Raw genomic sequence first — 56,478 nt, 5'->3', positions numbered from 1 at the left:
GGGTGGTTTCCAGGCGCTGCGCGAGCGCGACCTGAAGCGCATCCTCGCGTTCGGAACGGTCAGCCAGCTGGGCTTCCTCACCGTTCTGCTCGGCTATGGCACGCGGGACGCCGCCCTCGCCGGCGTCGCGTTGCTGCTCAGCCATGCGTTGTTCAAGTCGTGCCTCTTCCTCATCGTCGGCGTCATCGACCGCCAGCTGAACACCCGCGACATCGGACAGCTCTCGGGCCTCGGGCGCCAGGCGCCGGTGATGGCCACGGCGTCGTTCATCGCGATCGGGTCGATGGCCGGCGTCATCCCCACCCTGGGTTTCGTCGCGAAAGAGACGGCCCTCACCGCGCTGCTGCACGAGGCGGAAGCCGGCGCCGGATGGGGCGTCGTCGCGCTGATCGGCATCGTGCTCGGGTCCGCCCTCACCGCGGCCTACGGCATCCGGTTCCTGTGGGGCGCCTACTGGACCAAGCGCGACGTGAAGACGACCGACTGGCCGGACCCCCCGATCGGGTTCCTCTCGGCGCCCGTTCTGCTCGCCGCCGCCTCGCTCGCGCTCGGCTTCCTCTCACCGATCGTCGATCACTGGCTCGCGCCGTACGCCGACGGGGTGCCCGAGGCCACGCCGGGTGTCCCTGCGCCCGACTACCCCTACCATCTGGCGCTCTGGCACGGTCTGGAGCCGGCGCTGTTCATCTCGCTCGGCACCCTCGCCCTCGGCGCAGGCGTGTTCTGGGTGGTGCGCAAGACGCAGCTCCACAAGCGCCGGCGCGTGCTCCCCTTCACGGCGAACGACGTCTACAACCTCACGCTGCGGTCCATCGACCACTCGTCCGAGTGGATCACCGCGCGGTTCCAGCGAGGCTCGCTGCCGTTCTACGTGGGCACGATCTTCGTGGTCCTCGTCGTGGCCGAAGGCACCGCTCTGCTGGCGTCGCGCGAGTGGCGCGCCCAGCTCGACGCGTGGCAGTCGCCGACGCAACTCATCTCGGCACCCATCATGATCGCGGCCGGGATCCTCGCCGTGCGGGCACGCAAGCGCTACACCGGTGTCGCGCTCGTGTCGGTGACCGGGCTCGGCATGGTCGTGCTCTTCGCGACCAGCGGGGCACCCGACCTCGCGCTCACGCAGGTGCTCATCGAGACCGTCACCCTCGTGGTGTTCGCCCTCGTGCTGCGGCGCCTCCCGGCGCGCATGGGCGAGCAGAACGAGTCGGTGGCACCGATCGCCCGGGCCATCCTCGGCGCGGGCGTCGGACTGACCATGGCGCTCGTCGCCATCGTCGCGACCGGTGCCCGGCAGGACCTCCCCGTTTCGCTCGAATGGCCGCCGTTGGCGTACGAGATCGGTCACGGGCGCAACGTCGTCAACGTGGCTCTCGTCGACCTTCGCGGGTGGGACACGATGGGCGAGCTCTCGGTGCTCGTGCTCGCGGCGACGGGCGTGGCATCCCTCGTCTTCATCACCGACCGCAGCGACAACCTGGCCCGTCGCTCGGGCACGGCGCGCAGCGTCGTCGGCCTCGGCCGTCGCCGTCCGCTGGTCGAGACCGACGAGGGCGTACGCGCCCAGCGCGTCGGTGAGACCGGCGCCCCGCGCGCCTGGCTCGTGTCGGGGGCCAAGGTGCAGCCCGAGAACCGCTCGATCCTGCTCGAGATCGTCATCCGGGTGCTGTTCCACTCGGTCATGATCGTGTCGCTCTACCTGCTGTTCGCCGGTCACAACCTGCCGGGCGGCGGCTTCGCCGGCGGTCTCGTCGCGGGTATGGGCCTGGTGATGCGCTACATCGCGGGAGGACGCTGGGAGCTGGGAGCGGCCGCACCCACCGATGCCGGACGCCTGCTCGGCGCGGGCATGGCGATCGCCGTGCTGTGCGCGCTCGCTCCGATGTTCTTCGGCTTCGCACCCCTGCAGAGCTTCACCTTCGAGGGTGAACTGCCGCTCATCGGTCACTGGGAATTCGTGACCAGCACCATCTTCGACATCGGTGTGTACCTGGTCGTGATCGGGCTCGTGCTCGACGTGCTCCGCAGCCTCGGCGCCGAGGTCGACCGGCAGTCGCAGCGCCCCGAAGACGCGGAGGTGGTGCCCGCATGAGCATCTCCCTCGTGCTGATCATCGTCATGGCCGTGCTCTTCGCGTGCGGCGTCTACGCCATGCTCGAGCGCAGCCTCACCCGCGTGCTGATCGGCTTCCTGCTGCTCGGCAACGCCGCGAACCTCCTGCTGCTCGTCGTCATGGGAGCGCCGGGGCGTGCGCCGTTCTACGACGGTGGCGAAACGGATGCCGCGGACATGTCCGACGCGCTGCCCCAGGCCCTGACCCTCACCGCGATCGTGATCACGTTCGGCATCTCGGCCTTCCTGCTCGCTCTCATCTACCGGTCATGGCAGCTGGGGCAGGCCGACACGGTCGTCGACGACGCCGACGACGTCGCGCTGCGCACGCGCACGGCCGAAGAGGTCGAGGACGCCATGGACGAGGAGTCGCGCTCCGACGACGACGACTTCACGACCGACTTCGTCGGCGACGTCGCCTCGCCCATCCGCGTGCTCCACCAGGGCGACCTGTCGCAGCTGGTCGACGACGCCCCGGTCGACCGCGTGGCCGTGCAGCGCGATCAGCCCCACGACGACGACCCTCGCGACTCCCAGGACGGTGATCGCCCGTGAGCGCGCTCGTACCCCTGCTCGTCGGCATCCCTCTCATCGGTGCCGCGATAAACCTCATCTTCGGGCGCCGCAAGAAGGTGCAGATCGTCGTGTCGGTCGCCTCGCTGGCGGCGGTGCTCGTGCTCGGCGCGGTCCTGCTCGTGGCCGTCGACTCCGGCGGCCCCATCGCGGTGGCGATCGCAGGCTGGGACATCCCGTTCGGCATCGTGCTCTACGTTGATGTGCTCGCCGCCCTGCTCGTGGTCGTCACGAGCATCGTGCTGCTGGCGGTGCTGCTCTTCTCGATCGGACAGGGAGCGGCCGACAACGACGAAGACACCCCGGTCTCGATCTTCTATCCGGCGTACCTGATCCTGGGCGCGGGCATCTTCAACGCCTTCATCGCGGGTGACCTGTTCAACCTCTACGTGGGCTTCGAGATCCTCCTCGTCGCCTCGTACGTGCTGATCACGCTCGGCGGCACCGAATCGCGCATCCGCACCGGCGTGGTCTACATCGTCGTCTCGCTGGTGTCGTCGATCCTGTTCCTCGCCGCGATCGCCGTGGTCTACGGCGCCCTCGGCACGGTCAACATGGTGCAGATCAGCGAGCGCATGGCCCTGCTGCCACAGGACACGCAGACGATCCTGCACCTGCTGCTGCTGCTCGCCTTCGCGATCAAGGCCGCCGTGTTCCCGCTGTCGTTCTGGCTGCCCGACTCGTACCCGACCGCCCCCGCACCCGTCACCGCGGTGTTCGCGGGTCTGCTCACCAAGGTCGGCGTCTACGCGATCATCCGGACCGAGACTCAGCTGTTCGTCGCGAACGACCTGAACTTCCTGCTGATGATGGTCGCGCTGGCGACGATGATCGTCGGCATCCTCGGTGCCGTCGCGCAGGCCGAACTGAAGCGCATCCTGTCGTTCACGCTCGTGAGTCACATCGGCTACATGATCTTCGGACTCGCGATCAACACGCCCCTGGCGATCGGGGCGACGATCTACTACATCGTCCACCACATCATCGTTCAGACGACCCTGTTCCTGGCCGTGGGACTCATCGAGCGCCGCGCAGGGAGCACGTCGATCCTGAAGGTGAAGGGCCTCATGCGCGCAGCACCCCTGCTGGCGGTGCTGTACTTCATCCCGGCGATCAACCTGGGCGGTCTTCCGCCGTTCTCGGGCTTCATCGGCAAGTACGCGCTGTTCGACGCGGCGGCTCAGGTGGGCACTCCCGTCATGATGGTGCTCATCGTCGGCGGAATCGTCACCTCGATCCTCACCCTGTACGCCCTCATGCGCGCGTGGAACCTGTCGTTCTGGCGTGAGGATGACGACTCGGCCGAGACGACCGAGCGCATCGCCTACCTCGGCAACGCCCCCGCCGCCACGATCTCGACCGAGCGCCGCACGATCCCGGCGATCATGACGTTGGCGACCGCCGGCATGGTGGTCGTGACCATATCTCTCACGGTGTTCGCCGGTCCGCTGCTCGACATGTGCCTGCGCGCCGGCGAGACCATCGCCGAAGGCGTGAGCCTCGTGCAGCTGCAGGAACAGGTGGGCGAGCAATGAGCCCGTCGCGTCGCTCGCAGGTCTCGCTGTTCCTGCACCAGCTGCCGCTGCTCGTGTGGCTCGTGGCGCTGTGGATGCTGTTGTGGGGCCAGCTCACCTGGCTCGCCCTGCTCACCGGCCTCGTCATGGCCGTCTTCGTCACGCGCGTGTACCGCCTTCCGCCGATCGAGCTGTCGGGGCGCATCAACCTGTGGTACGGCCTCGTCTTCGTCGTCACCTTCCTCGGCGCGGTCATCAAGGGCTCGCTCATCGTGGCGTGGCAGGTCCTCGACTTCCGTCGGCAACCCGGGGCGGCCATCATCGCGGTACCGCTCCGCGTGGACGACGACGTGATCATGGCTCACACGGCGGTCACGGCATCCCTCATCCCGGGTTCGCTCATCGTCGACGTGGACCGCGACAACCGGACGCTCTTCCTGCACACGATCGGCGTGCGAAGCAACGAGGATGCCGAGCACCAGCGCCGCGTCGTGCTGCGGTGGGAAGCCCGGATCACGCGGGCCGTCGGGTCGAAGGAAGAGCTGCTGGAGCTTCAGGCGCGAATCGCCGACAGCTCCGCCCACGATGCCGACGCGTCCCCTGGAGAGCGGAGGACCTCGCCGTGACCACCGTTCTCATCGTCGTCATCCTCGTCGTGTTCGCCGCTGCGGCGGTGCTGGCTCTCATCCGCCTCGTCATCGGCCCCTCGATCCTCGACCGCGCGGTGGCGGCCGACGTCCTGCTCACCGAGGTGGTCTGCATCCTGGGCGCCGACATGGTGATTAACCAGCACACGCGATCACTGCCCGCGATGCTCGTCATCGCGGCCATCGGCGTGTTCGGGTCGATCGCCGTCGCCCGCTTCGTCGCGCGGAAGGAGAACCCGAGATGACCATCGAGGCCGTTCTCGACATCCTCGCGCTCGTGCTCGTGCTGATCGGCGCCGTGCTGTGTCTGATCGCGACCATCGGACTGCTGCGCTGGCGCGACGTGCCGACGCGCCTGCACGCGGCGACGAAGCCGCAGGTGCTCGGGGTGCTGCTCATCGTGATCGCGGTGGAGCTGTCGCTGCGGTCATGGGAGGCGCTCGCGTTCGGCATCCCGATCGTGCTCATCCAGTTCGCCACCGCACCCCTCGCCGCCCACATGGTGGGTCGCGCGGCGTACCGCAACCGCACCACCGACGAGGCGAACCTCTACGTCGACGAGTTGCGCCACAGCACCGAGCAGCCCGGTTCGACGGGCACGGAGTCGCGTCCGGAGCGCTGAGATCCTTCGGCGAGGGCTGCGCTGCGCTGGGTAAAGGCGTGGGGCGGCGCGGCGGGGCGGGGCGGTGCGGCGGGGCGGTGCGCGCTGGGCGGTGCGCGCTGGGGCGGTGAGCGCTGGGGTGGCGTGAGAAACGCTGTTCTGTGCGAGAAACGCCTCGTCGACGCGTTTCCCGCACGGGAAGGCGTTTCTCGGTGGGCGAAGCGGCGGCGCGGCTGGGCGGCGCGGCTGGGCGGCGCGGCGGGGCGGGGCGACGCCGCGCGGGGCGGCGTGAGAAACGCTGTGTCGTGCGAGAAACGCCTCGTCAATGCGTTTCCCGCACAGGACAGCGTTTCTCGGCGGGGGAGCGGCCGGTCGGCGCACGCGGGCCGAGAAACCTGGGCGACGGCGGCGTGATGCGCGGGTCAGATGCCGGCTTCGCGCATGTCCTCTCGGGCCTGCGGCGACGCGGTCCCCTCGCGGGGGTCGGGCGTCTCGGTTCGGTGATCGAGCTCGCGCGCTTCGCGCTCTGCGCGGCGACCCTCCGCGAGGAACGCCAAGCGGTTGAGGCACTCATGGTTGCGCATGGTCAACATCGGCTTCCACAGCAGCGCCGGAAGGATCGACGCCGCACCCGAGACGGGCTCCTCGACGATCGTGACCGCTGTTCCCGCCGGATGCGGGCGGGCGTCGATGCGGATGACGCCGCGACCCACGATGCCCGCCCTGGGCCGCAGTCGAAGCCGGCGCGGCGGGTCCCACTCCACGATCTCGGTCTCGTCGTGGATCATCACGGGCCAGACGCCGAGGGAGTGGTGGATGCGCGATCCCTCACGGGGCCACTGCGGGTCGACATCGCGCATGCGCGCCGCTCCGACGACCCACACGGGGTAGAGCCATCCGTCGGATAGCACCGCGAACAGGTCGTCGGGGGTGCAGTGCATCAGTCGCGTGTTGCGGGCGGCCATGGCATCCGTTCGGTCGGCGTGTTTCGACTGTAGGACGGATGCCGCGGGGTCGGCAGGACTTGACTCGGCCGTGCGCAGGACCGATCCCCGGACGAGCTGAGAGGCCCGGGTTCGCACGGCGACGGTCTGCGCGATCCGCACGACGTCAGTGGCATCCGGGCCGTGGTGGCGGGTGTCGTGCGGATCGCGGAGTTCGTGCGGCTGCATTAGGGAGCCCGTCGGGGCGGGGGGACCGGCTCGTCAGACCGGCACGGGGAGGTCGGCGGGACCGCCGCGGTCTGTCACCCCCGGGTGATGTCGGTGACCACGCCCTTCGCCAGGCGCAGGCGGCGGCGCGCGCGCCTCGCGACGGCGGAGTCGTGCGTCACCACGACGAGCGTCAGTCCCTCGGCGTTCAGCGCCTCGAGCACGTCGAGGATCTCGTCGCGCATGCGCTCGTCGAGGTTGCCCGTCGGCTCATCGGCGAGGAGCACCCGCGGCTGTTTGGCCACGGCGCGGGCGATCGCGACGCGCTGCTGCTGCCCGCCCGAGAGTTCGCCCGGTCGATGGTCGGCGCGGTCTTCCAGCCCGACCCGCGCCAGCGCTTCCGTCACCCGCCGTCGCCGCTCCGCGCGATCGAGGCCGAGGGGCTCCAGCCCCATGTCGACGTTCTCGGCGGCGGTGAGGGTGGGGATGAGGTTGAAGCCCTGGAAGACGAAGCCGATCTCCCGCGCACGAAGGCGCCCGAGCTGGGCGTTCGAGGCGGCCGCGATGTCGACATCGCCGAGCGTCACGGACCCGCTCGAGGGGCGGTCGAGGGCGCCGAGCATCTGCAGCAGCGTAGATTTGCCCCCGCCGGTCGGGCCCTGGACGGTGACGAAGTCGCCCGCGGCGATGTCGAGGTCGACGCCGGCCAGAGCCTGGACGGTGCGGTCGCGCTGGCGATAGGTGCGGGTCACCCCCCGCAGGCTGTAGGCGGTCGTGGTGAGGGTGGGGGCGGTGAGGGTCATGATGTCTCCTTCGAAGGACGGGGGATGCCGCTCACGCGACCGAGCGGAGGGCGGCGGCGGGACTGAGACGGGCGGCGCGCCAGCCGCCGAAGGCACCCGCGAGCACACCGCCGAGTACGGCGATGCCGACGGCGGCCACGACGACGACCGGGGTCACGGGGGCGCTGAGCACGATGTCGGCGGCCTGCGTCGCGGCCTGACCGAAGCCGCCGGGACCGCCGGGGCCGAAGCCCTCGCCGCCACCCTGGCCGGCGCCGGTCGCCTCGCCGCCGACCGAGATGGTCGGCGAGATGACGTTGACGAGCAGGATGCCGCCGAGCCCGAGGATCAGGCCTGCGACGCCGCCGAGCAGACCCTGGGCGAGCGATTCGCCCGCCACCTGGCGCACGATGCGACCGTTCGACCACCCGATGGCCTTGAGGGTTCCGAACTCCCGCGTGCGGCGGGCGACACCCGACATCGTGAACAGCACCGCGAGGGCGAGAGCGACCAGCAGCACCACGACGGACAGCCACGTGCCGAGGTTCGAGATCAGCGATGACGCGCTCGACAACGAGCCCGAGACGGTCGAGGCGAGCTCGGACTGCGAGCTCACGGTGGCGTCGGGAAGCGCGGCTGCGATGTCGCTCTGCACCGCGTCGATGGCATCCGCCGACGAGGCCTGCACGTACACGGTCGAAACCACGTCGCCGACCCCGGCGAGCGTCTGGGCGACGTCGAGGGGGAGATAGACGTTCGCCGCGGTGTCGGCGTCGGCCGATGCGGAGGCCACGATCCCGACGATCTGCATCGTCGTGCCGGCGACGTCGACGGTGCCGCCGACGGTCAGTCCGGCGCTCGCCGCGTACGTGGCGTCGATCACGGCGACGTCGGTCCCGGCGTCGGAGGCGGCGAGGGCGCGCCCGTCGGAGACGGCCACGGCGGAGAGGGGGCCGACGGATGCCGCCGGGTTGACGCCGAGCACGCTGAACGAGTCGACACCGAAAGCACTGCCGCCGTCGCCGCCGGGGCCCCCGCCGGCGGGCGGCTGCTGCGGCATCCCGTCTCCCTGCGTGGTTCCGGCCTCGGCGCTGCGGTCGGGCATCTGCCCCGAGAAGGTGGTGTTCGTCAGCGACAACGCGCCGGTCGCGGCGGAGACGCCGTCGAGGCCGTCGACGGTGGTGACGGTGGAGGCGTCGAGCGTGCCGCGTCGCATGTCGGTGATCAGCCGCGACTGGCTGAGCGTCGTGGTCCCGTCGGTGGTCGTGCCCGCGTCGGCGTCGAAGTCGAAGCGCGGGCCGCCGCCCTGCCCGGGCTCGGTCTGGGCGCCGGTCACGGTGAGGTCGGTGCCGACGCCGTACACCGACGACAGCGCCTGCGACTGTGCGTCGCGGACGCCCGCCGAGAGCGCGTTGACGACGATGACGAGCGCGATCGCGATCGCGAGTCCCACCGCGACGATCACGGTCTGTTTGGTGCGGCCGGCGAGCTCGCGCCGAAGGTACGTGCCGTACATGGTTCTCCTTCCGGACGCGGGGTGCGGCCGTCTCAGGCGACGCTAGGAACGGCACCCTCACCGCTCCCTCACCGTTGCTATGAACCGCGTATGTCACGTGACCCCGGGGCCCGGGAGCGTGCATGCTGGCTCTCATGACCTCCCGCCCCGCGCCCCTCGCCCGTCCCGACGGCTCGCCCATCCGCGTGCTCGTCGTCGACGACGAAGCCAACCTCAGCGATCTGCTGCGCATGGCGTTGAAGAACGAGGGGTGGGATGCCCGCACCGCGGCGAACGGACAGGAGGCGCTCGGCGTCATCCGCGAGTTCGCGCCCGACCTGCTGGTGCTCGACATCATGATGCCGGGGCTCGACGGCATGGAGCTGCTGACCCGCGTCCGGGCCGCGGGCAACGACGCGCCCGTGCTGTTCCTGACGGCGAAGGATGCCGTGGAGGACCGCATCGCGGGGATCTCCGCCGGCGCCGACGACTACGTCACGAAGCCCTTCAATCTCGAGGAGGTCATCGTGCGGCTGCGGGGGATGGCCCGCCGTCACGTCGCAGCGGTCGTCGATGCCGACCCGAGGTTGCGCGTCGGTGATCTCTCGCTCGACGAGGACTCGTACGAGGTCGAGCGCGGCGGCATCCCGATCAAACTCACCGCGAAGGAGTTCGAGCTCCTGCGCTATCTGATGCAGAACCCGCGCCGGGTGCTGAGCAAGGCGCAGATCCTCGATCAGGTGTGGAGCTACGATTTCGGCGGCAACGGCAGCGTGGTCGAGATCTACATCTCGTACCTGCGCAAGAAGATCGACACCCTCGGAGAACCGCTCATCCACACCGTGCGCGGTGTCGGTTACACGATCAAGGCGCTATGACCCGCGGTCGCTGGACGCTGCGCCGCACCCTCGTCGTGGGGACGAGCGTGCTGGTCGCGCTCGCGTTCGTGGCGATGAGCCTGGCGACGATCCTGGCGCTGCGCTCCTTCGCCCTCGACCGCCTCGACCAGCAGGTGCGCGAGGGGTTGTCGTTCGCCGTGGGCCGCGACGGCTTCGGCGGGAGCGGAGACGACGATCGGCCGTCGAGGACGGATGCCGGGATCCCGGGACCGGGAGGCGGAGACCCCGGGGCGGATGCCGGGGTTCCGGGGTCGGATGCCGGGAGCCCCGCACCGCGCATCGGCACCCTGCAGGCGGTGATCTCCAGCGACGGCACGGTGCAGATCTCGGGGTACACGCGGGCCGACGGAACCTTCGTGACGCTGAGCGACGAACAGATCGCCCTGCTGCGCTCGTCGGTGGCCACGGACAGCGTGCCCACGACCGTCGACCTCGGCGCGGACCTCGGCGCGTTCCGTGTCGCCGCGGCCGAGGACGACGGCCTCACCATCGTGGCGGGCAGTTCGCAGACGGACGTGACGGCGACCACCTCGGCGCTGACCGTCATCCTCGTCGCGGTCTCGGCGGGGACGCTGCTCATCGCGGTACTGGGCCTCTCACTGCTCGTGCGTCGCAGCCTGCGGCCGCTCGACCGCGTGGCGCGTGTCGCCCAACGCGTGTCGACCCTCTCGTTGAGCGCGGGAAGCGTCGACATCCCGGACAGGGTGGCGGCGGCCGACACCGACCCCGCGACCGAGGTGGGCCGTGTGGGCTCGAGCCTGAACGAGCTGCTCGGGCACGTGCAGTCCTCCCTGGCCGCGCGGCAGCACAGCGAGGAGCAGCTGCGGCGGTTCATCGCGGATGCCAGCCACGAACTGCGCACGCCCCTCGCCAGCATCCGTGGCTACGCGCAGCTCTCCCTCGGCGAGGACGCGCCGATGACACCGACGCAGGCCCGTTCGTTCGACCGGATCGAGTCGGAGGCGGTGCGCATGGCATCCCTCGTGGACGATCTGCTGCTTCTGGCGAGACTGGATGCCGGACAGACGCTGCGCCGCGACGAGGTCGAGTTGACGCTGCTCGCCGTCGACGCCGTGAGCGATGCCCAGGCCGCGGATGCGACGCACGAGTGGCGTCTCGACGTGACCGACGACCTCATCTCGGTCACCGGCGATGAGAACCGCCTGCGGCAGGTCGTGGCGAATCTGCTGCGGAACGCGCAGACGCACACACCGCCGGGGACGACGGTGACGCTGGCGCTCGCGCGCGAGGGCGCGGAGGCCGTGCTGCGCGTGGCCGACACCGGGCCGGGGATCGACCCCGGCGTGGCCGGACGACTGTTCGATCGCTTCGCCCGCGCCGACGACGCCCGCAACCGCGATGCGGGGAGCACGGGCCTCGGGCTCTCGATCGCGCAGGCGATCACCGAGGCGCACGGCGGCAGCATCTCGGTCGAGAGCGTGCTGGGGCGGACGGTGTTCGAGGTGCGGCTGCCCGCGTGAGCGGAGGCGGAGTCGGCTCCGCGGCCTACACGATTCCCGATCACGGGCAATGCCCCGTACCTCACTCATAGGAACGCTTAGGGTCCCGTTATGTGCCCGCTATGAGGATCTGAAGATGCCCGCGCCCCCCGACGCCGATTTCGTTGTACTCACCAGCCGTCTCGCGCCCCACCGTGATGGCGGGTACGCCGTCGCGGTCGCTTCGCGCCTTCGCCTGCTCGGGTCGATCGGTGTCGCGCGCCCGCTTCTTCTGACCTTCGACGCCGGTGGCGCGGACGAGCACGCGAAGGACAATCGACAGGCATTCCCCGACCCGGACTCGAACGTCGAGGTGCGGAACCTCTTCGAAGAGATCCTGCACGACCCGTCCTGGCTCTACGAGAAGGCTCGAGAGGGCCGAGCCGATCCCGATGCCGCCTACCGTGCGATCCGCGACGGAGAGGGAAGAGAGGTCGTCTCCCTTCCCGTCATCAGCGACTCCGCCTGGTACCTGACGGACACGCCGGTGGTCGTGCGCGCAGACGGCGGCTCCAGAACCATGGCCGGCTTCCGTGAGCTGTACATGGCATGGCTGACGCGAGTGGTGGCGCAGCTGCGTTCGCGCGCCGATGATGCCGATCGGTGCATCGTGGTGATCTGCGAGTCGAAGCAGCTCGGCGAGCTGATCGCGGACTGGGCCGACCCGAAGGTGCGCATCGTCCACACCGTCCACAACTCGCACCTTGCCGCCCCCTGCGAGCCGTCGTCGTGCCTGCGAGACGACGGGTGGCGCAGGTGGCTCGCCCTCCTCGACCGCTTCGACGCCGTCATCTGGCCCACCGCTTCGCAGGAAGACGACGTGGCCGAACGCTTCGGAGCCCATGAAGGCTCCGTCGTCATCCCCACGCCGATCACCGCCGACTCCCGTCCGCGTCCTCGCCGGCGGAGGGTCCGCGAGGTCCTCATGGTGAACAGGCTCGTGGATCAGAAGCGGGTGGACACCGCGATCACCTCATGGCCGCGCGTGCTGCAGCGGGTTCCCGATGCGCACCTCCACGTCTACGGGGACGGTCCCCTGCGGACCCTCCTGCAGAACCTCATCGAGGACCGCGGCCTGGCGCAGAGCGTGCACCTCCACGGCTACTCCGATCGGGTGCGCGAAGCGATGGCCGTCTCCACCGCCTTCCTCAGCACCAGCGCCTTCGAAGGACAGAACCTGGCCATCGGCGAAGCGCTGGCCAGCGGTCTGCCGGTCGTGGCCTTCGACGTGTGCTACGGGCCTCGCGACTACGTGGGCGGCGGAGGCATTCTCGTCGCGCCCGGCGACACGGAGGGGGTGGCGAGCGCTCTGTCCGCACTCCTGCTCGACGAGACCGCGCGGGCCGAGATGTCGGAGCGAGCAGTCGAACAGTCGCGGCGACTGAGCCCGGAGGCGGTCGGGGAGACCTTCTCGCGCCTGCTGGAAGACGTCATAGCTCGTCCGGCGAGACCCCGAACGTCAGGCTCGGAGCGCGCGGCGTGATCTGCCGGACGCGCCGAGCGAGTCGCTGAGACGCGTCGTCCGCCGACGCCGCAGCGCGACGCGACCCGTTACCTCACGTGGTCCGTCGCACGAAACGCCGGCGTCAGCCGATCAGGCTCGGTTGGAGGTCGCGCAGGGTGCGGTGGTGGGTCATGCGGGTCACGCCGATCGCCGCCACCAGCACGCCGCCGACCATCCACGCTCCCAGCACGAGCAGATCCGAACCGACCCGCGTGACGTCGCCGCCGTACATGACCTGGCGCATGGCATCCACGACGTACCCCATCGGCAGCACGTGGTGCAGCGCCGCGAGCGGGGCGGGCAGCGTCTGCCAGGGGAACGTGCCGCCGGCGGTGACGAGTTGCAGCACCATCAGCACGAGCCCGAGGAACTGTCCCACCGAGCCGAGCCAGACGTTCAGGGCGAGCACGATCGCGGCGTAGGTCGCCGAGGCGAAGATCAGGATGCTGAGAGCGGCGGCCGGGTTGGCGAACGAGAACTGCAGGGCGATGGCGAGCACCGTGAACAGCCCCACCATCTGCACCGCGCCGAGACCAGCCGGGGCGAGCCAGCCCGCCAGCGTCACCCGCACGGGGGAGCGCAGCGCCGTGATCGCGCGCTTGGAGACGGGCTTGACGATGAGGAACAGCGCGTAGATGCCGATCCACCCGGCCAGCGCCGCGAAGAACGGCGCGAGGCCGGCTCCGTAGTTCTGGGCCGTGGTCACCGCGCTCGTGCCGACGGCGACGGGATCCGAGATGGCCTGGGCCTGCGCCTGCCGGGTCGCGTCGTCGGCGTCGGGGATCTGGTCGGCGCCCGCGGCGAGCCCGTCGCGCAACTGCGTCGCCCCCGTGGAGAGCTGCCTGAGACCGGAGTCGAGCTGCGCCGCGCCGTCGCGCAGCTGCGCCGAGCCGTCGCGGAGCTGCGCGGCACCGGATGCCGCGGTGCCGGCGCCGTCGGCGAGGGCCGAGGCCCCGTCGGCTGCGCTCGCCGCGCCCGTGGCGAGGGAGGCGCTGCCGGCGGCGACCTGCTGGGCGCCCGCGTCGAGCTGGTCGATCTGGGTCACGGTGTCCTGCACGCGCGTGTTCGCCGCGGCGAGGCGTTCGCCGACGGGGTCGAGGCGGGAGAGGATCTCGTCGACGCGGGCAGCGTCGAGTCCTGCGTCGGTCAGTGCCTGTGCGATGTCGGCTCGTGCCTGGGGGAGTTGGGCCGCGGCATCCCCGGCCGCCGATCCCACCCGGCGAGCCGCGTCGTCGATGCGGTCGACCCCGCCGGCGACCTGCTGCGCACCGTCGGCGACCTGTGCCGCACCGTCACGCAGTCGGGCGGTGCCGTCGCGCAGCCCTGCGGCGCCCGAAGACAGCTGAGCGGTGCCGTCGGCGAGCTGCGCCGAGCCGTCGGCCAGAGTGACCGAGCCGCTGGCGAGCTGCGACGAGCCGTTATTCGCCGTCGCCAGAGCATCGACGAGCTGCGTCGCCCCGGTCGTGGCGTCGACGAGCTTCATGCGGATCGTGTGGAGGGCGTCGAGCAGGGTGAGCCCCGCCTCGTCGGTGACCTTCTGAGCCACCGATGTCTGGATGCGGGCCACGGCCTGCGTGCCGATGGTGGAGGCGAGGTAGTTGTTCGCGTCGTTCGTGCGCAGTTCGATGTCGGCCTGGCGCGGGCTGTCGCTCGAGAGCGAGGCCACGGCATCGGTGAAGTCGGCCGGCAGGGTCACGACGAAGTCGAAGTCGCCCGCCTGCAGCCCCGCGTCGGCGTGGTCGGAGGTGACCCGGTGCCATTCGAAGGTGTCGCTGTCGAGCAGCTGCTCCGCCGCTTCGTCGCCGAGGTTGCGGAGCGTGCCGTTCACCTCTGCGCCCCGGTCATCGACGACGAGCGCCACGGGGACGCTCGAGAGGTTGCCGTAGGGGTCCTGGTTGGCCCACAGGTAGAGCCCGCCGTAGAGGATCGGCACGACGAGCAGGGCGGCGAGGGCGATCACCGACATGCGGGTCGACGTGAGGCGGCGGAGTTCCGCCGTGATCATCTGGGGGATCTTCATTCCACGACCTCCGCGGCCTCGATCGCGGTGCGAGATGCCTGGCCCGCGATGGCGAGGACGGCGTAGCCGCGCTCCGCGAACTCCTGTGCGATCCTCCACCAGGCGAGGGGCTCCCCGCCGTGACGGTCGGGCGCCACGAGGACGAGTCCCTCGACGTCTTTCCTCAGCGCGGCCAGCTCGAGCAGCAGTCGGATGCGCACGCTCGGGTCGACGTTGCCGATGGGGACGCCGGCGGACGCGTCGAGGCCGATGCCCTCCAGCCACCGTGCGGCAGCGAACGGGGTGGGGGCGTGGCCGGCGAACATGAGTTCTTCCGCGACGACGCCCGTGACCGAAACGTTCGGCTCCGGTTCCGACACGACCGGGGCGTCGACGAGCGCGACGCGGCGACGGAGGCTCCGGGCATCCACGCGTCCGTCGATGGTGACGGCGCCGGAATCGATCTTCATGCGGCCGGATGCCAGGAGACCGAGCACCGTGGGGCGCTGCTCGGTCTCGGCGACGACGAGACTCGCCCGGCCTGTCTCGAACGCGGTCGTCGTCGCGGGCAGGGCGCTGCGGCCCTTCGCGACGGCGTCGACGACGACTCTCATGACGTCGCCAGGTCGGGGTGCTGGGCGAGCAGGTGGCGCGCCTCGGTCCAGGAGAGCCCGGCGATGCCGAGCACCGCGCAGACGGCGATCTCGCGCGCCGTGGAGCTCACGGCATCCACCCGGGAGACGACCGTGCGGCCGGTCTCTTCCAGCAGGCGCGACAGCGTGGGGGCGGGCAGGTCGGTGCGGAGCTCGCCGGCCTCCTGTCCACGGCGCACGATCTGATCGATGCGGCGGCGCAGGGGAGCGAGCGCGGCGGAGGTTTCGGGCAGGTGGGCGTCGTCGAGGGCGAGGGCGGCCGCCGCCTGCACGTGGGCGGCTTCGCGCCAGAGCTCGGATGCCAGGCGCGCGAGCGCCACGCGGGAATCGGCGTCGTCGATGCCGGCGGCGATGGCGTTGAAGCGCGACGCGCCGGCGGCGATGACCTCGCGGACGATCGCGTTGCGGTCGTCGAAGTGGCCGTAGAGTGCGCGGCGCGACAGGCCGGCGCGGCGAGCGATGGTGTCGATCGACGCGCGGGGGTCATGACCGATGGCGGCGGTGGCCGCGCTCAGAATGCCGGCGCGGTTCTCGACGGCGTCGCGGCGGGTGGATGTGCTCACAATGGACAAGTGTACGCACAAAGTGCACACCGGTGTGCAAGTTACGGAGGCGTGCCTATGCCTGCTGCGGATACGCCCCGTCAGCACCGGCCGCGGTCCATGCCGCACCGAGGGCGAACAACGTCGGCGCGTCGTAGTACTCCATCGCGGCCGCGATGCGACGTCGACCTGTGCGCGCGTTGATACCCAGCCGGCTCGACGCGCCCGCGAGCGTGTAGCCCTGCTGCATGAGGCGCAGGATCGACGTCCACGGCTGCGCGTCGACGCCGACGGGGGCTGCTCGGCGCCACAGCTCGTCGAAATAGGCGCGCACCATGTTCGCCAGGCCCTCGTGACGCACCCCCAGGACGCTCGTGGGAGTGATCTCTCCCCAGGTGTACGGCAGGGCGAGATAGTCGCCGTCGACCCAGAACCACGCCGGGGCCTTCTCGAGAGAGCGGTACTCGAGTCCGGTGGGACCGTACAGCGCCATTCGTTCGAGGACCGCCGGATCGGTGGTCACCGACGCGGGGACGATGATGCGCACGTTGTCGCGGGCGCTGAGCGCGGCGCCGAATCGCATCGCCCGGTCGGGGGATGCCGCCATCAGCCGGTCCACGCTGGTGAAGACGGCGACCAGCGAGCTCGTCGGGGTTCCGGAGAGTTCCCACATCAGGTCTTCGGCGGCGTACGGGCCGTGCCGCAGCACCGTGGGGACCAGGTCGGCGGACGCCTCTCCGACCGACCAGGCGCGCAGAACGGAGGGGAGGTTCTCGAGGATCCGCTCGATGCCCGACATCGCATCCTCGGCGGCCGCCCGCACCCGGCGGGTGTGCACCGTCACGGCCTCGTTCGCCCAGTCGGCGGGGGGCGGATAGGCCAGGACGTCGTCGACGCCGCCGATGAGACCGCGTTCCCGCAACCGTCGGACGGCGGCGACGACCTGCGGGGCATCGAGGTGAGTGGTGAGGACGGCGTCGTCGACCGTCGACGGTCGCCCGCGCAGAAGAATCTCCAGCAGGGTGTCGTCATCCATTTTGATTCTCCGAAGTGTGACCGGTCAGACTCCCCATCATGGCCGGGGCGCTCTCTCGCGGTGACGGCTTGCCCTCGCCGAGGAATCCCGCATCTCTTGGACGTTCGTCCATCCGCGACACCGAACAGTGGTTCGTCGGCCCCGCGTCATCCCCCGACCGCAATGGTCAGTATCGCCGCCCCGGCGAGGCCGAGACCGGCCATCTGCACCCGGCCGACACGTTCACGGACGACGGCGATCGCGAACACCACCGTCACGGCCGGGTAGAGCGAGATGACCACGCTCGCCAGCGACAGCAGGCCGGTGCGGAATGCGTAGAGCATGGTGACGTTGGCGACGGCGTCGAAGACGCCGATCAGGACAGCGAGCCAGAACAGCCCCCCTCCGACGGGTTTCGCGCGGCCGAGGCGGAGCGCCGCGGCGAGGATGACCCCCGCTGCCACGGCGCGGGCGAAGGCCAGCGGCCACAGGCCGCCGTCGGCGGGCATCTGGCCCGTGAACACGAAGCTCAGCCCGAACAGCGCGCCGGACCCCACCGTCAATCGGGCGACCCGCGGTGTGAACCGGGGCGCGTCGGTTCCGCCGGCACCACTGCGGCTGACCAGGGGGATGGCGATCACGGCCAGGACGATCCCGCCCACCGCCAGTGTCGACGGGCGTTCGCCGAGCGCCACGCCCGCGACGACGGGGATTGCCGTGACGAGGATGGCGGCGACCGGTGACACCACGCTGATCGGGCCGTCGGCGAGGGCGAGGTAGTACCACCAGATCGCCACCGCCGTCGCGAGGCCCGACGCCCCGCCCCACAGCAACGCCTCAGGGGAGAGTCGTCCGCCCGCGAACGGCGCCGCGGCGGCGATCAACAGCGTCGAGACGGGGTAGGTGAGGAGGATGACGCGCAGAGCATCGATCCGCCGTGATGCGATCGCGCCGAAGAAGTCGCTCGTGCCGTAGGCGACCGCCGAGACGAGCGCCAGGGCGATCGAGATCATCCGAGGTCGTGATCGGCGTGAGGCGCCCTGTGCCGCCGCCGGGCGGAGGGAAGGGTGACCACGCAGAGCACCGCGACGGCGCCGAGAGCGACAAGAGCAGCGGCCATGAAGATGTCGACGCCGTGGCCCCACACATCGTGGCCCACCAGGATCAGGTCATCCCAGAAGGCATACGCGAAGGCGGCGACCGCGACCAGCTTGCCGAGGTGATCCACCCAGGTGATCTCCTCGCGGTTGTGGGCGACGGCGCGCAGCACGCACCCGAATCCGGCGATCCCCAGCACCACGACCGCGAGAATGCCGACGGTCGTGTTGCGGTCTTCGTGCGCGCTCTCGTGGATCCAGGTGACCGTCGGGATGGCGACGAGGCCGGCCAGCACGACCGCCAGCACCGGGAACACCGGATGTCCGCGGCCGAAGCGGCTCATCACCGGTCGATCGGATGCCGTTCGGACGGCGGGTTCTGAGCTCATGCGGGACTTTCCGGTCGGGTCGTATGAAGTGCACACCGCGCGGGCCCCGCCCCGCAAGAGCCGCTAGCGGTCATGGCCGGAAGAGGACACCCCGCCATCCGCACGCCCTTGCGGGGGAGGGGCTCAGCCGAGCACGAACGACAGCACCAGCGTCATCCCGAGCGCGATCACGGACGCGAGCGAGACGCCCAGCGTCACCGTCTTCAACGCGCCCCGCACCGTCTGACCGAGGAAGGACTGCAGCAGCCAGAACGTGTTCGAGGTCACGTGCACGCAGAAGAGCGCACCCGCACCGGCGGCCAGCGCGACCAGCAGGGGGTCGAGTCCCATGGTCGAGGCGACGGGCGCGATGATGCCGGCCGCGGTGATCGCCGACAGGGTGACCGAGCCGACCGCGATGTGCAGGACCGCGGCCATGGCCCACACGACCAGCAGCGGCGCGAAGGGGGTGGCCTGGAAGGAGCCCTGCAGCACGTCGCCGAGGTCGCCCTGGGCGATCACCGCGGCGAGCGAGCCGCCGACACCGGTGAGCACGAAGATCTGCCCGCCGTCGTGGAAGCCCTTGACCACGGCCTTCTCCACGCGCTCCCGCCCGACGGCCGCACGGGCGACCGCCCCGGTGAGGATAACGGCCAGAAGCAGTGCGATGACGGGGCTGCCGAGGAACTGCATCGGAGCGACCTCGACCTGCAGCACCGCGAGCACCGCCTGCGCGGCGATGAGCAGCAGCGCCACCAGCATCGGCGCGAACAGCAGCAGCAGGGGCCGCTCCCGGGTGGCGGAGGCGGCGAGGGCGGTGGATGCTGTCGGCGCGAGCGTGACGAGGGGTGCCGGCGCGGGGGCATCGGTGTCGCGGGGCAGACCGCCCACGCCGGTGAGCAGGGCGCCGCCGTGGGGCACGTCTTCGGTGGTCGCCGCCTGCTGGTCGCGCTCGGGATTCCAGAAGCCGAGGCGGAAGAACATGCTCATCAGCAGGATCGAGAGCGCCACCGTCGGTACGACGACGGCGAACCCGCCGAGCAGCATCTCGCCCAGCGGAACGCCGACGACACCCGCCAGGGCCACCGCGGCGAAGCCGGGCACCATCATCACGATCCCGACCTCGAGCGACACCGCGAAGGTCACGCCGATGATCCCCGTCCCGGCCGGTCCGAGGCGCGCGGCGATCCGTCGGGCGAGGGGCGCGGCGATCACGATCATCACGTCGACGAAGATCGTCTGCAGGTAGGTCGCCAGCGACAGCCCGAGGGCGAACGGGATCCCGCGGCGTCCGAACACCCGCATCAACGCTTCCACGAGACGGGTGACGGCGCCCATCTCGTTGAGCATCGCGCCGATCAGCACCCCCCACGCGATCAGGAGCCCGGCATCCATCATGACCTCGCCGAAGCCCTGCGTCATGGTCGAGACGGTGTCGAGCGGGCCGAGCCCGGTGAGGATGCCGATCGCCGCCGCCCCCACGGCGAGGGCGATGACGGGATTGATCCGCAGGCGGACGATGGCGACGACCACCGCGAGGATGACGGCGGCGACGACGGTCAGGGTGTACCACCCGGGCATGGGCTCTCCTCGATGCGTTCGGGCGGGTGCATCGATCCCGTCGGGCGGCGTACGTCGACCCGCATCCGGCCACGTGGGCGGGAGGCGAACGGCTCCGGCAGCTCAGGATGGCGGACGGCCCCGCCGCGCGGCAAGGTCCCGAAGCGGTCATGTCCGCTAGCGGACAGCATCCCGTCCGCCGCGGCGACTCAGCCGGCCGTCGCCGTCGCGGACGAGAGCCGCGGCAGACGACAGTCGTCGTGAGCCGAGGCTCGGGGCGGGACGCCGCCGCGAACGAACGCCGCCGCCCGCGGACGGCGGGCGACGGCGTTCGGTGCGAGGAGGGTCAGTCGGTGCCGGAGTCGAACGCGGCACCTTCGCCAGCCGCGTCGGTCGCGTCGGCAAGGCGCTCGCCGTCGGCGTCGAGGCGGGCCGCGGGCTCGATGATGTCGCGGGCCCCGCCCTGGGTCACGTTGCCGACGAGCTCACCGGTCGGACCCCCGATGAGGCCGAGGCTCGCGTACTGCTCGAGGCGTGCGCGCGAGTCGGCGATGTCGAGGTTGCGCATGGTGAGCTGTCCGATGCGGTCGACCGGGCCGAAGGCGGCGTCGCCGACGCGCTCCATCGACAGCTTCTCGGGCGAGTACGACATTCCGGATGCCACGGTGTCGACGATCGTGTAGTCCTCGCCGCGGCGCAGGCGCACGGTGACCGAGCCGGTGATGGTGGAACCGACCCACTTCTGGATCGACTCGCGCAGCATCAGCGACTGCGGCTCGAGCCAGCGTCCCTCGTACATGAGTCGACCGAGGCGGCGGCCCTGCTCGTGATAGGTCGCGAGGGTGTCCTCGTTCAGGATGCTGTTGACCAGGCGCTCGTACGTCAGGAAGAGCAGGGCCATGCCCGGCGCCTCGTAGATGCCGCGGGACTTGGCCTCGATGATGCGGTTCTCGATCTGATCGCTCATGCCGAGGCCGTGGCGTCCACCGATGGTGTTCGCCTCTCGGACGAGCTCGACGGGGTCGTCGAAGCGCGTGCCGTTGATGGCGACCGGTCGTCCGGCCTCGAACTCGACGGTGACGTCCTCGGTCTCGATCACGACCTCGGGGTCCCAGAAGCGCACGCCCATGATGGGCTCGACGATCTCGAGCGAGACGTCGAGGTGCTCGAGCGTCTTGGCCTCGTGCGTGGCGCCCCAGATGTTGGCATCTGTCGAATACGCCTTCTCGACGCTGTCGCGGTAGGGGAAGTCATGGGCGACGAGCCACTCGCTCATCTCTTTGCGCCCGCCCAGCTCGGTCACGAAGTCGGCGTCGAGCCAGGGCTTGTAGATGCGCAGCGCAGGGTTGGCGAGCAGGCCGTAGCGGTAGAACCGCTCGATGTCGTTGCCCTTGTAGGTGGAGCCGTCGCCCCAGATGTCGACGCCGTCTTCTTTCATCGCGCGCACGAGCAGGGTGCCGGTGACGGCACGGCCCAGCGGCGTGGTGTTGAAGTAGGTGCGTCCACCCGAACGGATGTGGAACGCGCCGCACGCGAGGGCGACGAAGCCCTCCTCGACCAGGGCCGTCTTGCAGTCGACCAGGCGCGAGACGTCGGCGCCGTACTGCGTGGCGCGGCCGGGGATCGAGGCGATGTCGTCTTCGTCGTACTGTCCGAGGTCGCCGGTGTAGGTGCAGGGGATGGCGCCCTTGTCGCGCATCCACGCGACGGCCACGGAGGTGTCGAGACCACCCGAGAAGGCGATGCCGACGCGCTCGCCGACGGGAAGGGACTGCAGGACCTTGGACATGCCGTCGATTCTATTGCGGCGCGATGCCGCGGCCCGACTCGGCGACGCCTCCCGGATGCCGTCATGACGGCGCAGGGCCGTCCGATCGCCGTGACGGCCTCGGACGGGTGCTGCCGCGCCGCACGCGGCCGAGCGCAGCCCCGCGGGGTCGGCTCATGTGGACGGGGGGAGTTCGTGAGCAGTATGTTAGCGAGAACATACCCGTACAACGTCGTTGGGGATCACAGATAATGCCACTACGCCATCGTCGTCGCCTGTTCGCCGGAACCGCGCTGACCATCGCCGCCCTGCTGTCGTCGTTCGCGACCGTTCCCGCGGCCGCTGCCGAGCCTGATCCGGTTTCCGCCGGCCTCATCGCGCGCTACGCGCTCGATGAGACCTCCGGCCGCACGGCCGCCAACACCGCCCCCGGGAGCACGATCGGTGCGGGCGTGGTCGAGGGCACCCCGCAATGGGACGCCGTCTCGGGAGGCTTCGTCTTCTCGGGCGGACAGAACGGCGGGGGCAACGCCATCCGACTCCCGAACGACATCAACCGCGGCCTGACGTCGATCTCGGTCGACTTCGATGTGTGGATCGCGCCGGAACAGGCCAACTACTACATGATCTACGCGATCGGCAATCGCGCGCAGAGCGGCGCCGGTGAACGCTACCTGTTCGGTTCCGGCGATTCGTTCCACACGGTGATCACCCCCGGTGGCTCCTCGCAGGAGATCAACATCCAACCCCCCGGCAACCCGACGCTCGCGCGTGGCGTCTGGAAGCACATGACCTACACCCAGACCGGCACGACCGGCATCCTCTACGAGGACGGCGTCGAGCGCACCCGCAACACCGCGGTGACCACGACCCCGAACGATCTCGGCTCGACGGTGTTCAACTACCTCGGGCGCAGCGTCTACGCCTGGGACCCGTCGTTCCACGGGAAGCTCCGAGATTTCCGCATCTACAACCGTGCGCTGACCGCCGCAGAGGTGGGCACGCTCTCCACCGACGTCCTCGCAGAGGCGACGGCACTCGACGCCGCGGCGATCGACCTCGGCGACCTGTCGGCTGTGACCCAGCCGCTCGCACTCCCCAACCGCGGGGCGAACGCGACAACGATCACCTGGACCACGTCGAACGCGGCGGTCGTGACAGCCGCGGGTCAGGTGACCCGCGGCGCCGAGGGCACCGCCCCAGCCACGGCGACCCTGACGGCGACGGTGGTGCGTGGCGGTCAGACCACGCAGCGCGCGTTCTCCGTGACCGTCAGTCCCCGCGACGACGCGGCCGACGCGCGAAGCGCGGTACAGGCCATCTCCATCCCGCGCCTCGACGACATCCGCGAGAACATCACGCTGCCGACCCGCAGCGCCGCAGCCACCGTGAGTTGGACGTCGTCGTCTCCCGCCGTCATCGCCGTCGACGGTGTGGTCACGCGTCCCGCGAACGGTGCCGATGCGGCGTCGGTCACTCTGACCGCGACGGCACGCGTGGGCACGGCGACTGCCACACGCGAGTTCTCGGCCATCGTCGTTCCCGCTCCCGCGGCCGATGAGACCCGCGCCTATCTCTTCCCCTACTTCACCGGCGAGGCATCGCCGGAGGACGAGAAGGTTCGCTACGCGCTCTCGAACGGCAACAACGCCCTCGACTGGGTGACGATCAACGACGACAAGCCCGTACTCCAGTCCGAGCTGGGCGAGAAGGGACTGCGCGACCCGTTCGTGATGCGCTCCCACGAAGGCGATCGCTTCTACATGCTCGCGACCGACCTGAACGCTTATCGGACCGGGTTGGACGGCTCCCAGATCTTCGGGAGCCGCTACATCGAAGTGTGGGAGTCCACCGACCTGGTCACCTGGAGCGAGCAGCGCCACGTGCTCGTCTCGGATGCCGAGGCGGGGAACACCTGGGCGCCGGAGGCGTACTACGACGACAAGCGCGGCGAGTACGTGGTCTACTGGGCCTCGAACCTCTACCCGAGTGGCAGCGCGGACGTTCCGCGCGACCCGGGGTCGAACTACAACCGCATGATGTACGCCACCACGCGTGATTTCGTCACCTTCAGCAAGCCGCAGGTGTGGATCGACGATCAGCAGCCCGGGGCCGGCAACGGCACGATCGATTCGACCGTCATGGCCGAGAACGGCTGGCTCTACCGCTTCACCGTCACCGAGGGCTCGAACATCCCGCGGGTCGACCGGACGAAGAACCTGACCTCCACGATCACCCCCAGCACCAATCCCTGGAAGGGCGCGCGCGGGAGCGAGTGGGAGCCCCGCCAGTCCGGTGTCGGTTATGGACAGACCTACACCGGCACCTCGGGGCGCTCGATCTTCTTCGACGAGGGGGAGGGCACGTCGCTTTTCCGCCCGAACAAGGGCGACGTCAACGGCGACGGCGGGGTCTACGCCTTCATCGACCAGGCCCCGTACTACGGCGGCGACGGCTACGTGCCGTTCAAGGCGAGCAGCCTCGAGGCCGGAGATTGGAAGATCGCCCAGAACCGCAACCTGCCGCGCTCGGCTCGTCACGGAACGGTCCTGCCGATCACCATCAGTGAGTACGAGGCGATCCTCGCGCGGTATCAGCCGGATCGCTTGATCTCCGCGGACGACGTCACGGCCGCGGTGCTCCCCGGAACGGTGCCGGTCCTTCCGGCCACCGTTGCAGCGGTACAGGGGCGCGGTACCGCGTCCGAGCGCGACTTGGGCCCGACCGCGGTGACCTGGGAGACGGTGGATCCCGCTTCTCTCGTGGCGGGGAAGACCGTCACCGTCCGCGGAACCCTCGCCGGGCACGGCTTCGTCGAGGCTCGCATCGACGTCGCCGACGTGGCGGTGACCGTAGCGACGCGATGCGTGGCGAAGAAGGTGGTCCTCGTCGCGCAGGTGCGCAACGGTGAGAGCGTCCCCGCGACCGCACGCATCACGACCCCCTTCGGCACACGCACGATCGAGGTCGCGCCGGGCGCCGGCTCATCGGTCGCCTTCACGACCCGATCGGGCAGCATCGCGGCGGGTGATGTCGGTGTGGAGGTCTCGCCGGCCGGCGGCGCGACGGCCACGGGCAAGGTGGGCTTCGCCGCAGCGACCTGTTGAGTACAGCCCCGGCGGCGGTCACCGCCGCCGGGGTGCCGCCCGTGGAGGCGCGGTGGACGGTCAGCCGACCGTGACCCCCGTGATCGTGACCGGGTTCGCGGGCGCGCCGTCGGGAGCGCCGCCGGCGGTGCCCGCGGCCGCGATCGACTGCACGACGGCCAGCCCCTCGGGCGACATGGTGCCGAACACCGTGTAATTCGGGTCGAGCTTCGTGTCGTCGTAGACGAGGAAGAACTGCGAGCCGTTCGTGCCGGGCCCGGCGTTGGCCATGGCCACGGTGCCGGCCGGATACGTCTCGGTGCCGTCGAGCTCGTCGTCGAAGCGGTATCCGGGACCGCCGCGGCCGGTGCCGGTGGGGTCGCCGCACTGCAGCACGTAGATCCCCGACGTCGTCAAGCGGTGGCACTCCGTGTTCGAGAAGTACTGCTGCTGCGCGAGCGAGACGAAGCTCTCGACCGTGCAGGGTGTGCGCTCGCCGTCCAAGGTGACGGGGATGTCTCCGGCGGAGGTCTGCAGCACCACCTGCACCTCCCCGGTGGGCTGGTCGGTGCCCTCCGCCGGGGGAGTGACGTCCACGGCGGGCTGACCCGACGCGGCGTAGGAGCACTCGCCCGAGACGGCGCCGTCGCTCGGCGCGCTCACCGCGGGGGCGGGCTCGGTCGTCGTCGCACCGGCGCATCCGGCGAGCAGGAGCAGGGCGGATGCGGCCAGAGCCGCGGACAGCAGGGGAGTACGCACGTGTTCCAGGGTATGCCGGTCGCCGCGTCTCAGCGGCTCTCCGAGGCGCCGCGCCGCAGCTCGGCGTCGGCCGAGAGCTCCGCCGCGAGACGCGGGCTCGCCCGCATCAGGTGGTGAGCGAACGACAGCGGGATGACGAGCACCTCGATCTCGGAGAGCGCGGTGGTGGTGGTCGCGGACCGCTCGCGGGTGAGCGAGATCGTCCCGATCCAGTCTCCGGAGGCGACCGGCTCCGCGACGATCTCGCCGTCCACGGTGCTGACCACCGCGCGGCCGTCGAGTACGTACATCAGCGACGAGGGTTCCTGACCCGCGCGCAAGAGGATCTCGCCGGAACCGTACTGCTCCACGCGGCACTCCTCGGCGACCCGTGCGCGCAGGTCGTCGTCGAGCGGGAGCAGGCGCGGGATCTCCTTCAGGGCGCGCTCCATTGCGGCGGCCGCCACGGCGGCATCCGGGGCCACCTTGTCCAACGACAGACCCCGCCGGCGCGCGGCGTACCAGAGCCAGGATCGGAAGGTGCTGCGGGCAGCGTCGGCGTAGACGGGTGAGTCGAGCGGAATCGCCACCTCCCACGCGCCGGCGCCGGCGTTGGTGACCGAGACCTCGGCGCCGGGCACGAGGGCGGGAAGATCCGCGGCGACCTGACGCACGACACTCGCGACGGCGTGCGGCGCATCGGTGGGCGCGAAGGTCACCGACACGATGGCGGTGAAGGGCCCGGGGGGTCGACTGAGGTTGAGGAACGAGGCGTCGGCGAGCTTGGAGTTCGGGATGATCTGCAGCCCCGACCCGGTATCGATGTGCAGCGCCCGCCAGTTGATCTCGACCACGCGACCGGTGGAGCCCCCGGTCTCGATCCAGTCGCCCTGTCGGAACGGCTGCTCGAACAGCACGAGCAGGCCCGAGACGATTCCGCCGGCGGCGTTCTGCAGCGCCAGGCCGATGACGATCGAAGTGACGCCGAGCGCCGTGATGAGACCGGCGACGTCGGCGTCCCACACCTGCTGGAACAGGAAGCCGAGTCCGATCACGACGAGAAGCAGGCGAGCGATCTCGATGAAGATCGTCGGCACCCGGTCGCGCCAGGAGCCGCGTTTCGCCGTCTCGAACAGTGCCACGTTGAGCGCGCTGAGAAGCAGCAGGATCAGGAGGAAGCCGAAGATCGTGGCGACCACCCGCGGCCAGGCGAGATCGTCCTCCGATCGCGTCGCGAACACGAGCAGCCCCACGAGGCCGCCGAAGGGCACCACCCAGTTGCGCAGCAGAAGCAGCGGCTTCACGGCGGGGCTTCGCCGTCGCCTCAGGATGCCGACGACCTCGGTCAGCACGATCAGCAGGATCGGCACGGCCACGACAGCGGCGATGGCCCAGCCGATCGCGGTGTCGTCGAACACGGTGGGCATCAGACCACCCGCCAGATCGCCGTGGTGGTGCCGTCGACCTCGACGCTGCCGGCGTCGGCGAGGTCGAACAGGCCCTCCACGCGCAGACGGACGGCATCGGTGAGGAAGACGCCGGGCTCTTCGCCGGATCGTCGGAGCCTCGACGCGAGGCGGAAGGCGTCACCCCACAGGTCGTAGGCGAGACTCGCGCGTGCCACGATCCCGCTGGTCACGCTGCCCGTATCGACCCCCACCCGCAGGTCGAGCGTCGCGCCGGTGCGCGTGTTGAAGCGCTCGACGCTCGCGCGCATGCCGACGGCGAACTCGACGGCGCGCCGCGCGTTGTCGACGCGCGGAACGGTGAGGCCGCTGCTGGCGAGATAGCCGCCGCGCAGGGTGCGCACCGACTCGACCCCGCAGCGGGCGGCGACCTCGTCGAACCCGCGCGTCAGCTCGTTCAGGGCGAGGATCTCGTCCTGCCCCACGAGGGTGCGCGCGTAGTCGTCGAAACCGACCATCTCGGCGAAGACGACGGCGACGTCGTCGTGGCGCTCCGCGAGCGTCTCCTCTCCCTCGCGATACTTCTCGGCGAGGCTGGCGGGCATGATGTTGCGCAGCAGGCGGTCGTTCTCGGTGCGTTGGTGGTCGATGAGGTCCTGGCGCACGCGCAGACCCGCCGCCATGTCGTTGAAGGACCGCGCGAGATCGGCGAACTCATCGTTTCCGTGGTCGGGCACACGGGTGTCGTAGTCGCCGTCCGACACGCGTCGCACCGCCGTTGCGAGCCGGCGGATCGGGCGGGTGAACGACTGCGACAGCAGCAGCGACAGGATGCTGACCAGCAGCATCAACGCCAGCGTGGACACGAGGAGCGTGCGCGCGAAATCGGTCACGGGAGCGAACGCCTCGTCGGCATCCATCCTCGCCACGATGACCCAGTCCAGACCGTCGACCTCCAGCGGCGCGTACGCGGCGAGGCTCTCGCCGTCGATGTACTCGGTCGAGATCGCGGTCCCGGTGCGGCCGGCGATCGCGTCGTCGACCGCGGTGCCACGGACGGGCTGCAGCAGGACGGTGCCGCCGGCCGTCGTCACGCGGTCGGCGGTCTCGGCCGTGGTGCCGTCGGCGATCACCGCGTCGGCGTACGTGTCGGGGGTCTCGACGAGGTGGCGCGAGGTCGACCGCATGAGACGGTCGGCACCCGCGAGGTAGGTCTCACCCGTGGTGCCGAAGCCCTGCTGCTGCCACTTGCCGTACCCGGTCATCACGTCGTTGATCCATTGGATCGGAACCTGCAGGGCGATGGTGCCCGTGATGCCGTCGTCGTCGCCGATGGGCGACACGACCCACATCACCGGGAAGCCGAGGGCCGGCGTCCATTCCTCGATGTCGGTGGTGACCACGGCATCGACGGAATTGTCGGCCACGACGTCGCGGATGCCCTGAGCGAGGCGGCTCTCACGGAACGGGCCCTCCGAGAGGTTGGAGCCCAGGTCGACGCCGCCCGCTGCGGTGTAGACGACATCGCCGTCGAGATTGGTGACGACGACGTCGGTGTAGCCGACCGTCTGCACGAGGTCCGAGAAGTAGGCGTCGGCGTCCAGGTACGCCCGCGTGTACGTGCTGCCGTCGCCCGGGTCGGCGGCCGGTCGATCGGCGGCACCGTCTTGCCGGGTGAAGAGATACTGGGCGGTGCGCCCCTCCGACGACTCGGGTACGAAGGCGCGATCGCCGTAGTCCTCGCCGGTCAGGTTCTCCAGCCGCGGTAGGAAGGTGTCGGAGTAGTAGCCGGTCAGTTCCGCATCCTGCGCGGCCGTCAGGGGGCTCTGGGCCAACTCCTCCCATCCGGCGTTGAGGGCCACCGACGCTCCGCGGGCGCTGGCGTTGTTGCTGGCGAGCGCGGCTTCTCGCTGCACCTCGCCGAGCAGGGCGGTGATCTCGCCGGTGCGCAGCTCCCGCATGGCGGTGAGCTTGTCGACGACCTCGGCGCGCAGCGACTCACGTCCGCTGATGTAACCGACGGCGCCGACCACGGCGGTACTGACCAGGCTCGCCGCGAGCAGCATGATGAGCAGGCGTGACTGGACGCTCAGGTACCCCCTGCGGCGAGCGATCTTCGTGTCGGGTGTTGCGTTTTCCGGCCCCATGCGGCTCACCATATCGGGACCGGTTCCCGACCTGCGGTCACCTCACCTTCCGTTTCGTCGACGGCGGCGCGGGCGACGGAGAGGACCGACGGGTGGGGCAGGTGCGCCGAGACCGTTTCGGGATGCCGGCTCCGCGCTCGCGCGCAGAGGTTCGTCCGGCGCGTGGATAGGATGCGGGCAGCCACCGAGCGAAAGCATGGACATGAAGCGCACTCGTCCCGAGCTCCACCCCTCCATCGATGCACGCCGGCCCGAACGGCGCCGCCTCATCCAGCTCCTTCTCGGGGCCGCCGCGTTCGTCGGATCGCGTCTGCTGACGACTGTCGCCGCTGTCCTCGTCTTCGCCGCGACGGCCCAGGCCACCGGCGTCGTATCGGTGGGGGAGATCCTCGCCGCGCCCGGGCCGGCGGCGCCCGTGGGCTTCCTGGTCGGGGCGGCGTTCAGCGTCCTGGGCTTCGTCCTGGTGGTGCGCTTCGTCTCGCGACGCCGCGTGGCGGAGTTCTCGCGGGAGGGAGCGCCTGCGGAGGTGGGGCTCGGGCTCCTCATCGGCTTCGGCGTCGTCGCCGGGTCGGTGGCGGTGCTGGCGGCCGCCGGGGTCTACCGCGTCGCCGAGGTGCACCTCGGGTGGGGCGTGCTCACCGCGGTGATGTTCGGTGTCGGGCCCGCCATCGTCGAGGAGGTCTTCTTCCGCGGCTTCCTGCTGCGTATCCTCGACGGCTGGATCGGATCGTGGGGGGCGCTGTCCATCGTCAGCGTGGTGTTCGCGCTCGTGCACTCGTTCTCGTCGCCGGCGGGTCCCGTCGCGGCGGTCTACATCCTGCTCTCGGCCAGCCTGCTGCTCAACATGGCGTGGTTTCTGACGCGTCGCCTCTGGCTGCCGATCGCGTTGCACCTGGCGTTCAACGCCTCGCAGAGCGCGGTGTTCGGGCTGAACGTGTCGGGGTCCGAGGCCGGTGACGGCCTGCTGCGCGCTGACCTGACCGGGCCGGATTGGCTCACGGGCGGTGTCATGGGCGGCGAGGGGTCGATCGTGCTCATCGTGATCGCGCTCGCCGCCGGCGTGGTGATGACCCTCGTCGGCATCCGACGCGGCGTGATGCTGCCGCGCACGTCGCGCCTCGCGGCATCCTGATGCTCGCGCGGGACCACGCCTCGACGCGTCAGGTTCTGCGGATTCCCCGGGCTCGGCCGACCGCAACGACGCCGACGGCGAGAATGACGATGGCGGCGGCGATCACGACGATGTACCCGACGACCGGTCCCCAGCCGCCGGTGGTCGGGTTGAGGAACGGGTAGGGGTACCAGAACGGATCGCCCGTCGTCGGGCTCGTGATGAGGGGCGCGCGCAGCAGCGTGTAGACGATCCACGCGAGTGGGAAGATCGCCGCACCGACCGCCGCGGCCCACGGCAGGCGGCGCCGGTTCGGCCCGACCAGCACGTCGAGCAGGAGGAAGAGCGGGCCCCAGACGTGCAGGATCTCGTTCGACCAGGGCACCGTCTCGGGCTGCAGGGGGATGCCGCGCAACAGCAGGTTGTACACGATGCCGGTGACGAGCATGTACGTGGTGACCCAGGCGAGGACGGTCGCCAGGGCGACCGGCTCGGGGCCGGTGCGGCGGCCGCGCGCGAAGAACCGCACCCCCGCGATCAGCAGCACGATCGCCGCCGACACGTTCGAGAGGATCGTGAAGAAACTGAAGAAGTTCGCCACGATGGTGGCGACGTGCCGCCCGGCCTCGAGCGCTCCCGACACCGACGAGACGAACTGCGCGATCACCGCGATCGCGATCATCGCCCCCGCGGCGACTCGCGCGACGTTCCATCCGACGGCCCACTCGCGCGTTCGCAGCATCGACCCAGAGTAGCGCTGGCGCGTTCCGGCGTCTCCGGCTCGCATCATGTCGTCCTCGTAGCGCGCACCTGCCCCGCTCGCCCCCCGGCTGGTCATCTCGCCCTGGTGCGCGGGGCCGTGTCGGACCCGCTCGATAGGATGGGGTGTACCGCCGGACAACATGCGAGGAGCACTCATGCCCGGAATCGTGATCGTCGGCGTCCAGTGGGGCGACGAGGGCAAGGGCAAGGCCACCGATCTGCTCGGTGAGCGCACCGACTGGGTGGTGAAGTTCAACGGCGGTAACAACGCCGGGCACACCGTCGTCATCGGTGACGAGAAGTACGCGCTGCACCTGCTGCCCAGCGGCATCCTCTCTCCGGGGGTGACGCCCGTGATCGGCAACGGCGTCGTGGTCGACCTCGAGGTGCTCTTCAACGAGCTCGAGGCGCTCAACGCCCGCGGTCTCGACACCTCGCGCCTGAAGATCAGCGCGAACGCGCACATCATCACGCAGTACCACCGCACGCTCGACAAGGTCACCGAGCGCTTCCTCGGCAAGCGCATGATCGGCACGACCGGGCGCGGTATCGGCCCGGCCTACGCCGACAAGATCAACCGCGTCGGCATCCGCGTGCAAGATCTCTTCGACGAGAACATCCTCCGCCAGAAGGTCGAGGGTGCCCTCGATCAGAAGAACCACCTCCTGGTGAAGATCTTCAACCGCCGTGCGATCACCGCCGACGAGGTCGTCGACGACCTGCTCGCCTACGCCGAGCGCGTCCGCCCGATGGTCGCCGACACGTCGCTGCTGCTGGGCGACGCCCTCGAGGCCGGCGACGTCGTCGTCTTCGAGGGTGGACAGGCCACCATGCTCGACGTCGACCACGGCACCTACCCGTTCGTCACGTCGTCGTCGGCCACGGCCGGCGGCGCATCGACCGGCTCGGGCGTCGGCCCGAACCGCCTCGACCGCATCGTGGGCATCGTGAAGGCCTACACGACGCGCGTGGGGTCGGGCCCGTTCCCGACCGAGCTGTTCGACGACAGCGGCGACTGGCTGCGCTCGCGCGGCTTCGAATTCGGCACCACCACCGGCCGTCCGCGCCGCGTCGGCTGGTACGACGCCCCCATCACGCGGTATGCCACGCGCATCAACGGGATCACCGACCTGGTGCTCACCAAGCTCGACATCCTGGGTGGCCTCGAGCAGATCCCCGTCTGCGTCGCCTACGACGTCGACGGCGAGCGGTTCGACGACCTGCCGGTCAACCAGACCGACTTCCACCACGCGAAGCCGATCTACGAGAGCTACCCGGGCTGGAGCGAAGACATCTCGACGGCCCGCACCTTCGAAGACCTGCCCCAGACCGCGCAAGAGTACGTCCTCGCGCTCGAGAAGATGAGCGGCACGCGCATCTCGGTCATCGGCGTCGGCCCCGCACGCGACCAGGTCATCGTGCGGCACGACCTCATCGACTGATGCGGTTCTGGGTCGGCGCCTACGCCCCCGACACCGGGTCGGCGGAGGGCATCGGCATCCTCCAGGCGGGTGCGCCCGACGAGCCCGGTGCCGGCGGCCCGCTCGGCATGGTCGCAACGGCCGTCGCCGCGCCCGGTTCACCGTCGTGGGTGGCCGTCCACCCGACGGCATCGGACATCGTCTATGCCGCGGTCGAGTTCGACGGCACCGTGCAGGCGTATCGCCGGGTGGGCGAGACGCGCCTGACGCCCCTCGGTCGCCCGGTGGACGCGGGAGCGGCCGTATGCCACGTCGCCGCCGCGCCCGACGCGTCGTTCCTCGTCGCGAGCTGCTGGGGTGACGGACGGGTGGTGCGGATCGACCTGGATGCCGAGGGCCGCCCCTCCCGTCCGCTCATCGCCGCCGAGGCCGCCGATCCGCACGGGTCAGGGGAATCGGCCGAGGGCACCGTCTCGACCGGCGCGCGCGTGTCGGGAGCCGTCGTGCCCGACCTCGCGGCCGCGGCGCGCGCTCTTCGCGCGGCGGCGGGCGAGGAGTTCTCCCACCTGATCCCCGCCTACGACGACACCCCCGAGACCGACGCCGAATCGGAGGAGGCGGCCGCCGGCGACCGCGTCTCGCGGGCGCACCAGGCGATCTTCCTCCCGGGAGGTCTCGTGGCGACCACCGACATGGGATTCGACCTCGTGCGGTTCTGGAGATCGACCCCGGGCGGCCTGCGGCTGGTGCAAGAGGTCGTGCTGCCGCAGGGGAGCGGTCCGCGCCACGGGATCTGGCATCCCTCCGGGCATCTCTACGTCGTCACCGAGCTCAGCTGCGAGGTCTTCGTGCTGGCCGCCGACCGCGCGGGCCGGTGGCAGGTGCGCTCCGGAGAACCGCTCCTCGGCACGCTCGACACCGACACCGCCGCCGAATTGTGTGCGAGCAGCGACGGCTCGACGCTCTACGCCGGCGTGCGCGGCAGCGATACGGTCGGCGTGCTGTCGGTGCGCGGTGCCGGCGAGGCGCTGCAGCTCACGGCGCTCGCCGAGACCGGCACGCACTGGCCGCGCCATCACGTCGTCGTCGCCGACACCCTGCTCGTGGCCGGCCAGCTCGCGCACGAGATCGTCTCCCTGCCGCTGGATGCCCGCACCGGCGTCCCGGGGCGCGTGCGACACCGCACACCGTCGCCGTCGCCGACGCGACTGCTGCCGATGCGCTGAGCGCCTGCGCGCGACTTACTTCTTGGCATCCTGTCGCGGGATGACGATCTGCTTGATGATCAGCAGTACCGAGGCCGTGACGGGGATGGCGACGAGGGCGCCCAGCAGGCCGAGAATCGTGCCGCCGACGAGCGCTCCGATGACGACGAGCGAGCCGGGGACGGAGATCGTGCGGTTCATCACGCGCGGGGTCAGGAGATATGCCTCGATCTGCATGTAGACGAGGTAGACGAGGGCGAAGATCAACCCGACGGTGGGGTCGACGAGAAGAGTGAACACCGTCGCCGTCGCCCAGAAGAGCACCGAACCGACGAGCGGAATCAAGGTGATGGCGAACGCAAGGGCGGCGAGCAGCGCCGCGAAGGGCTGCTGCAAGATGGTGAGGACGATGAAGGCGAACACCGCGTTGCACAGCGCCAGTACGACCATGCCGGCGAGATAGCCGCCGACCGAGTCGGTGATCTGACCCGTCATGTCGGAGACCGTCGCGCGGCTGCGGGCGGGTGTCAGCCGCACCAGGCTGTTCTTCATCTTCGGGAGGGATGCCAGGAAATACAGGCTCAGCACGAGCACGACGATCGCGCCCGAGATGAACGTGCCGATGGTGATGCCGACCTGAAGGAGCCCGCCGCCGATCGCGGCGATGTTCGCGGGGTTGGTCGCGAAGTTCTGCACCTCTTGCAGGATGTCGCCGAGGCTGTCGCCGAAATTGGCCTCGACCCAGCGCACGGCGTCGCTGTCGATGAGGTCGTTGACGAAGGAGGGGATGTCGCCGACGAACTGCTCGACCTGCCGCACGACCGGCGGAATCAGCAGCCACAGGGCCCCGGCGAGAACGAGCGCGAGACCGCCGAAGACGATGAGGATCGACCACGCGCGCGAGAGGCCGCGCTTCACGAGCATGCGCACGAGAGGATCGAGGGCGAGGGCGATGAAAAGAGCGATGCCGATGTAGATCAGCACCGTCGACAGGCTGCCGAGCGTGAGCGCCAGCAGGAACGCCGTGAGGCCGCCGAGCGTGAGGAAGAAACCGGCCGCGTAGGGGCGGGCGATCGCCGACCAGACGGGCTTGTCGCGCGAGGTCGACGCGCCGGCTTCGGCGCCCTCTGCGGCGGGGTCGGGACGCGTCGATCGGCTCATGCTCACACTGTATGGCTCCGGGGTCGCGGCAGAGGTAACGCCGCCCCACGCGGTAGGGTCGAGGCGATCTGGGAGGACACATGACCGACGCCGACCCTTCGACGATCCTTCAGGGGCTTCGCGGCAGCATCGACAACATCGACGCCGCGTTGATCTTCCTCCTCGCCGAACGCTTCCGCTGCACCAAGCAAGTCGGCGTCCTCAAAGCCCAACACGGGATGCCGGCCTCCGACCCCGCTCGCGAAGAGCAGCAGATCGCCCGACTCATGCGTCTGGCCGAAGACGCCGACCTCGATCCGGCATTCGCCGAGAAGTGGTTCAACTTCGTCGTCGCCGAAGTCATCCGCCACCACCGCTCGGCCGCCGCGCAGCCCGCGGCCGACTGACGACCCCACCCGCTCCGCTGCCCGCGGCCGCGATCGACCGGACCCCGCGCCCGACCGCGCCGACGCGCTCGCGATCTCGCATCTCGTAGGCCCACGGAGGGGGAGCAGCGACACGCCCGGGCCGACACCGGCGCCCCGGCCGACGACGGTGTCGCACACGCCGCGAACACATGCGCGCGCGTGCCACACGGCATCCGGGATCGCAAGGTGAACGGCGATTTGCCAGCCATTCCATCAGCATGAAACGTTTGTGCAGGCCCGTTTCCGGGCCGCCCACCCGACCAGTCCGCGGTCGCCGGTGACGACTCGCCTGGAGTCGACACGGCGAGCGTACGGTCGGCGGCCTGAGCGCCGGATCCGATGTCCGGCGCTGATGCGCTCCACCCCGAGAGCGCAGACGGCTGCCACCCGGGCGTGACCGCTGCGGCCACCCGAAGGCCGCTGAGGTGCACACAGTGACCCATCCGCCTGCCCTGCAGACGCCGGCCTCCACCAGGCCCGCCTCCGCGACCCCCGCCTCCGCGACCCCCGCTTCCGTGAAGCCCGCCCTCGCGGCGAAGAACCTCTTCAAGGTCTTCGGTCGCGCACCCCAGGCCGCCGTCGACAAGCTCCGCTCCGGCGCCCGCCGCGAGGATACGACCGACGACGGGACCGCCGCCGTCATCGACGCGAGCTTCGAGGTGAAGCCCGGGGAGATCTTCGTCATCATGGGTCTGTCCGGCTCCGGCAAGTCCACGATCATCCGCATGCTGAACGGCCTGCACGAGGCCACCGCGGGATCCGTCGAGGTGCAGGGCGACGCCCTCACCGGTGTCGGAGCCGCGCGCCTGCGCTCGCTCCGCCGCGACCGCCTCGCGATGGTCTTCCAGCACTTCGCCCTGCTGCCCCACCGCACGGTCGCCGCGAACGTCGCCTACCCCCTCGAGCTCCGCGGGGTCGGCAAGACCGAGCGCCTCGCCAAGGCAAACGAGATCCTGGCGCTCGTCGGCCTCGAGGGCTGGGGCGACAAGCTCCCCTCGGCTCTCTCGGGCGGTATGCAGCAGCGCGTCGGCATCGCCCGTGCGCTCGCCGCCGACACCGACATCCTGCTGATGGACGAGGCGTTCAGCGCGCTCGACCCCCTGATCCGCCGCGAGATGCAGGAGCAGCTGCTCGAACTGCAGCGGACGCTGAAGAAGACCATCGTCTTCATCACCCACGACCTCAACGAGGCCATGTTCCTCGGCGACCGGATCGCCGTCATGCGCGACGGGCGCATCGTGCAGATCGGCACGCCCGAAGACATCCTCACCGACCCCGCGAACGACTACGTCGAGCAGTTCGTGCAGGACGTCGACCGTGCCCGCGTGCTCACCGCCGGCAACGTCATGGAGCGTCCCCGTCCGCGGGTCGACGCGTCGGCGGGCCCGCGCACGGCGCTCCGGCAGATGCGCGATGCCTACATGTCGGCGGTCTACGTCACCGATCGCGACCGCAAGCCCCTGGGCATCATCACCGACCGGGATGCCATGAAGCTCGTGCGCGCCGGAGAGGGTTCGCTGCTCGGCACGCTCAAGCCCCTGCCGCAGAGCGTGCGAGACGACGACGTGCTGATGAACCTCTTCGTCCCGTCGGTCGAGTCGCCCCTCCCCCTCGCCGTCCTGGACGCCGACGGGCGCCTCGCGGGGGTCATCCCGCGCGTGACCCTGCTCGCGGCGCTGGGCCCCGGCCCCACCTCGACCGAGGAGCTCACCGTGCTGCCCCAGCCCCTTCCCTCCGCCGAGATCGACGCGGTGCTCGATGGGACCTCCGCCGACGCCGGGGTCACGGCATCCGAGACCGAGGGGGTGCGCTGATGGACGGTTTCCGTATCCCGGTCGGGTCGTGGGTGGATGCCGGAGTGGACTGGGTCCGTGACAACCTCTCGGGCGTGCTCGACCTCGTCGCCGTCGTCGTACGCTTCCTCGTCGGCGGGCTGAGCGACGTGCTGCTCGCGGCGCCCATCATCGTGGTCATCGTCGTCGCGGCCGCCCTGGGATGGCTCCTGCGCTCATGGAAGCTCGCGCTCGGCACCGTGATCGGTTTCGCGCTCATCCTGGCGATGGGGCAGTGGGTCACGGCGATGCAGACGCTCGCGCTCGTTCTCGTCGCCACCGTCGTCGCCGTGGCGATCTCGGTACCGCTGGGCATCTGGTCGGCCCGCAACCCCGCCGTGCGCGCGGTGCTGAAGCCGATCCTCGACTTCATGCAGACGATGCCCGCCTTCGTGTACCTGATCCCCGCGATCACCTTCTTCAGCATCGGCGTCGTGCCCGGTGTCGTCTCCACCGTCATCTTCGCCCTCCCCCCGGGTGTGCGGCTCACCGAGCTCGGCATCCGCGGCGTGGATTCCGAGACGGTCGAGGCCGGCCACGCATTCGGTGCGACGCCGGGGCAGATCCTCCGCGGCATCCAGCTGCCCCTCGCCATGCCCACGATCATGGCGGGCGTCAACCAGGTCATCATGCTCGCGCTGTCGATGGCCGTGGTGGCCGGCATCGTCGGGGCCGACGGCCTCGGCAAGGAGGTCGTGCAATCGATCTCCACCGTCAACCTGCCCAAGGGCGTCGAGGCGGGCCTGAGCGTCGTCGTGCTCGCGGTGTACCTGGACCGTCTCACCGCCGCCCTCGGCGATCGCTCCGACGACAAGGGGTCGCTGCTGGGCGTCATCGCCCGGCGCCGCGCCGCACGTGCGGCCGAGGTCGCCTCCGCAGGGTCGACGTCGGCGCCGCACGTCGACACCGCGTCAGCGGATGCCGCGAGCCAGGCCGAGCGCGCGAAGGCTTCCCCGCGTCGCGCGCCGGTGTCGTCGGGCCGCTGAGCCCCGACCCCCCTCCCCCTCCCTCGCGCGCGTGAGGGGTCAGAAAGTGTCGTCGCGGGAGCGCCCAGGCGACAGAACATGACCCCTCACGCGCCAGGACGAAGGGGCACCCACGGAAATCACGGACGAAAAGGAAGAGAACACAGCGATGAACACGCGACACCTCACGACCGCCCTCGCCCTCACCGCGGCAGGAGCGCTGACCCTCGCCGGCTGCGCCAGTGGCAACCAGGCCGAAGGCGGCTCGGGCGGCGGCGGCGGCAAGGGCACGATCACCCTGGGGTTCCTCCCCTCCTGGACCGACGGCCTCAGCACCGCCTACCTGCTCGAAGACCAGCTCGAGAAGCTCGGCTACACCGTCGAGATGCAGACCCTCACCGAAGCGGGCCCGCTGTACACGGGCCTCGCCCAGGGCGACGTCGACATCTACCCCTCGGCGTGGCCCGAGCTGACGCACAAGTCGTACATGGACCGCTACGGCGACGAGATCGAGGATCTCGGCGCCTACTACGACAATGCCAAGCTCACGATCGCTGTGCCCAGCTACGTCGACATCGACTCGATCGAGGAGCTCAAGGCCAACGCCGCGCGCTTCGACGGCCGCATCTACGGCATCGAGCCGGGTGCGGGCCTGACGAAGCAGACGCAGGAGACGATGCTCCCCGGCTACGGCCTCGACGGCGACCTCGAGCTCGTCACCTCGTCGACCGCGGCGATGCTCACCGAGCTCGACAACGCCATCGCGGCGCAGAAGGACATCGCCGTGACCTTGTGGCGTCCCTTCTGGGCCAACGACGCGTACGACGTGAAGGATCTCGAAGACCCCCAGGGCCTGATGGGCGACCCCGAGGCTCTGCACTTCCTCGGCACCTCCGGCTTCGCCGAGCAGTACCCGGATGCCGCCGAGCTCATCGCCGGCATCCAGCTCGACGACGAGCAGTACGGTGCGCTCGAGGACCTCGTGGTCAACGAGTACGGCGAGGGCCGCGAGGCAGAGGCGGTGGACGCCTGGCTCGCGCAGTACCCGGCGGCCTTCTCCACGCAACGCGACTGAGCCGGTCCGTCTCGAAGCCCCCTCCGCCGCGTGGTGGAGGGGGCTTCGTCGTCTCAGGAGATGGCGTGCGCCCCGGTGAACCGCGTGAGGAACCCGGGGTGGTCCGCCGGCATCGCCAGCACCGAGTCGGGGGCGCGGCCGGTGAGCTGAGGAAATCCGGCATCGGCCACGAGGTCGTCGTCGAGCGCATCCAGTTCGGCGGTGACCAGGGGCCACGGCTCATGACTGTTCGCCGCCCAGATCGTGCGTCCGAGGTGACGCTCGTGGAAGCCCCAGCGCGCGGTGAGGAAGCGCGACAGGTCGGTGTCGACCGTCTCGGTGCCGAGCGTCGCCCGCAGACGAGTGCCCGGATGCCGACCCCCGTGACGCCGGGATCGGTACTCGATGCGGCGGCCATCGGTGCGTACGCCCGCCCGTGCCCAGCGGTAGGGGAGGCCGAACAGCGCACGTGCGGCGAGCACCGGGGCGAGGTGCTCGGCCTCGAGAGTCCGGAAGACCACCCCGCGGCGGCCGGCGTCGTCGACCGCGTAGGTGCGGACGTTGATCTCGGTGAACGTGCCCAGGAGCGGTACCGGCGGGAACGGCAGGAACCGGAACCCGCTCAGCACGAAGGGCACGAGACCCACCCACGCCGAGCCGTCGTGCACATCGGGGCGCGTCCCCGCGGGCAGGAAGGGCGCGACCTCGGACGGGTCGACTCGCCAGTGCACGAATACGGCGCGGTTCCACCGTTGCGCGATGACGGCGCGACCGGGCAGATCGGGTGCATGGCGCTCGGTGATCACCGGGTCATTCTGGCCCCGGCGCCGCGTCGCGGAGAGACACTGGACAGATGGCCCCGTCATCTGGTGCAGACCCGCGGCTCGTGGCATCCATCCGCGAACTCCTCGCCGCGCGCGACGCCGACAAGACGATCTGCCCCTCCGAGGCCGCCCGCGCGGTCGGCGGTGACGACTGGCGCGACCTGATGCAGCCGGCGCGCGACGCCGCGCACGAGCTGGTGGGCCTCGGCGAGGTCGAGGTGACCCAGAAAGGCGAAGTGGTCGACGTGACGCAGGCGCGCGGACCGGTGCGCATCCGCCGGGCGCGCTGAACGCGCGACCCCTCAGGCCGCGGGCTCGGGCGGGGTGAGCGGGGTACCGGATGCCGGAGGGGTCGAGGGCGTGCGCGGGAGCTGCAGCGCCACCTTCTTCTCGAGTTCGTCGACGGCCTCGTCGGACAGCCAGATGAGACCGTCGAGCTCCTCGCGGACGCGGCGGTACGCCAGCTGGCGCTCGTTGGGGGTCGCAGCCTGGTCGGTCGCCACGCTGAGGAGCTGTTTGGCCGTGACGAGGCGCTTGCGTTCGTCGGGGGTGAAGGCGGCATCTTTGACGCGTCGCGCGTCTCGTTCGGCCACCTCGAACGCGACCTCGTAATCGGTGACAGCGTCGCGATACTCCTTCAGGCGCGACGGTGACAGCGTCTCGCCCTCGGCGGGGCGCAGGTTGTCGGCGACCTTCTTCGCGCGCAGGAAGGCGGCGGTCAGGGGCTGGCGTCCGTCGCTCATCGCGGGGTAACTGATGAGCTTGGCCGCATCGAGCTCGTAATCCAACCATCGATGCGTCACGTCGTCCTGCGCGGCGGTGATGCGTCGCTGATCGCCGTCGGCGGGGGTGCCGGCGTCGAGGGATGCGGGGCCGGCGGCGCCCTGAGCGCGCAGGATTTCCAATTGCTCGCGGTGTCGTCGACGGGCGCTCAGCTCACGGTGCTTGACCCGCGCGTTGACGGCCCCCATCGTCATTCCGAACACGGGGAAGACGAGCCACCAATAGCTGCCCGCGAAATTCCAGAAGTCCTGCACGGCGCCATGCTACGCCGGTCGCCTCGAACGCCCTCACGAAGGTGGTGGCTGCGGCCGATCCCGTGCGGGAGGCGGCCACACCGGGCCGTTGCGGGGCGGTGCGCCTTCGCCGTTGCGGGCGTCGGGCTGTGCGGCGCCGGGACCTCTGCGGGGCGGTGCGCCCGCGGCCTCCGGGCCGTTCTTCTGCGGACGCTTCGCGCCGCGCTCGTTCCAGGTGCGCGTCGCCGCACGGCCCATCGACTCCATCGAGCGGGCCAGGGCCCGCTGGGCCGTCTCGGCGAGGTCGGATGCCACCCGACTCCACGCGTCGGTGCCCTCGACGCTCGGCTGCTCGCCACCGCGGCGAGCCGCTTGCTCCGCCCGGTCGAACGCGTGGCCGGCGCGACGGACGGCGTCGCGATAGGCGAGGAAGTCGGCGGGCTCGAGGCGCGTCTGGGGCGTCGCCGGACGCAGCCACTGGGCGCGCTCGTGCGCGCGCAGGAACTCGGCCAGCAGGGGGGAGCGCGGGTCGGTCATGACGGGATAGTCGATCGCGAGAGCGGTGTCGGTCTCGTACGCCATCCACCGTGTCAGGATCGCGTCGTGCTCGGCGAGCACCCGCACGACGGGTAATGGCGCGCTGCCGGAGCGGATCGCGGGGAGCATCGCCTTGGCCGCTTTGACGCCGGCTCGTCGCGCCCGCACCTCGGCGGACGCGGCACGGAGGTCGGGTTGCGCGTCGACCAGCCGTGCGCGCGCGGCGGTCACCACGTCGTTCGAGACACGGGATGCCGCCCGCTCCGCCTGCGCGCGCACCACCTCGGCGTCGGCGACCTTGACGTCGGCGCGGCCGCGGGTGACGGCGTTGCGCGCCATCTGCAGATCGAGCTGGGCGGCGTCGAGTTCGAGGCGACGCGCGGCGGCCTTGCTGAGCGGCCGCGAGGCCCAGGCCCGCGCCGCGCGATCCGTGGTGGTCGTGGTGCCCGCGGGGAGAGCACGCTGCCGTGAGCGGCGCACGCCGACCCAGCCGACGGTGCCCGCACCGGCCGCGGCGGGGCCGATCCACCACCACTCGGCGAACAATGCCAGAAGCGGTTCCACGCCCCCATGCTACGTCGGCCCACCGACACGACGCTGGGCGTCAGGCCGGAACCCGCAGGCGACGGCGCGGCACGCGACACCGCTGAGCCGTGCCGACGTCTCGGACCCGATTGAGGTGGCTCTTCCCGATGTCGCAACCGACTGCTTGAGTGGGCGCGACGCGATGAGGGAGGTCGACATGAAGGTCATGCTCGTGATGTGGTCCGACGGGAGCTACGAGGGTGGTGACGCCGAAGAGGACTACGCCGCCTGGATGCGGTACGAGGAGTCGTTGCGCACCGACGGCGTCCTGAGCGACACGGCGCAGTTCGCCGAGGTCGAGCACGCCCGCGCGGTGGTGACCTCGATCTCGCGGCATCCGGATGCCGAGCCCCAGCCGTCACCCGCCCTATCGGGCTACTACCTGCTCGACGTCGCCGATCTCGACGCGGCCGCCGACTACGCCCGCCGCGCGCCGCTGTACGGCACCGTCGAGGTGCGCCCGATCGTGGAGTACTGACCTCCGGCGCCGGGACTTTCCGCCCCGCTCGAGATCGCATGAGGGGACATCCTCTGTCGCCGAGGCGCTCGCCAGGCGACAGAAGGTGACCCCTTACGCGGGGTGCGGAGCGTCAGCCGAGGATCAGGGAGATGACCGTCGCGCCGCCACCCGTGAGCACGAGGGCGCCGATCACGACCCACGCGGTGATCTTGACGCGCTTCTGACGCTTGTCGCTGAACACGGTCATGTCGTCGTCATCGGTCATCGCGCGTCTCCTCTCGGCTGATTATCGGGGTTCGTGTCGAGACCCTCGTCGCGCGCCCCGAACGGAGCGCGCGGCGGGAAGCTCAGGCCATCGGCGCCGCGACGGTGGAGCCCGAGACGGGGGGCTCCGCGATCGTCGGACCGAACACCGCGGGAAGCGTCTCGTTCGAGAGGCGGTGCAGCTCCGAGACGGTCACCGTGAAGACGTCCTGGATCTCGAGTGACGCCTCGGTGCCCGGCTCGATGTCGGTCACGCCGATCCGCAGGACAGGGTAGCCCCGGCCGTCGCAGAGGCCGCGGAACTTGACGTCTTCTTCGCGGGGGACGCTGACCAGCACGCGGCCGGTCGACTCGCTGAACAGGGCGGCCGTGGCATCCACGCCGTCGCGCTCCATGAGCTCGGTGAGCCAGACGCGCGCGCCGACGCCGAAGCGCATGACGCCCTCGGCGAGAGACTGCGCGAGACCGCCCGACGACAGGTCGTGCGCGCTCGAGACGAGCGACTGGGATCCTGCGGCCTGCAGAAGCTCGGCGAGTTTGCGTTCTTTCGCGAGGTCGACCCGGGGCGGGCGGCCGCCGAGGTGATCGTGGATCGTGCCGGCCCATTGCGAGCCGTCGAGCTCGTCGGCGGTGGTGCCGAGCAGGTAGAGGTTTTCACCGGCATCTTGCCAGCCGCTCGGGATGCGCGCGGCGACGTCGTCGATGATGCCGAGGACACCCACCACCGGGGTCGGGTGGATCGGCTGGTCGCCGGTCTGGTTGTAGAACGAGACGTTGCCGCCCGTGACCGGGATACCGAGCTCGAGGCAGCCGTCGCTCAGGCCCTCCACGGCCTGGCTGAACTGCCACATGACCTCGGGGTTCTCGGGGCTGCCGAAGTTGAGGCAGTCGGTGACGGCCGTGGGAACGGCGCCCGTCACGGCGACGTTGCGGTAGGCCTCGGCGAGGGCGAGCTTCGCGCCGTTGTAGGGGTCGAGCTGGTTGTAACGGCCGTTGCAGTCGGTGGCGATCGCGAAGCCGAGCCCCGTCTCTTCGTCGACGCGGATCATGCCGGCGTCGTCGGGGAAGCTCAGCGCGGTGTTGCCCAGCACGTAGTAGTCGTACTGGTTGGTGATCCACGACGTGTCGGCGAGGTTGGGGCTCGCCACCAGGGTCGTGAACTGCTCGCGCAACACGTCGTTGTCGGTGGCGCGGGGCAGCGTCGCGGCGGTGTCGTCGTTCAGTGCGTCGATCCAGGTCGGGTACGCGACCGGGCGCTCGTAGACGGGGCCGTCGACCGCGACGGTCGAGGGGTCGACGTCGACGATGCGCTCGCCGTACCAGTCGATGACGAGGCGGCCGTCGCCGGTGACTTCGCCGAGCACGCTCGTCTCGACGTCCCACTTGCCGACGACGGCGAGGAACGCGTCGAGCTTCTCGGGCGCGACGATCGCCATCATGCGCTCCTGCGACTCCGACATGAGGATCTCTTCGGGCGTGAGCGAGGGATCGCGCAGCAGGACCTTCGACAGCTCGACCTTCATGCCGCTGTCGCCGTTGGCGGCGAGCTCGCTCGTGGCGCAGGAGATGCCCGCGGCCCCGAGGTCTTGGATGGCCTCGACGAGGTCGCCCTTGTACAGCTCGAGACAGCACTCGATGAGCACCTTCTCGGCGAAGGGGTCGCCCACCTGCACCGCGGGACGCTTGGTGGGTCCGCCGTCGGCGAAGGTGTCGGAGGCCAGGATCGAGGCGCCGCCGATGCCGTCGCCGCCCGTGCGGGCACCGAACAGAACGACCTTGTTGCCCACGCCGGTGGCGTTGGCGAGCTTGATGTCTTCGTGTCGCATGACGCCGACGGCGAGGGCGTTGACCAGCGGGTTGCCCTGGTAGACGGCATCGAACACCGTCTCGCCACCGATGTTCGGAAGACCCAGGCAGTTGCCGTAGAACGAGATTCCGCTGGTCACGCCGTGGACGACGCGGGGAGTGTCGGGGTGGTCGATCGCGCCGAAGCGCAGCTGGTCCATGACGGCGACGGGGCGCGCACCCATCGAGATGATGTCGCGGACGATGCCGCCGACGCCGGTCGCGGCGCCCTGGAAGGGCTCGATGTAGCTGGGGTGGTTGTGCGACTCGACCTTGAAGGTGACGGCCCAGCCGTCGCCCACGTCGACGACGCCCGCGTTCTGACCCATGCCCACCATGAGGCGGGTCTTCATCTCGTCGCTGACCTTCTCGCCGAACTGGCGCAGGTAGATCTTGCTCGACTTGTAGGAGCAGTGCTCGCTCCACATGACGGAGTACATCGCGAGCTCGCCGCTGGTGGGGCGTCGGCCGAGGATCTCGCGGATCTTGGCGTACTCGTCGGACTTCAGGCCGAGGGCGCCGTAAGGCTGCTCCTTCTCGGGCGTCGCGATGGCGTTCTCGACGGTGTCGGCGAGGGCCGTACGGGCGTCGGAGGGGTTCGGGGTGGTCACGCGGCTGAGCTCCAAGAATCGCAGGGGCCGGACGGGAGTCAGTCTAGTTGGGTGCGCGGGCATTGCCCGGGGCGGTGGCTCGGGGTCCGTGATCTGCGCACGCTCAGCGCGTTCGTGGCATCCGGGCCGAGGTCGGGCGGGTCACCGAGGACGCGGGTGAGCGCGGGCTTGACCTCACGCCCCATCCGGGGCAGTGTGCGGGGGGTGCCTCCTCGTGTCGTGATCGCCCCCGACAAGTTCAAGGGCACGTTGACGGCGAGCGAAGCAGCGGATGCCATGGCTCAGGCCGTCCGCGAGAGGTGGCCCGACGCGCAGCTCACCGTCGTCCCCATGGCCGACGGCGGTGACGGCACGCTCGACGCGCTCGGCGGCGCGAACAGCCGCGCCACCGTGACCGGGCCCCTGGGTCGACCGGTCGAGGCCGCCTGGCGGCTCGACGACGACGTCGCCGTGATCGAGTCGGCCGCGGCATCCGGGCTCGTGCTCGCCGGCGGAGCGGAGGGGAACGACCCGTGGGGCGCCACGAGCCGCGGCGTCGGCGAACTCGTCGCGCTCGCGGTCGACGCCGGAGCCGCCCGGATCATGGTCGGCATGGGCGGCTCGGCCACGACCGACGGCGGCCGTGGCGCGATCGAGGCGCTGGGAGACCGCGTGCCGTTCCCCCCGGGGCGGGTCGTCGCGCTGACCGACACCACGACGGTCTTCGCCGATGCCGCCCGGGTCTTCGCACCCCAGAAAGGCGCGGATGCCAGGACGGTCGAGCGGCTGACCGGACGACTGGCGAGAGATGCCGCGGACTGGGAGCGCCGGTTCGGACGCCACGTGGCGACGGTCCCGCGCACGGGTGCGGCGGGCGGCCTCTCGGGCGCGCTGTTCGCCGCGGGCGCCGAGCTGGTCGACGGTGCCGCCTGCATCGCCGACACCCTCCGGCTCGAGGCGGAGATCGAGACGGCCGACCTGGTGCTCACGGGCGAGGGCACGTTCGATGCCACGACCTCGGCAGGGAAGGCGCCGGGGTACGTGATCGCGCTCGCCGCGGCGCACGGCGTGCCGGCAGTGGTGGTCGCGGGCGTCGCCGCCGCCGAGGCGGGAGACGCCGGCATCGTGTCGCTGACCGAGGTCGTCGGCGCCGCCCGCGCGTGGCGCGACCCCGCCACCGCCGTGCGTCTCGCGACGGCGGTGGCGCTGGCCGGCATCGGCCGCTGACTCACCCGACCGGGCGCGCGCGTTCGCCGCATCCGACCCTGCGGTCGGGTGGCCTCACACCCGCCCGACGGTGGTGATGTCCTCCAGGAACTCCGCGACGGCTTCAGGCGACACCGTCGCCCGCGTCCGGGCGATCGCCGCGGTGTAGTCGGACATATACGGCCCCGCGGGGTCGGGCGCACCGGCATCCACAGCCGACTCCAGGGCCGACTGCGAGGCCTGCCGGGCCGCGAACTCGACGTCCGCAGGCGAGAATCCCTCGCTCATCGCCACGAGATCGGCGATGTCGATGTCGACCGCGCTCTCGGGCACGTAGCGCTGCCAGATCGCCGTGCGCGCCTGCTCGTCGGGGAGGCCGATGGGGATGACGTAGTCGAACCGGCCGTGGCGCAGGAACGCGGCATCCAGGGAGCGGATGAAGTTGGTCGCGCAGATGAGGATGCGCCCGGGTTGCTCTCGGAAGGCCGGGATGATCTTCAACAGCTCGTTGGTGACGCCCTGCGTCGGCGACGGGGGCTCGCCCTGGCGATGCGAGGCGATCTCCTCCACCTCGTCGATGAAGACGACGGCGTGCTCGAGCTCGGCGATCGCGGCGAAGGTGGACCGCAGGGCCCCGGCCAGCCCCTCGGGCGCACCCGCGAGTCGGGAGGGGAACACCTCGACGAACGACCACTCAAGACGCGACGCGATCGCCTTCGCGAACGTCGTCTTGCCGGTCCCGGGCGGACCGAACAGCACGATCGCGCGTGGCGGCACCACCCCGAAGCGGTCGGCGAGCTCGGTATGGGCCAGGGGCATGACCACGCGGCGCTCGAGCAGGTTCTTCTCGGCGGTCATCCCGCCCACGGCATCCCACAGTCCCCGCGGGAGGACGCGGCCACCGAGTTCGGCGAGCAACTTCAACTCCTCGCGCTGGACCGGGATGTGGCGCTCGAAATACCGCAGGTCGTGAAGGGGTGCGAAGCCCTGCGAGAGGAGGGCGTCGACCGGGGTCTCGCCCGTGGGAACGAGGGCCGAGAGCTTGCTGATGCCGTGCGGCGCCATGCGCGCTTCGAGCGCGCCGAGCAGCGCCGCGCCCAGTCCGCTGGCACGCAGGTGCTCCGTCGTGGCGAGGAACACCACCCAGCCCTGCGCGTGGGCTGCGCGGCCGACGGCCGCCCCCACCACCCGCTCGCCCGACACCGCGACGACCGCGACGTCTTTCGCGCAGGAGGCGAGGACCTCGGAGAGGCTGTACACCGGTTCGGTGCCGTCGGCGGTGACCGTCTCCCAGAGGCGGAGGATGTCGTCGACGTCGTCGTCGTGGTAGTCGCGGATACGCCACGCGGCCATGTTCATGTCCCTTCGATCGGTCGGTGCTCGACTCTCCGGGATCGGCCGTGACGGTCCGGGTGCCGAGCGCGCCGGCATCGATCGGGGTGCTCGTCGACAACGGACGCCGAGGCCGCGATGGCGGGGTGCGCGCATCGCGGACCTCTGCTCGGGATCACCGTAGCGTCCCCCCGCCACCCGAGGCCACCACGGCGTCGCCCGCCGACTCGATCGCGGCGGATCAGGCGGTCTTGGCGATGCGCACCCGGATGTCCTTCATCAGCGGCTGGTCGCTCTGGCGGCTGTAGTCGTCGGGTCCGAGCAGCACGTTCATCTCGGGGAAGTACCCGGCGGCGCTGCCGCGCGGGGTGTCGTACTGCAGCGCACGGAAGGCCGTGACGCTGCGCACCGAGCCGTCGCGCGAGGTGGCGACGATGTCGACCAGGTCGCCCTCGGCGATGCCGCGCTCCTTCATGTCGCGCCGGTTCATGAACACCAACTCGCGGATGTTGCGCACACCCCGGTAGCGGTCGTCGGCCGAGTAGATCGTGGTGTTCCACTGGTCGTGCGAGCGCATGGTCTGCAGCACCAGCACGTCGGCCTCTTCGGGGATGACGTTCGGCAGCTCGGCATCCGAGAACTCCGCCCTGCCCGACGGCGTTTGGAAGTCGCGCTCGCGGGCGGGCTGCGGAACACGGAATCCGTAATGCTGGCGAACGAGCTCGTTGAAGCCCTCGAAACCGGGCAGGACCTTCGCCATGGTGTCGCGGATGCGGTCGTAGTCGCCGACGTACCACTCCCACGGCGTGGCCGATTCGGGCATCGTCGCGCGGGCGATGCGCGCGATGATCTCGGGCTCACTGAGCAGGTGCGGCGATGCCGGCTTGCGGGAGCCGAGCGACAGCATGACCGAACTCATGGCATCCTCGGTCGAAATCGACTGGGGTCCGGCCTCCTGCACGTCGCGTTCGGTGCGCCCGAGGCACGGAAGGATCAGCGCCTCTTTGCCGTGGGTGAGGTGGCTGCGGTTGAGCTTGGTGCTGACGTGCGCGGTCAGCTCGCAGCGGCCCATGCCCTCGGCGGTGAGCGTGGTGTCGGGAGCGGCTCGCACGAAGTTGCCGCCCATGCCGAGGAACACCTTGAGGTCGCCACGGTGCAGCGCCGCCACCGTGTGCACGGTGTCGAGCCCGGGCTCGCGGGGCGAGGTGATGCCGCAGACCTCGTCGAGCTTCGCGAGCCAGGTCGAGGTGGGCTTGTGGTTGATGCCGCACGTGCGGTTGCCCTGCACGTTGCTGTGGCCGCGGACCGGTGAGGGACCCGTGCCCTTCCGCCCCACGTTCCCCCGCAACAGCAGCAGGTTGACGATCTCGCGCACGGTGTCGACACCGTGCTGGTGCTGGCTCACGCCGAGGCACCAGCTGATGACGCAGCGCTCGGATGCGAGGTACACGGCGGCGGCTGCGCGGATCTCGGCCTCGGTGAGACCGGCCTGCTCGACCAGCTTCGGCCACGGGGTGGCCTCGACCATCGTGCGGTACTCGTCGAGACCCGTCGTGTACTCGTCGAGGAAAGCCCGGTCGAGGGCGGTCGGATCGGTCTCCGACGCCTCGAACACGACCTTCGCCATGCCGCGCACGAGCGCGAGGTCGCCGCCCGGGCGCACCTGCAGGTTCATCGTGCTGGTCGGGGTGCTGTGGAACGTCGCCATGTCGAGGATCTCGTGCGGAACGATCGTTCGAGTGCCCGCCACCTCGCGCAGAGGATTGACGTGCACGACCTGCGCGCCCCGGTCGATGGCCTCGGCGAGGCTCGTGAGCATGCGCGGGGCGTTCGAGGCGGCGTTGACGCCCAGCACGAACAGCGCGTCGCACGACGCCCAGTCCTCGAGGTCGGCGGTGCCCTTGCCCGTGGCGAGGGATGCCGTCAGCCCGCGGCCCGAGCCCTCGTGGCACATGTTCGAGCAGTCGGGGAGGTTGTTCGTCCCGAGCTCGCGGGCGAACAGCTGGTAGAGGAACGATGCCTCGTTGCTGAGGCGACCAGAGGTGTAGAACGCCGCCTGGTCGGGGGAATCGAGCGCCGTGAGATGGCGCGCGATCATGCGGAAGGCGTCGTTCCACGAGATCGGCACGTAGTGGTCGGTCTCGGCGTCGTACGCCATCGGACCGACGAGGCGCCCGGCGTCTTCGAGCTCGAAGTCGCTCCACTGCGATAGCTCCGTCACCGAGTGCTCGGCGAAGAACTCCTTGCCGACCCGCTTGTGCGTCATCTCCCACGTGACGTGCTTGATGCCGTTCTCGCAGATGTCGAGGGCGACGCCCTTGTCGTCGGGCCACGCGCAGCCGGGGCAGTCGAACCCGCTCTTCGGGTGGTTCATCGTGAACATCGCCTTGGTGCCGGCGACGGGTTGCCGCTGTTCGAGCAGCACCTTTCCGACGGTCACGGCGGCGCCCCACCCGGCGGCGGGGTGCTCGTAGGCACCCGTGCTCGACCACTCCCCGTCGACCTGCGGCCCGAGGCCTCCCTGACGTGGCTTCTCGGTCATCAGTCCAAAGGACTCACCCATGTCGACCCTCCGGTGGTCATGACGCCGCGCTCGTGGCATCCGGTCGTCAGCGTACGCTCGCGGTCTCGTGCTCCGCGGGGGTTGTGGACGGCGCGACGATGCGATCCGCCCGTGTGTACAGATTCATGCTCGTGCCGCGGACGAAGGCGGCCAACGTCAGGCCCGCCCGCTCGGCGAGCTCGATCGCCAGCGACGACGGCGCCGACACCGCGGAGAGCACGGGTATGCCGGCCATCACGGCCTTCTGCACGAGCTCGAAGCTCACGCGGCCCGAGACCTGCAGCACGGTTCCCCGCAGGGGGAGTCGGTCGTTCAGCAGCGCCCACCCCACCACCTTGTCGACGGCGTTGTGGCGACCCACGTCTTCGCGGGCGACGAGCAGCTCCCCGGTCGCGACGTCGAAGAGGGCGGCGCCGTGCAGCCCCCCGGTCTTGTCGAAGGTCTTCTGCTCTTCGCGCAGGCGATCGGGGAAGGACGCGACCTGGTGAGCCGACACCTGGATGCCGTCGGAGGCCACGTCGTAGGAGGACACCTTCTCCACAGCGTCGATGGATGCCGTGCCGCACACCCCGCACGAGCTCGTCGTGTAGAAGGACCGGGTGATGTCGGTGGAGGGAAGGGCGACCCCCGGTGCGAGCGTGAGGTCGAGCACGTTGTAGGTGTTGCCGTCGGCACCGCCCGTGCCCGGGCCCCCGCAGTGGATCGCGCGGGCGAACTGGTCGCCGCGGCTAATCACGCCCTCCGACACGAGGAAGCCGGCGGCCAGCTCCACATCGTGCCCGGGGGTGCGCATGGTCACCGACAGGGGCGAACCCGCGACGCGGATCTCGAGCGGTTCCTCCACCGCGATGGCATCCGGTCGCTGGCGGTTCACGCCCTCGAGGGTGATGCGCGTGACGCGCCGCGAGGTGGTGAGGCGACCCATGTCAGCGGCGGTGCACGGAAGGGGAGGAGGGCATGGGGGAAGCGTACGCCCGGGGGTGGGGGAGGAGGCGTGTACGGCCATCCTTATTCGTCCGAATACAGATCTCGCAAGATTTTTCAAGCGCGGCGTGACGTTTACCCGACCCGGTACGTCTTAGTCATGTAGGTCGGAACACCTACCCCGGAGCTTCCGGGTCACGAACTCTGAAAGGCACCGACATGGCTGAGAACGTCTCCACCACCCCTGCCGCGCAGAACGTCCCGCAGGCGGCGTCGCGCGTGAACCGTCCCCTGGGCGCCCGCGGTCAGGACGCCCACACCGAGGGCAAGACCACGATCGCGGAGGGTGTCGTCGCCAAGGTCGCCGGTATCGCCGCTCGCGAGGTCGCCGGTGTGTACGCGCTGGGTGGCGGCGGAGCCCGTGCCCTCGGTGCGATCCGAGACGCGATCAACGCGACCGATCTGACGCAGGGCGTCAAGGTCGAGGTCGGCGAGACCCAGGCCGCCGCCGACATCACCATCGTCGTCGAGTACGGCGCTCCCATCCAGGAGGTCGCCGACCAGGTGCGCGGCCGCGTCGCCGGTGCCATCAACCGTCTCGTGGGCCTCGAGGTCGTCGAGGTCAACGTCGATGTGAACGACGTCCACATCCCGGGCGACGACAACAACGACGACGACAGCAACGAAAAGCGCGTCCAGTGACCGCCACGACGAAGGGCGCCCTGGTCGGGCTCGTCCTGGCCCTCAGTGCCCTGATCTTCGGATTCTGGGGATTCATCCTCGTCGTCCTCTTCATGGCGATCGGCGTCGTCGTCGCCCGCGTCACGGCGGGTGAACTCGACTTCGGCAACATCGTCAACGCCTTCAAGGGTCGGAGCACATCGTGACCACCGTCACCGCTTCCCCCGGGGCCGGCAACCGCACGGTTGCCGGCCCCGGCCTCCCCGCCGGCCGCGTGCACATCGCGGACCGCGTGCTGCAGAAGACGGCTGAACGGGCCGCCGCCGACGTGATCGGAGTGGATGCCAAGAACGTCCACGTCGAGATCGTCTCGGCCCGCGACACCGCCGCGGTGCGTGTGACCTCGCCGTTCCCGGTACCGCGTCTCGACGACACCGAGGCCGTGCGCCGCGCGACCCCCGTGCTCGAAGCGGCCCGCGCGGCCCAGAGCGAACTGCGTTCGCGCTTGACCCGGCTGTTCGGCCGCGAGATCTCGCGCGTCGACCTGACCATCTCGGGCGCCTCCGCCCCCCAGCGAAAGCGAGTGCTGTGATGACTGACGCCGTGCTCCGCACCGTCGTGCGCCGCGAGACCCACTCGCCCCGCACCGTGGCCATGCTCGTCGTGGTCGTCCTGCTCCTGCTCGTCCTGGCGTACGCCGCGGTCGAGATCATCCTGAACCTCGTCGGCGCGCAGCCGCTGCTGGTCGCCCCCGGCGAAGCTCTGAATGCCGTCGTCGCAGCTCCCACGGCCCTGATGCCCGTCGCGTTCATCGTCGGCGGCGTCGTGCTGGCCGTCCTCGGCCTGCTCGTGCTCATCCTGGCCCTCAAGCCCGGCCGACTCTCGCGCCACGAGATGGAGTGGGGAGAGCGCGCCGTCGTCGTCGATAACGGCGTCGTGGCATCCGCCATCGCCCAGCACCTCAGCAACGAGTCCGGCATCGCGCGCGACGACATCGTGGTGGGCGTCGCCCACCGCTCGGTCGACGTCACCGTGCGTCCGCCGGTCGGCATCCCGGTCGACGAGGCGCAGCTGCGCCACATCGTCGACGAGGAGATCGCCGCCTACAAGTTGACGCCCGCCGTGCGCTCCCACGTGCGCGTCGAGCGTCCTGACACCAAGGAGTCCCGATGAATGCGACGCGTCGCGGTCTGAACCGCTTCGTCCTCTTCCTGTTCGCCGTCGTGCTGCTGGCCGCGGGCGCCCTCGCGCTCGCCGTGGGCCTCCTGCCCGGTGGGACCGACACCTGGACGTCCGTCATGGGCGGTTTCCAGGGATGGCTCGAGTCGCTCGGACGCGAGTCCGCCGGCTGGGGTGCCGTCGCCGCCTTCGTGGTGCTGGCGATCATCCTCATCGTCATCGCGTCGTCGGCCGTCCGCGGTCGTCGTCACGCGCCCCTGCAGTCCACCGGCAGCGCAGGCGCCGAGGGCCGCATCACGGTCTCCGACGGCTTCGCCTCGGAGGCGCTGAAGAACGCCCTCGCCGAGCGCGACGAGATCCTGTCCTCCCGCGTCACTGCGGGCGAGATTAACCGGGAGTCGGTGCTGCACGTCGCCGTCACCCCGCGCCAGAACACCTCACCCCGCCAGGTCGCCGAGCACGTGGACACCCTCGTCACCAACCTCGCCGCCCTTACCGGACAGAACCTCCGCGCCTACATCTCCATCCACACCGGGCTCCGCGCCAAACTCGCGCGCGACAACACCCGCGTGCATTGACACCCCACGAGGAGACGTCATGACAACCACCGACCTTCCCGCTCTGGACGATGCGGCAGGCCTCGCCGCGACGGCTGCGCGTGCCGTCCCGGGCGTGCACGCGCTCGGCAGCCTGCTGGGCCGTGCGTCCGACGCCGTGCGTGAGCGCGTCGGCCTCACCAGCGTCGTCCCCGGCGTGAAGATCGACACGGATCGCGCCGACTCGGTCACCGCGACCGTTTCGCTCGTCGTCGACTATCCGCACAAGCTGCACGAGGTCTCCGACGCCGTGCGCACCGCGGTTCGCAGCGCTCTCACGCCCCTCGGGCGCGGCACCGTCGACGTGAACGTCGTGGTGACCGGCGTGTTCGGCCCGTTCGACCGCGACGTCGTCGACGAGGCGGAGGAGCGGGCGGATGCCGTCGCGGCCCGCGCTCGTGATGCCGCGGGAGCCGCGAAGGAGAAGACGGATGCCGCAGTGGCCCGTGCCTCGGTGGCGGTCGACGACATGAAGGCGAAGTCGAAGGACGTCGCGGCCGGCGCCTCGGCTGCGATGGACGACGCGGTGGCGCGGTCGAAAGACCTTGCGGCCAGTGCGTCGGAGACCGTCGACGTCGCCCTGTCGAAGACGAAGGACGTCGCCGCGGGTGCGGCCGCCGCCGTCGACGAGACGGTGAAGGCGGCCCGCGAACGTGTCGCCGCCGCCGACTCCCGGGCGGACATCGACGCGGCGGATCGCGTGACGGAGGGCCTCGAGCCCGCACACCCCGCGACGGACGTGCCCGCCGATGACCGTGGGGACGTGCGCGATGTGGTCGCCGAGGCTCTCGAGGACGCCGCGGTCGACATCGCGATCGCCGCCGACGAGGTGCGCACCGACGACAAGACGCCGGCGGTGGACAGCGTGCAGTCGGTCGTGGAAGACGACCGTCCTCGCCCCTGACCTGTCATACACGAGAGGGCGCCTCCGCTTCGGCGGGGGCGCCCTTCGTCCGTCACCGCCCTCGTCCGATGCCGAGGTCGGCCTCGAATGCCTCATCCGAGCGTGCTTCGCACCCGAGAGGGGCAGGCGGATGCGGGCGCCTCACCGTCATGCGGGAGGCGCGTCGACGCCGGTGTGTCGCTCGCGCGGAGCGTGTGCCGCGAGGAACTCGTACATCTCCGTCACGTCGACGCCGGGGAAGGCGCCGGTCGGCAGGGTGGCGAGAAGGGTCCGGGGTGTCCGCACGTTCGGCCACGCCTGGCCACGCCACGCCGCCTCGAGCTCGGCGGGGGCGCGGCGGCAGCACGCCTCGACGGCGTGCCGCGAGACGCCGCGGTTGGGGGTGTCGCGCCCGCGGAACCATCGGGTGTCGTCGAAGCGCACGCCCACGCTCACCGAGTGCGCCCCCTCGCTCGACTGCTCGACGCGTGCCGTGCACCAGTACGTGCCGTTGCCGGTGTCGGTGTACTGGTAGTAGGGGTTGAACAGATCGTCTTCATCGAAGACGACGCGGCTCGTCCAGCGCCGGCAGCACATCTGCCCCTCGATCGACCCGAGGCGATCCGTGGGGAAATTCACGTCGTCGTTCTCGTACGCCTTCGTGATCGTGCCCGATTCGTGCACCTTGAGGAAGTGCACGGGGATGCCGAGATGAACGGTGGCGAGATTGGTGAAGCGGTGCGCAGCGGTCTCGTACGACACCGAGTACGCGTCTCGGAGGTCCTCGATGCTGATCGTGCGGCGCTCCTTCGCCTCTCGCAGGACCGGCACGACGTGCGCCTCGGGCATCAGCAGCGCCCCGGTGAGGTAGTTCGTCTCGACGCGCTGCCGAAGGAACTCGTCGTAGCTCGTCGGCTCGCCGTGACCGAGCACCCGGCTCGACAACGCCTGCAGCACCGCCGCCCGCGGGTCGCCCTTCGCGACCTTCGTCGACAGGTAGAGCCGGCCGTTCTTCACGTCCGCGATGCTGCGCGTCGACGACGGCAGGTCGGGCACGTAGTGCAGAGAGAGGCCGAGGTGGGCGGCGATGTCGCTCGCCCCGCGCTGAGTGAGCGGCCCTCCCGGGTGATCGATGCTGTCGAGGATCTCGGATGCCACCCGCTCGAGTTCCGGGAAATGATTGTCCTGCGTGCGCATCAGACGGCGCAGGGCGACGTTCGCGCGACGGGCCTCCTCGGGCGTCGCCGAGCGTTCCTCGCGTAGGCGCTCGATCTCGGCCCGGAGCGCGAGCATCGCTGCGAGCACCTCGTCCGGTACCGATCGCCCGACACGGAACGGGGCGATGCCGAGCGCCTGGAACGTCGGGCCGCGCATCGCGCGCTCCACGGACAGCTCGAGCGTGGCGCGGGGGTCGAGGGGTTCGGTATCCAGGATCTGATCGAGTCTGCACTCCAGCGCCCGCGCGATCGCCTGCAGCAAAGTGAGCTTGGCCTCGCGCCGGCCGTTCTCGATCATCGAGATCTGGCTCGGCGCCCGGCCGACGGCGCCGGCGAGGTCGTCGAGCGTCATTCCGCGCGCGGTGCGCAACTGCCGGACGCGCCGGCCGATGGTGAGGGTGTCCACCTCGTCATCGTCGGGCGGAAGCGATGCCGAGGGGAACGAGACGCCGGTGTCCATACGTCAGGTTCTCACGGAAACAGAAGATCGACCGATCTTCACCCGTCGGACGCCGTTGCGAGCCCTCGATCTTCGCTCAGGGTGGTGGTCACGGGGCACCGACGCCCCGGCATCCGAAGGAGAAGTCATGACGATCCAGGCCACCACCGCCGCCCCGCCCCTGCGCGCCGGAGATCAGACCGAGACCGCCGACGAGCTCCGTGCCGCCTGGGACACCGACCCCCGCTGGGACGGCATCGAGCGGA

52 protein-coding genes (2 of these 52 cut by a window edge) are annotated in these 56,478 nt (G+C 70.4%); 27 read left to right on the top strand and 25 right to left on the bottom strand.

The genetic code is table 11. The features are described from left to right. The 6 genes in view from FHS07_RS05985 to mnhG are tightly spaced (each overlapping or abutting the next) and all read left to right on the top strand, a layout consistent with a single transcriptional unit that may run on beyond the window. Positions 1-2,089: the 3' portion of a Na+/H+ antiporter subunit A gene (locus FHS07_RS05985; protein ID WP_183418924.1), read on the top strand. It extends 839 nt beyond the left edge of the window; the window shows 2,089 of its 2,928 coding nt (coding positions 840-2,928); the start codon falls outside the window, past its left edge; it ends in the stop codon at positions 2,087-2,089. Next, a complete protein-coding gene (locus FHS07_RS05980) occupies positions 2,086-2,664 on the top strand; it encodes a Na(+)/H(+) antiporter subunit C (protein ID WP_183418923.1) in 579 nt (192 codons plus the stop codon). The genes FHS07_RS05985 and FHS07_RS05980 overlap by 4 nt, the downstream gene beginning before the upstream one ends. Beyond that, entirely contained in the window at positions 2,661-4,217 is a 1,557-nt protein-coding gene (locus FHS07_RS05975; RefSeq protein WP_183418922.1) for a Na+/H+ antiporter subunit D, read from the top strand. The genes FHS07_RS05980 and FHS07_RS05975 overlap by 4 nt, the downstream gene beginning before the upstream one ends. Continuing rightward, positions 4,214-4,822: a Na+/H+ antiporter subunit E gene (locus tag FHS07_RS05970; RefSeq protein WP_183418921.1), complete on the top strand. Its 609-nt coding sequence runs from the start codon at positions 4,214-4,216 to the stop codon at positions 4,820-4,822. Before FHS07_RS05975 ends, FHS07_RS05970 begins: the two co-directional genes overlap by 4 nt. Then, a complete protein-coding gene (locus FHS07_RS05965; protein WP_183418920.1) occupies positions 4,819-5,088 on the top strand; it encodes a monovalent cation/H+ antiporter complex subunit F in 270 nt (89 codons plus the stop codon). Before FHS07_RS05970 ends, FHS07_RS05965 begins: the two co-directional genes overlap by 4 nt. Further along, positions 5,085-5,465: a monovalent cation/H(+) antiporter subunit G gene (mnhG, locus tag FHS07_RS05960; RefSeq protein ID WP_183418919.1), complete on the top strand. Its 381-nt coding sequence runs from the start codon at positions 5,085-5,087 to the stop codon at positions 5,463-5,465. Before FHS07_RS05965 ends, mnhG begins: the two co-directional genes overlap by 4 nt. Before the next feature lie 401 nt (positions 5,466-5,866). Here mnhG and FHS07_RS05955 read toward each other — a convergent pair whose 3' ends face one another. The 3 genes from FHS07_RS05955 to FHS07_RS05945 all read right to left on the bottom strand — a co-directional run bounded on the left by FHS07_RS05955 (position 5,867) and on the right by FHS07_RS05945 (position 8,893). Further along, positions 5,867-6,616 carry an SRPBCC family protein gene (locus FHS07_RS05955; RefSeq protein WP_246383127.1) on the bottom strand — a complete coding sequence of 250 codons (750 nt, stop codon included), beginning with the start codon at positions 6,614-6,616 and terminating at the stop codon, positions 5,867-5,869. Positions 6,617-6,690: 74 nt separating this feature from the next. After that, positions 6,691-7,398 carry an ABC transporter ATP-binding protein gene (locus FHS07_RS05950; protein WP_183418918.1) on the bottom strand — a complete coding sequence of 236 codons (708 nt, stop codon included), beginning with the start codon at positions 7,396-7,398 and terminating at the stop codon, positions 6,691-6,693. A 31-nt stretch (positions 7,399-7,429) separates the two neighbouring features. After that, positions 7,430-8,893, bottom strand: coding sequence for an ABC transporter permease (locus tag FHS07_RS05945; protein ID WP_183418917.1), 1,464 nt, complete (start codon positions 8,891-8,893; stop codon positions 7,430-7,432). A gap of 134 nt (positions 8,894-9,027) precedes the next feature. Here FHS07_RS05945 and FHS07_RS05940 point away from each other — a divergent pair, with 134 nt between their 5' ends. The 3 genes from FHS07_RS05940 (at position 9,028) to FHS07_RS05930 (ending at position 12,753) form a co-directional block, all read left to right on the top strand. Continuing rightward, positions 9,028-9,750 carry a response regulator transcription factor gene (locus FHS07_RS05940; RefSeq protein WP_183418916.1) on the top strand — a complete coding sequence of 241 codons (723 nt, stop codon included), beginning with the start codon at positions 9,028-9,030 and terminating at the stop codon, positions 9,748-9,750. Then, a complete protein-coding gene (locus tag FHS07_RS05935) occupies positions 9,747-11,252 on the top strand; it encodes a sensor histidine kinase (protein ID WP_183418915.1) in 1,506 nt (501 codons plus the stop codon). The genes FHS07_RS05940 and FHS07_RS05935 overlap by 4 nt, the downstream gene beginning before the upstream one ends. Positions 11,253-11,367: 115 nt before the next feature. Beyond that, positions 11,368-12,753 carry a glycosyltransferase gene (locus tag FHS07_RS05930; protein WP_183418914.1) on the top strand — a complete coding sequence of 462 codons (1,386 nt, stop codon included), beginning with the start codon at positions 11,368-11,370 and terminating at the stop codon, positions 12,751-12,753. A gap of 103 nt (positions 12,754-12,856) precedes the next feature. Here FHS07_RS05930 and FHS07_RS05925 read toward each other — a convergent pair whose 3' ends face one another. From FHS07_RS05925 to argG, 8 genes are all read right to left on the bottom strand, one after another. Beyond that, the gene (locus FHS07_RS05925; protein WP_183418913.1) at positions 12,857-14,794 is read right to left on the bottom strand and encodes a YhgE/Pip domain-containing protein; all 1,938 of its coding nucleotides are present in this window, start codon (positions 14,792-14,794) and stop codon (positions 12,857-12,859) included. Next, entirely contained in the window at positions 14,791-15,387 is a 597-nt protein-coding gene (locus FHS07_RS05920) for a hypothetical protein (protein WP_183418912.1), read from the bottom strand. Before FHS07_RS05920 ends, FHS07_RS05925 begins: the two co-directional genes overlap by 4 nt. Next, positions 15,384-15,989: a TetR family transcriptional regulator gene (locus FHS07_RS05915; protein ID WP_183418911.1), complete on the bottom strand. Its 606-nt coding sequence runs from the start codon at positions 15,987-15,989 to the stop codon at positions 15,384-15,386. The genes FHS07_RS05920 and FHS07_RS05915 overlap by 4 nt, the downstream gene beginning before the upstream one ends. A gap of 55 nt (positions 15,990-16,044) precedes the next feature. Continuing rightward, entirely contained in the window at positions 16,045-17,004 is a 960-nt protein-coding gene (locus FHS07_RS05910; RefSeq protein WP_183418910.1) for a hypothetical protein, read from the bottom strand. A 146-nt stretch (positions 17,005-17,150) separates the two neighbouring features. Then, positions 17,151-17,996, bottom strand: coding sequence for a DMT family transporter (locus tag FHS07_RS05905; RefSeq protein WP_183418909.1), 846 nt, complete (start codon positions 17,994-17,996; stop codon positions 17,151-17,153). After that, complete coding sequence (locus FHS07_RS05900; RefSeq protein WP_183418908.1) at positions 17,993-18,469, bottom strand: hypothetical protein; 477 nt, start codon at positions 18,467-18,469, stop codon at positions 17,993-17,995. Before FHS07_RS05900 ends, FHS07_RS05905 begins: the two co-directional genes overlap by 4 nt. A gap of 123 nt (positions 18,470-18,592) precedes the next feature. Then, on the bottom strand, positions 18,593-20,029 hold the full coding sequence (locus FHS07_RS05895) for a GntP family permease (RefSeq protein WP_183418907.1): 1,437 nt from the start codon (positions 20,027-20,029) through the stop codon (positions 18,593-18,595). Positions 20,030-20,354: 325 nt separating this feature from the next. Beyond that, on the bottom strand, positions 20,355-21,797 hold the full coding sequence (gene argG, locus FHS07_RS05890; protein WP_183418906.1) for an argininosuccinate synthase: 1,443 nt from the start codon (positions 21,795-21,797) through the stop codon (positions 20,355-20,357). Between the two features lie 230 nt (positions 21,798-22,027). Between argG and FHS07_RS05885 the strand changes: the two genes are divergently transcribed. After that, a complete protein-coding gene (locus FHS07_RS05885; RefSeq protein WP_183418905.1) occupies positions 22,028-24,883 on the top strand; it encodes an immunoglobulin-like domain-containing protein in 2,856 nt (951 codons plus the stop codon). A 60-nt stretch (positions 24,884-24,943) separates the two neighbouring features. Here the strand turns inward: FHS07_RS05885 and FHS07_RS05880 are convergent, their stop codons facing one another. The 3 genes from FHS07_RS05880 to FHS07_RS05870 are packed head-to-tail and all read right to left on the bottom strand — an operon-like array spanning position 24,944 to position 29,153. Then, a complete protein-coding gene (locus FHS07_RS05880) occupies positions 24,944-25,621 on the bottom strand; it encodes a peptidylprolyl isomerase (RefSeq protein ID WP_343054618.1) in 678 nt (225 codons plus the stop codon). A gap of 29 nt (positions 25,622-25,650) precedes the next feature. Then, positions 25,651-27,027: a mechanosensitive ion channel domain-containing protein gene (locus FHS07_RS05875; protein ID WP_183418904.1), complete on the bottom strand. Its 1,377-nt coding sequence runs from the start codon at positions 27,025-27,027 to the stop codon at positions 25,651-25,653. Next, positions 27,027-29,153, bottom strand: coding sequence for an adenylate/guanylate cyclase domain-containing protein (locus FHS07_RS05870; protein ID WP_183418903.1), 2,127 nt, complete (start codon positions 29,151-29,153; stop codon positions 27,027-27,029). The genes FHS07_RS05875 and FHS07_RS05870 overlap by 1 nt, the downstream gene beginning before the upstream one ends. A gap of 202 nt (positions 29,154-29,355) precedes the next feature. Between FHS07_RS05870 and FHS07_RS05865 the strand changes: the two genes are divergently transcribed. Then, the gene (locus FHS07_RS05865; RefSeq protein ID WP_183418902.1) at positions 29,356-30,285 is read left to right on the top strand and encodes a CPBP family intramembrane glutamic endopeptidase; all 930 of its coding nucleotides are present in this window, start codon (positions 29,356-29,358) and stop codon (positions 30,283-30,285) included. A 28-nt stretch (positions 30,286-30,313) separates the two neighbouring features. On the opposite strand, the gene FHS07_RS05860 is transcribed toward FHS07_RS05865, so the two are convergent. Next, complete coding sequence (locus FHS07_RS05860; protein WP_183418901.1) at positions 30,314-31,006, bottom strand: Pr6Pr family membrane protein; 693 nt, start codon at positions 31,004-31,006, stop codon at positions 30,314-30,316. Positions 31,007-31,181: 175 nt separating this feature from the next. Here FHS07_RS05860 and FHS07_RS05855 point away from each other — a divergent pair, with 175 nt between their 5' ends. Together FHS07_RS05855 and FHS07_RS05850 are read left to right on the top strand one after the other, a co-directional pair. Then, positions 31,182-32,468 carry an adenylosuccinate synthase gene (locus FHS07_RS05855; RefSeq protein WP_183418900.1) on the top strand — a complete coding sequence of 429 codons (1,287 nt, stop codon included), beginning with the start codon at positions 31,182-31,184 and terminating at the stop codon, positions 32,466-32,468. Beyond that, positions 32,468-33,673 (top strand): lactonase family protein, encoded by a 1,206-nt coding sequence (locus tag FHS07_RS05850; protein WP_183418899.1) that lies wholly within the window; start codon positions 32,468-32,470, stop codon positions 33,671-33,673. The genes FHS07_RS05855 and FHS07_RS05850 overlap by 1 nt, the downstream gene beginning before the upstream one ends. 15 nt (positions 33,674-33,688) lie before the next feature. On the opposite strand, the gene FHS07_RS05845 is transcribed toward FHS07_RS05850, so the two are convergent. Then, entirely contained in the window at positions 33,689-34,813 is a 1,125-nt protein-coding gene (locus FHS07_RS05845) for an AI-2E family transporter (protein WP_183418898.1), read from the bottom strand. Between the two features lie 80 nt (positions 34,814-34,893). On the opposite strand from FHS07_RS05845, the gene FHS07_RS05840 reads away from it, so the two are divergent. From FHS07_RS05840 to FHS07_RS05825, 4 genes are all read left to right on the top strand, one after another. Further along, the gene (locus FHS07_RS05840) at positions 34,894-35,199 is read left to right on the top strand and encodes a chorismate mutase (RefSeq protein WP_183418897.1); all 306 of its coding nucleotides are present in this window, start codon (positions 34,894-34,896) and stop codon (positions 35,197-35,199) included. Positions 35,200-35,735: 536 nt separating this feature from the next. Next, complete coding sequence (locus FHS07_RS05835; protein WP_183419423.1) at positions 35,736-37,034, top strand: betaine/proline/choline family ABC transporter ATP-binding protein; 1,299 nt, start codon at positions 35,736-35,738, stop codon at positions 37,032-37,034. Further along, positions 37,034-38,038, top strand: a complete 1,005-nt coding sequence (locus FHS07_RS05830) for an ABC transporter permease (RefSeq protein ID WP_183418896.1) — start codon at positions 37,034-37,036, stop codon at positions 38,036-38,038. Before FHS07_RS05835 ends, FHS07_RS05830 begins: the two co-directional genes overlap by 1 nt. A 148-nt stretch (positions 38,039-38,186) precedes the next feature. Beyond that, a complete protein-coding gene (locus FHS07_RS05825; protein ID WP_183418895.1) occupies positions 38,187-39,092 on the top strand; it encodes a glycine betaine ABC transporter substrate-binding protein in 906 nt (301 codons plus the stop codon). A gap of 53 nt (positions 39,093-39,145) precedes the next feature. Here the strand turns inward: FHS07_RS05825 and FHS07_RS05820 are convergent, their stop codons facing one another. Continuing rightward, positions 39,146-39,877 (bottom strand): DUF2071 domain-containing protein, encoded by a 732-nt coding sequence (locus FHS07_RS05820; protein ID WP_183418894.1) that lies wholly within the window; start codon positions 39,875-39,877, stop codon positions 39,146-39,148. A 47-nt stretch (positions 39,878-39,924) separates the two neighbouring features. Between FHS07_RS05820 and FHS07_RS05815 the strand changes: the two genes are divergently transcribed. Then, positions 39,925-40,185, top strand: coding sequence for a DUF3253 domain-containing protein (locus FHS07_RS05815; protein WP_183418893.1), 261 nt, complete (start codon positions 39,925-39,927; stop codon positions 40,183-40,185). A 12-nt stretch (positions 40,186-40,197) separates the two neighbouring features. Here the strand turns inward: FHS07_RS05815 and FHS07_RS05810 are convergent, their stop codons facing one another. Beyond that, the gene (locus tag FHS07_RS05810; protein ID WP_183418892.1) at positions 40,198-40,932 is read right to left on the bottom strand and encodes a hypothetical protein; all 735 of its coding nucleotides are present in this window, start codon (positions 40,930-40,932) and stop codon (positions 40,198-40,200) included. A gap of 33 nt (positions 40,933-40,965) precedes the next feature. Further along, positions 40,966-42,012 (bottom strand): efflux RND transporter periplasmic adaptor subunit, encoded by a 1,047-nt coding sequence (locus tag FHS07_RS05805; RefSeq protein ID WP_183418891.1) that lies wholly within the window; start codon positions 42,010-42,012, stop codon positions 40,966-40,968. Between the two features lie 178 nt (positions 42,013-42,190). On the opposite strand from FHS07_RS05805, the gene FHS07_RS05800 reads away from it, so the two are divergent. Beyond that, complete coding sequence (locus tag FHS07_RS05800; protein WP_183418890.1) at positions 42,191-42,511, top strand: YciI family protein; 321 nt, start codon at positions 42,191-42,193, stop codon at positions 42,509-42,511. A gap of 112 nt (positions 42,512-42,623) precedes the next feature. Here the strand turns inward: FHS07_RS05800 and FHS07_RS16650 are convergent, their stop codons facing one another. Both FHS07_RS16650 and purL read right to left on the bottom strand, forming a co-directional pair. Continuing rightward, positions 42,624-42,758 carry a hypothetical protein gene (locus FHS07_RS16650; protein ID WP_281369379.1) on the bottom strand — a complete coding sequence of 45 codons (135 nt, stop codon included), beginning with the start codon at positions 42,756-42,758 and terminating at the stop codon, positions 42,624-42,626. Between the two features lie 82 nt (positions 42,759-42,840). Then, a complete protein-coding gene (gene purL, locus FHS07_RS05795) occupies positions 42,841-45,213 on the bottom strand; it encodes a phosphoribosylformylglycinamidine synthase subunit PurL (protein ID WP_183418889.1) in 2,373 nt (790 codons plus the stop codon). 204 nt (positions 45,214-45,417) lie between these two features. Here purL and FHS07_RS05790 point away from each other — a divergent pair, with 204 nt between their 5' ends. Beyond that, positions 45,418-46,419, top strand: a complete 1,002-nt coding sequence (locus FHS07_RS05790; RefSeq protein WP_183418888.1) for a glycerate kinase — start codon at positions 45,418-45,420, stop codon at positions 46,417-46,419. Between the two features lie 54 nt (positions 46,420-46,473). On the opposite strand, the gene FHS07_RS05785 is transcribed toward FHS07_RS05790, so the two are convergent. The 3 genes from FHS07_RS05785 to fdhD form a co-directional block, all read right to left on the bottom strand. Beyond that, positions 46,474-47,751 carry an ATP-binding protein gene (locus FHS07_RS05785; protein WP_183418887.1) on the bottom strand — a complete coding sequence of 426 codons (1,278 nt, stop codon included), beginning with the start codon at positions 47,749-47,751 and terminating at the stop codon, positions 46,474-46,476. A 220-nt stretch (positions 47,752-47,971) separates the two neighbouring features. Beyond that, the gene (locus FHS07_RS05780; RefSeq protein ID WP_246383123.1) at positions 47,972-50,272 is read right to left on the bottom strand and encodes an FdhF/YdeP family oxidoreductase; all 2,301 of its coding nucleotides are present in this window, start codon (positions 50,270-50,272) and stop codon (positions 47,972-47,974) included. A gap of 67 nt (positions 50,273-50,339) precedes the next feature. After that, positions 50,340-51,218: a formate dehydrogenase accessory sulfurtransferase FdhD gene (gene fdhD, locus FHS07_RS05775; protein ID WP_183418885.1), complete on the bottom strand. Its 879-nt coding sequence runs from the start codon at positions 51,216-51,218 to the stop codon at positions 50,340-50,342. A 218-nt stretch (positions 51,219-51,436) separates the two neighbouring features. On the opposite strand from fdhD, the gene FHS07_RS05770 reads away from it, so the two are divergent. Genes FHS07_RS05770 through FHS07_RS05745 form a run of 6 tightly spaced genes read left to right on the top strand, consistent with a single transcriptional unit; the run spans position 51,437 to position 54,577 of the window. Next, positions 51,437-51,919 (top strand): Asp23/Gls24 family envelope stress response protein, encoded by a 483-nt coding sequence (locus tag FHS07_RS05770; RefSeq protein ID WP_183418884.1) that lies wholly within the window; start codon positions 51,437-51,439, stop codon positions 51,917-51,919. Further along, positions 51,916-52,104: a DUF2273 domain-containing protein gene (locus FHS07_RS05765; RefSeq protein ID WP_183418883.1), complete on the top strand. Its 189-nt coding sequence runs from the start codon at positions 51,916-51,918 to the stop codon at positions 52,102-52,104. Before FHS07_RS05770 ends, FHS07_RS05765 begins: the two co-directional genes overlap by 4 nt. Further along, complete coding sequence (locus tag FHS07_RS05760) at positions 52,101-52,490, top strand: Asp23/Gls24 family envelope stress response protein (RefSeq protein ID WP_221189130.1); 390 nt, start codon at positions 52,101-52,103, stop codon at positions 52,488-52,490. The genes FHS07_RS05765 and FHS07_RS05760 overlap by 4 nt, the downstream gene beginning before the upstream one ends. After that, positions 52,490-53,071, top strand: a complete 582-nt coding sequence (locus tag FHS07_RS05755) for a DUF6286 domain-containing protein (protein WP_183418882.1) — start codon at positions 52,490-52,492, stop codon at positions 53,069-53,071. Before FHS07_RS05760 ends, FHS07_RS05755 begins: the two co-directional genes overlap by 1 nt. Then, positions 53,068-53,655 carry a hypothetical protein gene (locus FHS07_RS05750; protein ID WP_183418881.1) on the top strand — a complete coding sequence of 196 codons (588 nt, stop codon included), beginning with the start codon at positions 53,068-53,070 and terminating at the stop codon, positions 53,653-53,655. The genes FHS07_RS05755 and FHS07_RS05750 overlap by 4 nt, the downstream gene beginning before the upstream one ends. 19 nt (positions 53,656-53,674) lie before the next feature. Further along, positions 53,675-54,577, top strand: coding sequence for an Asp23/Gls24 family envelope stress response protein (locus FHS07_RS05745; RefSeq protein WP_183418880.1), 903 nt, complete (start codon positions 53,675-53,677; stop codon positions 54,575-54,577). A 147-nt stretch (positions 54,578-54,724) separates the two neighbouring features. Here the strand turns inward: FHS07_RS05745 and FHS07_RS05740 are convergent, their stop codons facing one another. Continuing rightward, positions 54,725-56,233 carry a helix-turn-helix transcriptional regulator gene (locus tag FHS07_RS05740; RefSeq protein ID WP_221189129.1) on the bottom strand — a complete coding sequence of 503 codons (1,509 nt, stop codon included), beginning with the start codon at positions 56,231-56,233 and terminating at the stop codon, positions 54,725-54,727. Between the two features lie 127 nt (positions 56,234-56,360). Here FHS07_RS05740 and aceA point away from each other — a divergent pair, with 127 nt between their 5' ends. Then, positions 56,361-56,478: the beginning of an isocitrate lyase gene (gene aceA / locus FHS07_RS05735; protein ID WP_183418879.1), read on the top strand. The gene runs 1,199 nt beyond the window's last position; the window shows 118 of its 1,317 coding nt (coding positions 1-118); its start codon is at positions 56,361-56,363; the stop codon falls past the right edge of the window.

Source organism: Microbacterium proteolyticum (assembly GCF_014192415.1).
GTDB classification, from domain to species: domain Bacteria; phylum Actinomycetota; class Actinomycetes; order Actinomycetales; family Microbacteriaceae; genus Microbacterium; species Microbacterium proteolyticum.
Note: the sequence above shows the minus strand (reverse complement) of the source record. Positions and strands in the feature narration are given on the sequence as shown.

Excerpts from the sequence above, each read along its gene's own strand:
- FHS07_RS05955 (WP_246383127.1), bottom strand. The coding sequence starts at position 6,616 with ATGCAGCCGCACGAACTCCGCGATCCGCACGACACCCGCCACCACGGC.
- FHS07_RS05910 (WP_183418910.1), bottom strand. The coding sequence starts at position 17,004 with ATGGATGACGACACCCTGCTGGAGATTCTTCTGCGCGGGCGACCGTCG.
- FHS07_RS05830 (WP_183418896.1), top strand. The coding sequence starts at position 37,034 with ATGGACGGTTTCCGTATCCCGGTCGGGTCGTGGGTGGATGCCGGAGTG.
- FHS07_RS05875 (WP_183418904.1), bottom strand. The coding sequence starts at position 27,027 with ATGCCCACCGTGTTCGACGACACCGCGATCGGCTGGGCCATCGCCGCT.
- FHS07_RS05885 (WP_183418905.1), top strand. The coding sequence starts at position 22,028 with ATGCCACTACGCCATCGTCGTCGCCTGTTCGCCGGAACCGCGCTGACC.
- FHS07_RS05895 (WP_183418907.1), bottom strand. The coding sequence starts at position 20,029 with ATGCCCGGGTGGTACACCCTGACCGTCGTCGCCGCCGTCATCCTCGCG.
- FHS07_RS05745 (WP_183418880.1), top strand. The coding sequence starts at position 53,675 with ATGACAACCACCGACCTTCCCGCTCTGGACGATGCGGCAGGCCTCGCC.
- fdhD (WP_183418885.1), bottom strand. The coding sequence starts at position 51,218 with ATGGGTCGCCTCACCACCTCGCGGCGCGTCACGCGCATCACCCTCGAG.
- argG (WP_183418906.1), bottom strand. The coding sequence starts at position 21,797 with ATGTCCAAGGTCCTGCAGTCCCTTCCCGTCGGCGAGCGCGTCGGCATC.
- FHS07_RS05860 (WP_183418901.1), bottom strand. The coding sequence starts at position 31,006 with ATGCTGCGAACGCGCGAGTGGGCCGTCGGATGGAACGTCGCGCGAGTC.
- FHS07_RS05780 (WP_246383123.1), bottom strand. The coding sequence starts at position 50,272 with ATGACCGAGAAGCCACGTCAGGGAGGCCTCGGGCCGCAGGTCGACGGG.
- FHS07_RS05865 (WP_183418902.1), top strand. The coding sequence starts at position 29,356 with ATGAAGCGCACTCGTCCCGAGCTCCACCCCTCCATCGATGCACGCCGG.
- FHS07_RS05925 (WP_183418913.1), bottom strand. The coding sequence starts at position 14,794 with ATGAAGATCCCCCAGATGATCACGGCGGAACTCCGCCGCCTCACGTCG.
- FHS07_RS05920 (WP_183418912.1), bottom strand. The coding sequence starts at position 15,387 with ATGAGAGTCGTCGTCGACGCCGTCGCGAAGGGCCGCAGCGCCCTGCCC.
- FHS07_RS05905 (WP_183418909.1), bottom strand. The coding sequence starts at position 17,996 with ATGATCTCGATCGCCCTGGCGCTCGTCTCGGCGGTCGCCTACGGCACG.
- FHS07_RS05980 (WP_183418923.1), top strand. The coding sequence starts at position 2,086 with ATGAGCATCTCCCTCGTGCTGATCATCGTCATGGCCGTGCTCTTCGCG.
- FHS07_RS05815 (WP_183418893.1), top strand. The coding sequence starts at position 39,925 with ATGGCCCCGTCATCTGGTGCAGACCCGCGGCTCGTGGCATCCATCCGC.
- FHS07_RS05945 (WP_183418917.1), bottom strand. The coding sequence starts at position 8,893 with ATGTACGGCACGTACCTTCGGCGCGAGCTCGCCGGCCGCACCAAACAG.
- FHS07_RS05800 (WP_183418890.1), top strand. The coding sequence starts at position 42,191 with ATGAAGGTCATGCTCGTGATGTGGTCCGACGGGAGCTACGAGGGTGGT.
- FHS07_RS05840 (WP_183418897.1), top strand. The coding sequence starts at position 34,894 with ATGACCGACGCCGACCCTTCGACGATCCTTCAGGGGCTTCGCGGCAGC.
- FHS07_RS05935 (WP_183418915.1), top strand. The coding sequence starts at position 9,747 with ATGACCCGCGGTCGCTGGACGCTGCGCCGCACCCTCGTCGTGGGGACG.
- FHS07_RS05785 (WP_183418887.1), bottom strand. The coding sequence starts at position 47,751 with ATGGCCGCGTGGCGTATCCGCGACTACCACGACGACGACGTCGACGAC.
- FHS07_RS05940 (WP_183418916.1), top strand. The coding sequence starts at position 9,028 with ATGACCTCCCGCCCCGCGCCCCTCGCCCGTCCCGACGGCTCGCCCATC.
- FHS07_RS05950 (WP_183418918.1), bottom strand. The coding sequence starts at position 7,398 with ATGACCCTCACCGCCCCCACCCTCACCACGACCGCCTACAGCCTGCGG.
- FHS07_RS05740 (WP_221189129.1), bottom strand. The coding sequence starts at position 56,233 with ATGGACACCGGCGTCTCGTTCCCCTCGGCATCGCTTCCGCCCGACGAT.
- FHS07_RS05970 (WP_183418921.1), top strand. The coding sequence starts at position 4,214 with ATGAGCCCGTCGCGTCGCTCGCAGGTCTCGCTGTTCCTGCACCAGCTG.
- FHS07_RS05825 (WP_183418895.1), top strand. The coding sequence starts at position 38,187 with ATGAACACGCGACACCTCACGACCGCCCTCGCCCTCACCGCGGCAGGA.
- FHS07_RS05750 (WP_183418881.1), top strand. The coding sequence starts at position 53,068 with ATGAATGCGACGCGTCGCGGTCTGAACCGCTTCGTCCTCTTCCTGTTC.
- FHS07_RS05770 (WP_183418884.1), top strand. The coding sequence starts at position 51,437 with ATGGCTGAGAACGTCTCCACCACCCCTGCCGCGCAGAACGTCCCGCAG.
- FHS07_RS05870 (WP_183418903.1), bottom strand. The coding sequence starts at position 29,153 with ATGGGGCCGGAAAACGCAACACCCGACACGAAGATCGCTCGCCGCAGG.
- FHS07_RS05930 (WP_183418914.1), top strand. The coding sequence starts at position 11,368 with ATGCCCGCGCCCCCCGACGCCGATTTCGTTGTACTCACCAGCCGTCTC.
- mnhG (WP_183418919.1), top strand. The coding sequence starts at position 5,085 with ATGACCATCGAGGCCGTTCTCGACATCCTCGCGCTCGTGCTCGTGCTG.
- FHS07_RS05755 (WP_183418882.1), top strand. The coding sequence starts at position 52,490 with ATGACTGACGCCGTGCTCCGCACCGTCGTGCGCCGCGAGACCCACTCG.
- FHS07_RS05850 (WP_183418899.1), top strand. The coding sequence starts at position 32,468 with ATGCGGTTCTGGGTCGGCGCCTACGCCCCCGACACCGGGTCGGCGGAG.
- FHS07_RS05900 (WP_183418908.1), bottom strand. The coding sequence starts at position 18,469 with ATGAGCTCAGAACCCGCCGTCCGAACGGCATCCGATCGACCGGTGATG.
- FHS07_RS05845 (WP_183418898.1), bottom strand. The coding sequence starts at position 34,813 with ATGAGCCGATCGACGCGTCCCGACCCCGCCGCAGAGGGCGCCGAAGCC.
- FHS07_RS16650 (WP_281369379.1), bottom strand. The coding sequence starts at position 42,758 with ATGACCGATGACGACGACATGACCGTGTTCAGCGACAAGCGTCAGAAG.
- FHS07_RS05855 (WP_183418900.1), top strand. The coding sequence starts at position 31,182 with ATGCCCGGAATCGTGATCGTCGGCGTCCAGTGGGGCGACGAGGGCAAG.